A 55,931-nucleotide genomic window follows, 5' to 3' on the forward strand; every position below is an offset into this window, starting at 1 on the left:
CACAGAAAACGCGATATTCGCTTCATTCTGGCTGTTGCCAATTGCAATCATTGCTCGGTTGAATGTCATCATATCAACAAATTGGAAAAGCGGATTAGCAATGCCCACAAAGACGAACGGCGCTGCATAAACAAGTATTTCCTTATAGATTTTCTTTAAAGGTACATCCAATGTTTTTTTGTCTTCTGCCAGTAATTGATCCAAATGCGGTTTCCTTTTGACCCAATACCAGCCTAGCACTCCTAGACTGCCAAGTGCACCAATGAACGCTGCAAACGTAGCTACACTGACAGCGGTCACCATATCCCCATCCATTACGTTCAGCACAAAAAAAGCACCTGCAAGCATGAAGGCAATCCTGACAATTTGCTCCGCCACTTGAGAGACAGCTGAAGGACCCATCGATTGATGACCCTGAAAGAATCCGCGGATCAAACTCATAAATGGAACAACGATCAGCGCAAAACTGACTGCCCGGATAACGGTTGTCACATCCTCAGCCGTTATTTTCGCCTGATCTTCCCCACTCGTGTTCATGACAATCTCCGCCAGACCCGGGGCCGTTACATACATGAGCAAGAACGAGAAAACACCTGTCGCCAGCATGACAGCGACTCCTGATTTAAACAACTTCCTGCCGACAGCATACTCTTCAAGTGCATTATATTTTGCTATGAACTTTGAAACAGCCAACGGCACACCAGCCGTTGCAATACTTATAAAAATGGTATACGGAATATAAGAGAAAGAATATAAGGCGGTCCCATAATCTCCGACGATGGCAAAAAAGGGAATAACATAAAACAACCCAATCACCTTGGATAAAATGGTGCCAACCGTCAGTATGAACGTCCCACGCAATAGCTTAGATGACATATAATCCCTACTTTTCAATCTATAAAATAAAATCGGTTTACAAACTTTTATATTACCATAAACATGAGCCGATACAGTGATAATTATCAATTTCTTGCCTTCCTAGTTTACTCTTTCTTCAGCCTGACTGCCAGTTTTCAGGGTGAAGAACAGAAAGGGAAATGTTTTTAAAGAAGATGTATTATAATAAGAAAAGCGCAAACAGAAATTTTATAAGTTGGTGAAGCGATGAAATACGATGTAATTGTCCTAGGCGGAGGTCCGTCTGGGTTGATGGCTGCAATTGCTGCTGGCGAGCAGAATGCAAAAGTGATGCTCATCGATAAAGGGGACAAGCTCGGCCGCAAGCTGGCGATTTCCGGGGGCGGACGCTGCAATGTGACCAACCGCCTTCCAGTCGACGAAATCATTAAACATATACCCGGAAATGGGCGGTTCTTATACAGTGCGTTCTCCATTTTCAGCAATGAAGACATCATTTCCTTTTTCGAAGGCCTAGGAATTAAGCTTAAGGAAGAAGATCATGGCAGGATGTTCCCTGTCTCCAATAAAGCTCAATCCGTTGTTGATGCGCTTTTATCTAAGCTTAAAGATTTAAAAGTGGAAATTAAGACGAACACCCCCGTGGCAGACGTACATTACAGAGAAGGAAGCGTACAATCAGTTGAACTAAAAAATGGAGAAAGGATTTTTGCAGACAGCATCATTATTGCCGTCGGCGGAAAATCTGTCCCCCATACCGGTTCGACTGGCGATGGATATGCATGGGCCGAGAAAGCCGGTCATACCATTACTACCCTATTCCCAACAGAAGTCCCTATAACGTCTTCTGAACCTTTTATAAAGGAGAAAGTTTTGCAAGGACTTTCGCTAAGGGGAATCGCACTTAGCGTCCTTAATCCAAAAGGGAAACCACTGATTACTCACAAAATGGATATGATTTTCACCCACTTCGGCGTCAGCGGTCCAGCGGTCCTCCGCTGCAGCCAGTTTGTCGTCAAAGCGATGCAAAAATGGAATCTAAAAGAGGTTGTCCTGTCTCTGGATGCCCTGCCCGAGATGAAAGAAGAAGAAGTTTTCCAAGAAATTACTAAATTGATACAAGCCGAGCCAAAAAAAGCGATGAAAAATTTACTTAAAGGACTATTGCCTGAACGTTATCTATTGTTCCTGCTGGAGCGCAATGTAATCGATCCTGCAGTCCAGGGCGGTCAACTTGGCCATGAAAAAATCAGGAGTTTTGCGAAAACAATCAAGCAATTCGAATTCAAAGTCAACGGTACCTTGCCGCTTGATAAAGCCTTCGTCACCGGAGGCGGCGTCTCCATCAAAGAAATCGAACCGCAAACCATGGCATCTAAGAAAGCAGCTGGTCTGTACTTCTGCGGTGAAATCCTCGATATCCACGGATATACGGGCGGTTACAATATTACCTCAGCACTGGTCACCGGAAGACTTGCCGGGACAAATGCAGTCCAGTTCGCACTGCAAAAATAGAGTTGGAAAACTTAGTGTCCGTCATGGCCTTACTTTTTCACATAAAAAACAGAGCCTGAGTAATTTTCAGGCTCTGTACACAACCATGGCGGAAAAGCAGTAGATCTGCTCTTCTTCCTCTTCTTCCGGGATGACGGCGACATTGTATTTAATGTCCACTAGTTTTTTTTCATCTAGCTTTTCAAGAAATACGTTCATGTCCTGTTCTAAATCTTTTTCATGCTCATGATCAAACACTCTGACCTGGATCAAGGGAATCTTCCTTCCTTTTTACCATCATCTTTGCCAGAATGTCAGAATTTTATAATTAAGGACGTTTTGTTTCTCCGCTCCAGCTCATCATGCCGCCAATCATATTGCGGACTTTGAAACCTTGCTGGTTCATGAAGTGGCAGACATTGCCGCTGCGTGCGCTTGATCGGCAAATGAAAATGTATTCTTTGTCCTTATCGAATTCGTTCAATCTTTCTGGTATTTCGCCCATCGGGATATGCTTTGCTCCCGGTATCATACCGAATGCTACCTCGTCATGTTCCCGTACGTCTACCATTTCAAGCTTTTCGCCTGTTTCCAATTTCTTTTGAAGTTCTTGAGGTGAAATTGTTTCGATTTTATTCATAAATTCTTTCCTCCATTTTTTAAAAAATTGATGTTAAAGTATTTTCCCCTATTTATTATATAAAAACTCTTTTTATATTACAAAGGAAAAAACCTCATGGGGTATTTATTTTTCTGTAACAAAGGATCGCGCAATGCGATCCTTTGTAAACGAATTAGTTAGCAACAATGTTGACAAGCTTCCCTGGGACTGCAATTACCTTGCGGACTGTCTTGCCATCGATTTGTTCTTTAACGGTATTATCGCCCATCGCGATTTGCTCAAGCGTTTCTCTGTTGGCATCGGCGGGTACCATCATTTTTGCTTTGATCTTGCCGTTCACCTGGACTACGATTTCGACTTCGTCTTCGACTAGCTTGGCTTCATCATATGCAGGCCATGCTGCATAAGTGATTGACTCGCTATGTCCTAGCTTTTCCCAAAGTTCTTCCGTGATATGCGGTGCGATTGGCGCAAGCATTTTCACGAATCCTTCGACATAATGCTTAGGAAGCTCCTCAGCCTTATACGCTTCGTTTATAAAAATCATCATTTGGGAGATTGCAGTATTGAACCGAAGTCCTTCATAAGCTTCCGTTACCTTTTTAACCGTCTGGTGGTAGACTCTTTCAAGATTCGGGTTTTCCGCGTCCTTGATTTTCAAGCTCAGGTTGCCATTGTCTTCAACGAATAGGCGCCAGATGCGGTCAAGGAACCGACGCGAACCGTCAAGCCCATTGGCTGACCATGCAATTGAAGCATCAAGCGGTCCCATGAACATTTCATAAAGGCGTAGTGTATCGGCACCATGGCTTCCGACGATTTCATCCGGGTTGACTACATTGCCTTTTGATTTGCTCATTTTTTCATTGTTTTCGCCAAGGATCATCCCTTGGTTGAAAAGCTTCTGAAATGGCTCTTTTGTATGAACAACGCCTAAATCGTACAGGACCTTGTGCCAGAAACGAGCGTAAAGCAAGTGCAGAACTGCATGTTCTGCTCCTCCAATATAAATATCAACAGGCAGCCATTGCTTTAATTTTTCTTCATCTGCAAGTGCCTGATCATTTTTCGGATCAATGTAGCGCAGGTAGTACCAACAGCTGCCAGCCCATTGCGGCATCGTATTCGTTTCCCTGCGGCCTTTTTTGCCCGTTTTAGAATCGATGACATTCACCCAGCCATCAATATTGGCAAGCGGGGACTCACCTGTACCGGATGGCTTTATTTCCGTTGTTTTTGGAAGGACAAGCGGCAGCTGATCTTCTGGAACAGCTGTCATGGTGCCATCTTCCCAGTGGATGATTGGAATCGGCTCGCCCCAATAACGCTGGCGGCTGAACAACCAGTCGCGAAGGCGGTAAGTAACCTTCTTGTTGCCAATGCCTTTTTCTTCAAGCCAGGCAATCATCTTGCTGATGGTATCTTCCTTGTTCATGCCGTTAAGGAATTCAGAGTTTACGTGATCACCGTCGCCAGTATACGCTTCTTCCTGGACGTTTCCGCCGGCCACGACTTCCTTGATTTCTAAATTGAATTTTTTAGCAAACTCGTAGTCACGCTCATCATGCGCAGGAACTGCCATGATCGCGCCTGTTCCGTATGATACAAGAACATAGTCTGCGATCCAGACTGGCATTTTTTCGCCATTGGCTGGATTGATCGCGAACGCACCGGTGAACACACCAGTTTTGTCTTTGGCTAGATCGGTGCGCTCTAAGTCACTCTTGCTCTTGATTTCATCGATATATTTTTCGACAGCAGCCTTTTGCTCAGCTGTTGTAATTTTATCCACCAGCTGGTGTTCGGGTGCAAGCACTGCATAAGTTGCACCGAATAGTGTATCCGGACGAGTTGTGAACACCGTAAATGTATCCTGATTGCCTTCGATATGGAAGGTGATTTCTGCCCCTTCTGAACGGCCAATCCAGTTGCGTTGCATATCCTTTAGGCTTTCCGGCCAATCAAGTAAATCTAGATCCTCCAGCAGCCGATCTGCGTAGGCAGTGATTTTAAGCATCCACTGTCTCATCGGACGGCGCTCGACCGGATGTCCGCCGCGCTCACTTTTTCCGTCGATTACTTCTTCGTTCGCTAAAACGGTTCCAAGTGCTGGACACCAGTTAACAGCGACTTCGTCAATATAAGCAAGCCCCTTTTCATAAAGCTTCAGGAAAATCCACTGAGTCCACTTATAGTATTCAGGGTCCGTTGTGTTGACTTCGCGGTCCCAGTCGTATGAAAAACCTAATGCCTTGATTTGGCGGCGAAAAGTGTTGATGTTTTTCTCTGTGAACTCGGCCGGGTCATTCCCAGTGTCCAGTGCATATTGCTCTGCCGGCAGTCCAAACGCATCCCAGCCCATTGGATGGAGAACGTTGAATCCTTGCATCCTTTTCATCCGGGAAAGGATATCCGTCGCTGTGTACCCTTCCGGATGGCCTACGTGCAGGCCGGCTCCAGATGGATACGGGAACATATCCAGCGCATAGAACTTCTCTTTGCCTTTATCTTCCGTTGTTTTAAACGTTTTGTTCTGTTCCCAATGCGATTGCCATTTTTTTTCGATTTCCTGGTGGTTAAAACTCATCGTAACTGTCCTCCTGTTTGGTTTCGATTTATTTTAGCGAATGAATTTTCTTCAAAAAAAATAAAAAACTCCCGCCCCTGTAAAGGGACGAGAGATAATGTATGATCTCCCGCGGTACCACCCAAATTAGTGTGCAACACTCGCTTCATTCACCCTTAACGCGGAAAAACGGCAAACGCTACTTGTTGGTTCACGTCTGCAACTCAAAGGCGAGTTCATGATGGATCCTGTCTGGCTTGCACCGACCGCCAGCTCTCTACATCAGGCTTTGCACCATTACTACTCCTTGTCGAAGTCTTTCATTATGAATATAGAGTTATTGTAATAAAATTTCCCTGCGGATGCAAGCAGGGGTGGAAATAAATGATTACGAAAGATAGTTTATGAATGGTGGATAGGATTTGTGTAGGAATGGTATCTTGTTTTGGAAAAAATCGCACGGAATTTCCAGTTCGCGGAATCATGGGGGATTTTCGCGGAATCCACTGACACTTTCGCGGAATTATGAGTAGTTTTCGCGGAAGAAAAACTAACTAAGAAGTATGTAAAAAAAGTCACCAGGTTGCTGTTAAAACATCATGAACCATTCATCCCAGACCCCCCATCATTCCATATCCCCCTGGATCTTATCACTGGTGTCCAGTGCCCTCATTGCCAAACTTTCAGAATGGAGCGCATCCACGGGACCTGGTTATGCCAAAAATGTGGGAAGACAGCACGGGAAGCACATAAGACTGCTGTGAAAGATTATTTTCTTTTATATAGTCCTATTTTATCCAATATCCACTTGAGGAAATTCCTCCATATTAATTCAGAGGATACTGCCACACGAATCCTCCATTCAATGAATCTTCTTATAAATGGCAACACCAAAAACAGAACCTATTCTCCTCCAAAAGATTTTTTTAGCTGATCATCGCCCATCTGCTCGGAGATTTGCGCCATTTTTACCGAATTAATAGAATCATATAACAAGCAGCCGCTTAATGGGCTGCTCGTTATAAAGGCGATATGGAAATTCCATTTCGGTTACTGATGGATTTTTCTATGACGCGCTCTTCCTACTGGATTTTTTCATTGAATCGTATATCCGCCATCAATGACCGCAGCCTGGCCGGTGATTCCTTTCGCAGAATCACTAGCAAGGAACAGCACATAATTGGCGATTTCTTCTACAGCCAGCAGGCGTTTCTGCGGAACTAGCGGGAAAATTACTTCTTCAAGAACTTTTTCCAGTGGGACGTTCCTTGTTTCCGCAAGACTGGATAGCTGATTGCGGACTAACGGAGTATCGACATACCCCGGGCAGACTGCGTTTACTGTTATCCCGTGCTGTGCTGTTTCAAGTGCGGCCACCTTTGTCAGCCCGATTACCCCATGCTTTGCACTGTTGTAAGCTGCTTTACCTGCAAAACCGACAAGCCCATTAATGGATGCGATGTTGATCACCCGGCCAAAACCTTGCTTTTTCATGACTGGCAGGACATGCTTTAATGTCACAAAAGGTGCGGTCAGCATGACCTTGATCAACAGCTCGAATTTTTCGGTCGGAAAGTCTTCAATCATCGATACATATTGCAGGCCTGCGTTATTAATGAGAACATCGACACTTCCAAAGTGCTCAACACATTTCACCACTGCGATTTCGATGTCTTTTTCATTGGTAACATCACATTTTAGACCATAAGCTTCGTACCCTGATTCCCGCAGGCTCTTTGCTGCTTTTTTTACAGCGTCTGCTTGTAAATCTGTCAAAAAAACTTTCCCGCCATGTTCAGCAAAACTCTTTCCAATCTCAAACCCAATCCCCTGGGCGGCCCCGGTGATCAGAACTACTTTGTTTTTTACCATTGAGGAACCCCTTTCTTATATGCCTAACCCAAGTGAGAAAAGAACGATCGCAATTGCCACACCAATTACCGGCACAATGACGGTTACTGCAGCCACCGGATTATACGCGTCCTGATGGGACTCGCCACAGATGGCCCGGACAGTTGTAACAACATAGCCATTATGCGGGAGTGAATCGAGTGCCCCGGAGGATATTGCAGCTACCCGATGCAACGCTTCCGGGTTGACTCCCATATCCAAATAATGCGGAGCAAGCAGAGGCAGGGCAATTGCCTGGCCGCCTGACGCAGATCCTGTCATCCCGGCAATGGCGCTGACTGCAATCGCCGCACCAATCAGCGGGCTTCCAGGAATATTGGTCATCGTATCAACAGCTACCTGGAAGGCAGGAACGGCTTTCGCGACACCGCCGAACCCTACAACAGCAGCCGTGTTGCCAATTGCGATCAAAGCACCCATTGTTCCTTCCGATAGGGCCTCCCAAAAGTTCTTGAAATACTTGCGGTTTAGCAAATAGGCTGATACCACTCCTCCAAGCAGAGCAATAATAAGCGCAGATTGCTTCAATGAATCATGGAACACGAATGAGATGACTAATACCACAACTAAAGGAATAAGCCCCATAAGAGGATGTGGCAGCTCCCGTTTTTCCATTGTGGGATCTGTCTTCCTTGCTTCAAACTTTTCTCCTCTTGCGATAGCTTTTGTGATCATTCGTTTTAGCCACCAGTAACCAAAAATCATCATAAAGACGGCAACAATCGCACTGACCTCCCAGCCTGCAAACGGAGAAGTATGGAGGAACTCAATTGGAATCCAGTTTTGAATTTCCGGAGAACCAGCGGAAGTCATCGTAAAGGTCACCGAACCGAAGGCAAGTGCTGCCGGAATGAATCGTCTTGGCAAATTCGCCTGTCTGAACAAGCTCAAGGCCATAGGATAAACAGAAAATGCTACAACGAACAAGCTGACACCGCCATAAGTCAACACTGCACAGGCAATGACGATCGCAAGCACTGCATACTTCATCCCCAGCTTTTCGACGATGTATTCAGAGACGCTGTCAGCGGCACCGCTATCCTCCATCACCTTGCCAAAAATTGCTCCAAGCAAAAACATCATGTACCAGGCAGTAACAAATCCCGAAAACCCAGCCATATAATTGCCGACAAAGTTGGCCGCCCCCTCCTCGACCAGCTGCGGAAACAATGGCATTCCGCTAAACACAGCTACAAATAACGCAGAAATTGGTCCGACAATTAGCAGATTCATTCCCCTCATCGTCAAATAAATCAATAAAGCCAGACCGCCAATTAATCCAATCATGCTCAGCATACTTTTTCCCCCTTGTTTTTTAAAATGAAAATCACCTGCACTGCACTGCCCTCCTTTTTGATAACGCTTACATATATGGTGAATAAAATTGCTGTCTATCTATAATGCAACTTTTGCGCCAATTTTTTACGGCATATTTATTCTGAATTTTCAGTCGTTATAGTCCGGATTTCTGGACTCCCGTTTATTTTTGCATTTTATATTAATAGATTCGAAATGTCCTTCCCTATCCATAACTTGTTTGTTTTTTACCTTTTACACAGTAAATAACTTCTCTTTATATACTAGAAAAAAAGAAAGTCCGGAAATTCGGACGGAATTCCGAATTTCCGGACTACAGGAGTCCATATTTATGAAGCTTTTCATAGAGTGTTGATCTGCTGATCCCCAGTTCCCTGCAAACTTGGACTTTATCGTCATTATTTTTCTCTAGACTTTGCCTCAGTACCCATTTTTCTGTTTCTTCCATAATGTCCTTGAGCTTCTTATTATTGAATCGATACATGGCAGTCTGTGTTTGCAGGTAATCCGGCAAAGAGTCCAGCGTAATCTGCTCCCCTTTTGTCAAATGGACCGCAGCTTCAATGACGTTTTCCAATTCGCGGATATTTCCTGGCCAACTATAAGACATCAAAATTCCCATGACCGTTTTTTCTATTCCGGCAATCCGCTTGCCTAACCGGTTGGTAACTTTATCAATAAAATAGGCAATCAGCAACTTTAAGTCCTCCGCTCGTTCTCTTAAAGGAGGAATATTGAATGGAACGACATTGATCCGGTAAAAAAGATCCTCTCTGAATCGCTTCTCTTCAATCATGTTTTCAAGTGGCCTGTTCGTCGCAGCGATAATTCGGACATCGACAGAAATTGATTTGGTCGACCCGATCGGTTCTATTTCCCCATCCTGCAAGGCACGCAAAAGCTTCACCTGCATACTTAGTGGCATGTCCCCAATCTCATCCAGGAAGAGGGTGCCGCCATTTGCCAGCTGGAATTTCCCCTTCTTTCCCCCTTTTTTCGCTCCTGTAAAAGCACCTTCTTCATAGCTGAACAATTCGGATTCAAGCAGGTTTTCTGGTATTGCTCCACAGTTCACCTTGATGAAAGGCTTCTGACTTCGATTGCTTAGCTGGTGGATGCTATGAGCAAATAATTCCTTTCCTGTTCCGCTCTCTCCTCTGATCAAAATCGAAACATCACTGTTGGAAACCATTTTCACTTTTTCTTTTAAACTGACCACCAGCTGCGACTCGCCAAGGATGTCATCCAGCGTATATTTCACCCCAGAATCAATTTTTTGGATATATGGCTGCATTCTTGTAAGCAGGCTTTTTACATGACTATCCATTTTCATCCATTCCTGTGTGTCCCTGAAAAAGACCGTACCGAAAGCTGCAACTACCTCGCCATTTTTCATGATGGGTACGCGATTGGCAATCATGTAACTACCTTTGATATATTGCAAATCTGCCAGTTCTTCCTTGCCTGTCTTTGCAACAATGTGCATCCTAGTATTCTCGATCACTTGTGTCACATGCCGGCCAATCGTTTCTTCCCGATTGACCTCAAGGAATTCACAATAATTATGGTTGATGTAGATGATCCTTCCTTCCTGATCCACCACTACAAGCCACTCAAATGCATTCTCGACAATGATTTCCATAATATCAGCCGGGATAAGAAATTGCTTTGTTTTCATCATCCGTCCCCTAGTTTTTCTTTTGATTTTATCACATTTTTCTGAAAATATAAAAAAGCACCTTGAAATTAGGTGCCTTCGTCTACATTAATTGCATGTTCGTGATGCAGGTCGGATCATTTTCAAAAGTGGATATTTCCGATTCAACACTTTTCCTGTCGGATTCTATCTTTATTTTGTACTTGTGATCACGCGGAAGCCATAAATCGATGAACCCATTTTGCTGGGTCATTCTCTTTTCGTCTACGACTACGTTCCCGGCTTCATCCTCGATGTACACATCAAACTCTTTTTCAACCAATTCTCCTTGACAACCTGTCAAGCTGTGGTTGCTTCAAGGATGGGTTTGATTTTCATAAGGTGCGATGGAGACGAAGAAGTCTCCTGCGGAAATATCATAAACTTGCTTGTTTCCTGCCTTGTCGGCAATCACCAGCTCCTTAGCAGTAATGGAAGCAGTATTGCCCTCTATTTTGCCCGTGCTGTAGTCACTTACCAATTCCTTGATGTTTTGCATTTGTTTTTCAGGTTCGGCAGTATTATCGCCACTATTGCACCCAGCCAGAAAACCGGCAGCCAAAAAAACCATTCCGAGGATTTTAAATTTCAACCCATTCACCTCCTCATTCTTATTTTAAATGGAAAATATGCATTTTTCATCGAGAAAAAAGCGGAACATTGTAGCCAGCATTTACGCGCTTGCAGTGATCTTATGTGCTTCTTTCAATTTCCGATCGTATATTACGGTTGTAAAAATACCGATAAACATAATTGCGATCAGTACCGAAAATAACATGGACATTCCGTACAAATCGACTAGAATTCCGCCCATGAGCGGGCCGATCATCTTGCCGCCAGTCGCGGTACTGTTGACAATTCCTTGATAAAAGCCTTCCCTGCCTTTGGGCGCCAGGTCATTTGCGATCGTCGGTACAGCTGGCCAAATCAGCATTTCTCCAATTGTCAGGATCATCATGCCTGCAATGAAACCCAAAAACACATGGGCGCCAGCAGCTACCGCATAAGAAACCATGAAAATGACCATCCCGATGATGATCTGCAGCTTTAGCTTATTCTGGAACGGCTTGATCAGCCTGTTGACAATCGGCTGGCCTAGAACAATCAATGCCCCATTGATGCTCCAGAGAATACTATATTGATTCAGCGAAATGTTCATTTCCCGTGTATAAGCAGCAATTGTTGTTTGCCATTGAACGTATCCAACCCAGGCAAGCAAATAACCAATAGCCAGTATCAAAAGAGCATAAAGCTTGGTATGATTTTTGACAGCGCCGTTTTCCTGAAGGACATTCGTTTGCTTCGCTGCCTTGCTGTCGATCGAGCGATAGCCAAAAAGAGCGATCATCATAAAAAGTAAATACATGGCTCCGTTTGCGATGAAAATCAGCTGAAAGGAATAAGATGCGACAACCCCACCAAGCGCAGCTCCAATTGCGACTCCAAGGTTCTGGGCGACATAGATCGCGTTGAATGCTCTGCGGCCGCCTTCCTTCCAGACCGAACCCGCCATTGCATACATTGCCGGAAAGACGATTCCGGAACCAAACCCAACCAATGTCATAAAGAAGATATACTGCGGCCAGCCAGGCCAGAATGTCAAGCCAAGCAGGGCTATAATGGTAATGCTGATTCCAAGAATGATAGACTTATAACCGCCAATTTTATCAAAAAGACTGCCACCAAAAAGATTGCCAATGACGCTGGCAGCAGCATTCAACATTAATACGATTCCGGCAACAGATAATGATTTGCCGAGGTGCTCATGTATATAGATGGTATTCAAAGGCCACAAAAAAGAGGAACCAGTCACATTGACTGTCATCCCGATAATCAACAGCCACAAGGCTCTAGGCATTATAAAACGCCTTCTTTCACTAAATTAATTTGAAAAACGGGAACAATACCAATGTAATTGTAGTGGTTTTAACAGAGGGATGCAATAAGAATAAATCGAGTCATGTAAAGTTGAAATTTTCTATTTTTATTTACATAGGCTGTTGTTCCTCGCTTCCACTATGGAAGCGAGGGTGTAACCACTTTATGAAGATTGCTCTTGTTCGGGATGGAATTTTGATTTTACAGGTTGCCCGCCGCTTTGTTCATACTTCTTCTTTGATTCTTTGATTGGATCATATTCCATTCCAGCTTCAAGATCTTGGTTGTTTATTCCATTTCGGGTCTTTTGTTCCGGGTTATTTTGCTTTGAGCGTTTTTTCAAAGTTTCTCCCTCCTCGTTTTTAATGATCAAGCAATATCATATTGTTCTGAACCTGCTGTAATTGCAACCTCATCCGATGAAGCTGGTCACGCTGCTGTGCGTTTGCACTGTAGGCAAGCTTGACAAGGTCATTATAGGCAGCTTCTATCGCTTGAAGAGCTTGTGTGAAATCACTGTCCTGATCATGCTGTTGAGACGCCGCACTCTTGTATTGCTCCTGGGCAAGATTGATTGCATCCTCGCATTCCTGAAGTAGCTGGTCAACTGAGTTTCGTGTTGCCAATTTTAGCCCTCCTTTTTCTAGTGCTGAAGCAAGTCTGCTTCTTCTTTATTTTGTTCACAATCGTTTTTCCTATCACGTTTTCCTATTGTATAATATTGGGAATCACTAAGTGAAACTTTTTGTGAAGCGGTCCGTTCATTTTCTTTTGTAATCTTTTTGCAATTGGATTCACCTATTCTAAGTGGTACAATGCTTATTATTACTGACAGTTTATAAGGAGGTTGCTGGCATGAAACAAGCCAACCCTTTTCCATACGCAACTGATGATAAACGATACCATACATGGAATTACCATTTGCGGAACCAATTTGGTCATAAGGTTTTCAAGGTCGCGCTTGATGGCGGCTTTGACTGCCCGAACCGTGACGGTACGGTAGCTTACGGCGGATGCAGCTTTTGCAGCGCTGCTGGCTCAGGCGATTTTGCCGGGGACCGTGTGGAAGATCTCGGCACACAATTCAAGAAGATAAAAGAAAAAATGCATACAAAATGGAAAGATGGCAAGTATATGGCTTATTTTCAAGCTTTCACCAATACCCACGCACCTGTTGAGATTTTGCGTGAAAAATACGAAACCATTTTGAAGGAGGAAGGGGTCGTTGGCCTTTCGATTGCGACCAGGCCTGATTGCCTGCCAGACGATGTGGTGGAATACCTTGCTGAACTGAATGAACGTACATATTTATGGGTGGAGCTTGGTCTTCAGACTGTTCATGAAAAAACAGCCAATTTAATCAACCGGGCTCATGATTATCAGACATACAAAGAAGGAGTGGCCAAGCTCCGCAAGCACGATATCAACGTCTGTTCTCATATCATTAACGGATTGCCTCTGGAAACACCGGAAATGATGATGGAAACTGCCCAAGAAGTCGCCAAGCTTGATGTCCAAGGCATCAAAATCCATCTTCTCCATTTGCTGAAGGGTACCCCAATGGTCAAGCAGTATGAAAAAGGGATGCTTGAATTCCTTAGCTTTGAGAATTATGTAAAATTAGTCTGTGACCAGCTAGAAATCCTCCCTCCGGAAATGATCATCCACAGAATCACAGGAGACGGCCCAATTGAATTGATGGTCGGCCCAATGTGGAGCGTCAACAAATGGGAAGTGCTAAATGCGATAGACAAGGAAATGAAACGCCGCAACAGTTGGCAAGGAAAATTCTATACTGGAAACAAAGTGGTGGTCGAAAAATGAAGCTTGAGAAGGTTCTTCCTTTTGCACGAAAGCTCCTTGAACTTGCGGTTAAACCAGGGGATATCGCTGTGGATGCAACTGTCGGAAATGGAAATGATACAATATTTTTAGCAAATCTCGCAGGTCCTTCCGGTCGTATTTACGGCTTTGACATTCAGGACCAAGCACTTATGACCAGCAAAACAAAGCTCCGGGAGCACAAACTGCAGGATCAGGTTACCCTGTTCCACACTGGACATGAGAATATCTCAGAATACATTCCTCCCCTTCATTTTGGCAAAATAACCGCTGCAGTTTTCAATCTTGGTTATTTGCCAGGAGGAGACAAAAACATTGTCACCGTACACGAAAAAACCATAATGGCCATTGATCAGCTGCTTGAAATCATGGCACCAGAGGGCATCATCGTGATCGTGGTTTACCATGGACACCCGGAAGGCAAAGTAGAACGGGAATATTTATTGCGTTATGTAAAATCACTGGATCAAAACACCGCCCACGTTTTAGAGTATAAATTCCTGAACCAAAAGAACAATCCGCCATTTATTATTGCGATAGAGAAGATATAAGCGAAGTTCCCTGAAATGGGAGCTTTTTTTATTCGGTTGACAGTGCACGGGCACATAATTGCCTTTTATGTGACCATGAATTGGGCTTTCTCCTGTTCACGGGCACATGATTGCCTTTTATGTGACCATTAATTAGACTTTCTCTAGTTCACGGGCACATGATTGCCTTTTATGTGACCATTAATCGAGCATTCTCTAGTTCACGGGCACATAATTGCCTTTTATGTGACCGTTAATCGGGCTTTCTCCTGTTCACGGGCACATCCTTTTATGTGACCGTTAATCGGGCTTTCTCTAGTTCACGGGCACATGATTGCCTCTTATGTGACCATTAATTGGGCTTTCTCCTGTTCACGGGCACATGATTGCTTTTTATGTGACCATGAATTGGGCTTTCTCTTGTTCACGGGCATATGATTGCCTTTTATGTGACCGTTAATCGGGCTTTCTCTAGTTCACGGGCACATGATTGCCTTTTATGTGACCATTAATTGGGCTTTCTCTTGTTCACGGGCACATAATTGCCTTTTATGTGACCGTTAATCGGGCTTTCTCTTGTTCACGGGCACATAATTGCCTTTTATGTGACCATGAATTGGGCTTTCTCCTGTTCACGGGCACATAATTGCCTCTTATGTGACCATGAATTGGGCATTCTCTTGTTCACGGGCACATAATTGCCTTTTATGTGACCATGAATTGGGCTTTCTCCTGTTCACGGGCACATAATTGCCTTTTATGTGACCATGAATTGGGCTTTCTCCTGTTCACGGGCACATAATTGCCTTTTATGTGACCGTTAATCGGGCTTTCTCCTGTTCACGGGCACATGATTGCCTTTTATGTGACCGTTAATCGGGCTTTCTCCTGTTCAGTGGCACATGATTGCCTTTTATGTGACCGTAAATTAGACTTTCTCCTGTTCACGGGCACATGCATGATTCAGCTCTCCCTATTTTGAGTACAAACATTATAAAAGCCAGGTTTCCCCTGGCTTCCTAACTATTTTATAAACGCCTTTACGACTCCTGCAGGCACCCATTTCTGCAATGACCGATAAGCTCGTCCATTGATATAAAAGAAGTAGCTGACAGGTCCGGCCGACTTGATCATTTCCCAGGCAAGCTTTCTAATTTTTTCCTGCCTTCTTACTTTTTCGTCGGACAAGTAAACGCCGAGCAGCCCACGGTTAATCAGTTTGTGAAATTTACGGTGTGGCAATCGAGCTGTGTGCCGATCGGCATTTTTCACAAAATGCCGCAACCTATCAAACAATGCTTCTTCATTTTCATAATAAAAACAGAAGTTCAAGTCGCCGCCTTCGCGGTCTTCCTCCTGGTCGATGAAATAATCCAGGAGGATGTGCAGCCCTTGTATGTATGGAAAATAACCGTTGCGGATACTATCCGCATATTCCGGTTTGAAATCATCGCGAAGGGCGTAGGATACGAGACAAAAGATGCCGAGCGTCGATCCAGTACAGGCTGAGAATTCGTACCATTCCATGTCGGGATTTTTTTCACGATGGCCATCGAACCATGTTTGCAGCCTGGGTACACGATCCTTTACCTCCACATGCTTATGAACCTGCAAATCACAATAATATTCGCATAGTTCACCCATATGCTTTTTTACATCCTGATAATGTTCAACCCTAGCAAGGACTTCTCGGCAAGCGGTCACAAGTTCCCTCAAATACCCGCCATCATTCTGGTCTTCTCGTTCGCGGTAATAGTCTTTCAATTGGTGGTCCAGGCTGACAGCATCCGCCATTGACTCATGCAGCGCCGCAAAATCCACCGGATCAAGCGAGGTGCTGCGATCACAAAGATTATCGAGATAATCACTAATTGTCTGGTATGCCACAATGAACCGGATGGCCTCTTTATGATTCTTTTTCGCGGCCAGACTTAAAATCGAACCGCCTTCACAATGGAAAGTCTTGTTTTCAATGCTGGCAAGCGCCTGTTTCCTTAGTTCTGGATTCGGAATTTCCTCCGCCTTGCTTTTCCAATAGGCCAGCTCCCGGTGAACTTGTGGCAGGACTTTTCTGTACACACGATACATCAAACTGATGGGCCTTGATGGAATCATCTCGCTGCTCTCCTCCTCCGCTTACTAATAAACATATCCAATCGCCTTAAGCTGGCTGATGACAAAATCATGCGCATACTCAAAAACCTCTTCGCGTTCTGGTTCATTGAAAACTTCATGGTAGCATTTCGGCCATTCTTTATATCTTTTTTCGGAGAGCGGTGCATTATTGAACCATTCTTTAACAGCACGCTTATCGACAATCTTGTCGTCTCCAGCCTGCAAAAGCAGCGTCGGTACGTCGTGGACTTTATTCATATGCTCAAACGCGAGTTCCATTGCTGCTGCCAGCTCACGGTACCAGCGCACCGATACTTTGGTAATGTATAAGGAATCATTTGCATCAACTGCCCTGACGTCTTCGTTTCTAGTTGCCAGCTCAACAGACAAACCAGAAGAAATTCGAAATGTTGGAACGATTACATTCAAGCCATGCGAGAGCATATCCAGCATTCGTGATGGATATTTCACTAAACCAAGGCATGGGGAGGACAAGATCAATCCGGCAATTTCGATATGTTCTTCTTGGAGCAAGCGGATGGCAATGAGTCCGCCCATGCTATGGCCAAACAGAAACACTGGGAGGTCAAAGTCATATGCTGCATTTATCCACTCTTTCACTTCTAAAATATATTCATCAAAGGAATCAATATGGCCACGGTTCGCTCTTGTCGTCATCCCATGTCCAGGCAAATCCCCCATTATGACATGAAATCCCGCTGAGCGCCACGCTTCAATCAGCCATCCATAACGGCGATGATGCTCCATCGCACCATGTATCATGACTATTACAGCCTTAGCATTCCCATCAGCTTCCCATTTCCACATGACCATTCCCCCTTAAATCCTTTTTCTTTCTTTAAAAGAACTATAATATATAATTAATGAATAAGAAAAGCGCAAACGCCTGGGTCAGCCCAGATACCAAATGAAAGCGAAAGCATGTTAAAGTATAGGAGTGTGCATAATGATTTATTCTTACAAAGGCAAAACACCGAAAATAGCAGATTCTGCTTTTATCGCGGATTATGTAACCATCTCCGGAGATGTTGAAATCGGAGAGCAGTCGAGTGTCTGGTTCAATACCTCGATACGTGGCGATGTTGCCCCAACGATTATTGGCAATAAAGTGAACATTCAAGATAACTCGGTGCTGCATCAAAGTCCAAATAATCCTTTGATCCTCGAAGACGAGGTGACGGTCGGACATCAAGTCGTCCTACACAGCTGCATTGTTAGGAAAAAGGCTTTGATTGGGATGGGGTCGATCGTCCTTGATAAAGCTGAAATCGGCGAAGGAGCGTTCATCGGTGCCGGAAGCCTTGTTCCTCAAGGAAAAAAGATTCCGCCCAATACACTTGCTTTTGGACGCCCCGCAAAAGTAATTCGAGAATTGAATGAATCTGACATTCGAGATATGGAACGTATTTCCAGAGAATACGCTGAAAAAGGACAATATTATAAAGATTTACAGAACGATACGTAAACTTCATCTAGAGCCATGACCTTCTCTCAAAAAAGAAAAGCACCCTAAAAGCCTGGGTGCAAATGGGAGGATACGCTGGTCGCCAACCTCCCTAATTTTTAAGACTGGAAAACTTTTTGTGCCATATACTCCTTCTCAAAGGAGTATTTTTTTTCAATATACACATCATGCCACATCATAAACATCAATACAGTCCAGATTTTACGGCTGTAATCCGCTTTGTTCTGACAGTGCTCATCCAGTAGCCTCAACACGTAAGCCTTATTAATCAGATGTTCTGTGTTGCTTTCCATAATGATTTTCTTGGCCCATTCGTTCATTTCATTCCTAAGCCAATGTCTAATTGGCACCGGGAAACCAAGTTTCTTGCGGGTAAGCACATGGTCAGGGACCACCCCTTCCGCCGCTTTTCGCAAAATATACTTCGTTGTATGGTTAGCAGTCTTCAGGCTTGTCGGAATTTTAGAAGCTGTTTCAAAAACAACCTTATCAAGGAATGGTACGCGAAGCTCCAAAGAATGTGCCATTGTCATTCTATCAGCTTTTAATAAAATATCGCCGCGCATCCATGTGTGGATATCAATGTACTGCATAGTATCAACCGGATCGTATCCTCGGCTTTCGCGGTATAGAGGCTTCGTTATATCCCTAAAATCGTACTTGCCGTTATATACGCGGAGCAGTTCGCTCTTTTCTTTTTCAGTGAACATTTTTGCATTTCCGATATAGCGCTCTTCCATTGGAGTGACGCCGCGCTCGATGAAACTTTTCCCTTTCAAGCCTTCAGGCATCATTTTGGAGATGCCTTTTAGCAACGCCTTCCCCACTCCAGGAATCTTATTAAAAACCTCAAGGTCTTGCGGTTCGCGGTAAATATTATATCCGCCGAATAATTCATCGGCACCTTCACCGGAAAGGACAACCGTTACATGCTTCCTAGCTTCACGCGCTACGAAATACAATGGGATAGCGGCCGGGTCAGCAAGCGGATCATCCATATGCCACATAATTTTAGGGAGTTCATCCATGTATTCCTGTGGACTGATTACATAGCTGATATTTTCCACACCGAGTCGATCAGCCGTTTCTTTGGCGACATCAATCTCGCTGAAGCCATCCTGTTCAAATCCGACCGAGAATGTCTTGATTCCAGGATGGTATTGCTTTGCGATCGACGCGATGATCGACGAATCAATCCCGCCAGAAAGGAATGAACCAACTGGCACATCACTGCGCATATGAATTTTCACCGATTCGAACAGGACATCCCTGATCTCCTTCGTAAATTCATCCTCTGATTTATGGATAGGCGAGAAGCTCGCTTTCCAGTAACGCTTTATTTCCATCGGCGAACCAATTTTTTTTGTAAAATAATGCCCTGGTTCCAGCTTGTAAATGCCCTCAGACATGGTGTCCGGTTCGGGAACAAACTGGTATGTTAAAAAATGCTGCAGAGCCTTATAATCAATTACATCATTCTGCAAGCCAAGCAAAATGCTCTTCTTTTCAGAACCGAAGAATGTACGATTTTCATCTTCAAAATAAAAGAATGGTTTAATGCCGAAATGGTCCCGTGCCCCGTAAAGAACCATTTCTTGCTTATCCCAAATGACAAATGCGAACATTCCGCGCAGCTTGTCGACAGCCTGCTCCTTGACCTGGCTGTATAGAGCAATGATCACTTCTGTATCAGAGTGGGTTTCGAACGTCAGTCCTTCTTCGATCAACTCTTCACGAAGCTCTAGGTAGTTGTATATTTCTCCGTTGAAAATGATCCAATAACGTTCATTTTCATACGTCAATGGCTGATGGCCAGCCTCCAGGTCGATGATGCTCAAACGACGGAAGCCGAGCTGGATATGCTCATCGTAGAAATATCCATCATCATCTGGACCACGGTGGGTGATGATGTCATTCATATTCTTGAACAGCTGCTTATCTTCGCTGCTGTATTCCTGCGCTTTCTCATGTACACATCCGATAAAGCCACACATTATGTACTTCACCTTCTCCATTTCAGTAAAAAAATTTATTAATGTTTTTTGCTTTCAATCCAAACATACCATCTTATCCTATCATTAAACACAAAATTTTTGCAGTAAAATCCATGGGGAATTTAAGGGAATACTTTATTTTTCACCTTTTGCTCCATTCGCAAACCATCTAATCACTGATTTGACGTTTGATATGAAAAAGGAGTTACATAATTTCTATGTAACTCCTTTTTCTTATTTGCCGAGAGCTTGAGTACGGAGCGTTTCAGCTTTGTCTGTACGCTCCCATGGAAGGTCAACGTCCGAACGGCCAAAGTGTCCGTAAGCAGCTGTCTGTTTGTAAATTGGCTTGCGCAAGTCCAGCATTTTGATAATACCAGCAGGTCGAAGGTCGAAGTTGCTTTCCACAACGTCGATCAGTACGTCCTCACTCACTTTTCCTGTTCCAAACGTATCAATGGAGATGGATACCGGACGGGCAACGCCGATTGCGTATGCAAGCTGAACTTCGACTTTTTCGGCAAGACCAGCAGCAACGAGGTTCTTGGCAACATAACGCGCCGCGTATGCAGCTGAACGGTCCACTTTTGTAGGATCCTTCCCAGAGAATGCGCCTCCTCCGTGACGCGCATATCCACCGTAAGTATCTACGATGATCTTGCGGCCAGTAAGACCTGCATCACCTTGTGGTCCGCCGATTACGAAACGGCCAGTTGGGTTGATGAAGTATTTTGTGTTTTCATCAATCAATTCTGCCGGTACGACAGGCTTGATGACATGTTCCTTAAGGTTGCGCTGGATTTGCTCAAGCGAAACTTCAGGATGGTGCTGTGTTGAGATAACGATTGTATCGATACGGACTGGCTTGTCATTCTCGTCGTATTCAACTGTTACCTGAGTTTTTCCGTCTGGACGCAGGTAAGGAAGGATTTCTTCCTTGCGAACTTCCGTCAGACGTCGGGAAATTTTATGTGCCAAGGAAATTGGAAGTGGCATAAGCTCTTTCGTTTCGTTGCACGCAAAACCGAACATTAAACCTTGGTCTCCAGCACCAATTGCTTCGATTTCTGCGTCTGACATCTGACCTTCACGTGCTTCAAGCGCCTGGTCAACTCCCATCGCTATATCAGCTGACTGCTCGTCGATGGCAGTTAACACTGCGCAAGTTTCCGCGTCGAATCCGTACTTTGCGCGAGTATAGCCGATTTCCTTGATGGTTTCACGGACGATTTTTGGAATATCTACGTATGTAGAAGTGGTGATTTCGCCTGCAACTAGGACCAAGCCTGTCGTAACGGATGTTTCGGCTGCAACACGTGCGTTCGCATCTTTAGCCAGGATCGCATCCAAAATCGCATCAGAAATCTGGTCGCAAATTTTATCCGGATGGCCCTCTGTTACTGATTCAGAAGTAAACAAACGGCGTTTGTGTGACATCTGAGTTCCTCCCTCATGTATAAAAATAGACCCGAGGCTGTCCCAATACAAACCTCGTTTGATACGGTACTCATTCCCTACGTAGTATGAAATAAACGCTGAGTTTTTATTAGGAAAATTCATGGTGAACTTCTTTTTTAAAATTTAACCCAGCAGTAGTCCCATGCATTGGCCAGGAAAAAACAATATAAAAAACCTCTCCAAATATGAGGAAAGGTTTTTGCTAAATTCCGCGCCTTTCGCTCTTATCGTTCAAGGGCAAATCCCTTGCATCAGGTTAGCACCTTTGCCCGAAAAAGGGACAGCAAATTCAAAAGCTGTCATTCTCGTTTGCAGGTTGCTGGGTTTCATTGGGCCTGTCCCTCCACCAGCTCGGGATAAGAGAGTATCCGTTCAAGTCCAAATCATAACGAAGATATAATGGCCTGTCAATGGTTTTTTTTCAAAATACATTCTCAATTTCCTAACGTATGGACAAATGGAATTTTTCCGTATATTAGTATAGATTAATTCGTTAAATGTGCTATACTAATATCAAGAAATTACATAATCTGAATCTTTTAAAAAGGAAGGTATTCTCCGATGAACGTTGTAGGGATATCAAATGAACTTTCAGGATTAATTAATGGAAGCAATATACGGGTACAGCTTTCTGTCCCCCAGCTAGTTGAAAAGGTGCTAAACCGAAAAGAAGGAATCTTGACGTCAACAGGTGCGATAAGAGCGACGACTGGTAAATATACTGGCCGTTCCCCTAAAGATAAATTTATTGTCGAAGAAGAATCCGTAAAAGATAAAATCGACTGGGGGCCAGTCAACCAGCCGATCTCCAAGGAATCTTTTACGAAGCTATATAATAAGGTATTGAAGTACCTCCAAGATAAAGACGAAGTTTTCGTTTTCAACGGATTTGCTGGGGCAGATAAGAAGTACCGCCTACCCATTCAAGTCATCAATGAATATGCATGGCATAATCTTTTTGCCCATCAATTATTCATTCGGCCAACAGAAGCAGATCTTGCTGAGCATGAATCCGAGTTTACAATCCTTTCAGCCCCTACCTTCAAAGCCGACCCTGAAATAGATGGGACAAACTCTGAAACCTTCATCATCATTTCCTTCGAGCAGCGCGTCGTCTTGATCGGCGGGACTGAGTACGCCGGTGAAATGAAGAAATCGATCTTCTCGATAATGAATTATTTGCTTCCGGAAAACGGGATTTTGTCGATGCACTGCTCGGCGAATGTTGGACGCGAAGGCGATGTCGCCTTGTTCTTTGGACTATCCGGTACAGGCAAAACAACTTTATCTGCTGACAATAACCGCCGGTTGATTGGGGATGATGAACACGGCTGGTCTGCTAATGGTGTGTTCAACATCGAAGGCGGCTGCTATGCCAAATGCATCAATTTGTCCAAGGAAAGAGAACCGCAAATCTTTGAGGCAATCCGATTTGGCTCGGTTCTCGAGAACGTCGTAGTCGATGATGATACACGTGTGGCCAATTATGATGACGGCAGCCTGACCGAAAACACTCGGGCAGCCTATCCAATTCAAGCGATTGAAAATATCGTGGATCCAAGCATCGCTGGCCATCCAAACGCCATTGTATTCCTGACAGCCGACGCTTTCGGGGTACTGCCTCCAATTGCCAGGTTAACAAAGGAACAAGCAATGTATCACTTCCTGAGCGGATACACGTCCAAGCTCGCTGGTACAGAACGCGGCATTACATCACCGCAGGCAACATTCTCCACATGCTTTGGTTCTCCCTTCCTGCCGCTTGCAGCAACAAAGTACGCCGAAATGCTTGGTGAAAAAATTGCCGAGCACAACGCAAAGGTATTCCTCGTGAATACGGGATGGACTGGCGGAGAATATGGCATCGGAAGCCGCATGAAGTTGGCGTACACTAGAGCGATGGTCCAGGCTGCACTAGAAGGCGAACTGACGAACGTCGAAACCGCAAAAGACGAAATCTTTGGCCTTGAGATCCCACTGCATGTACCAGGTGTACCTGACGATGTCCTCCAGCCAGTTAAAGCGTGGACTGACAAGGAAGCCTACTATACAAAAGCAAACGAGCTCGCAGCCCAGTTCCGCGACAACTTTAAAAAGTTCACAAACATACCATCTGAAATCGAAGAAAAAGGCGGACCAACCGTTAAATAAGAATTTAAGTGAGGCCATCTCTGGTGAAGAGATGGCCTTTAGTTTTGATGGCTCGTTATTCATCAATGTTTGGTGACCTGAATTCCCGGTTTCTCTGGAAAAAAAGGGCACCAATCAGGCCCATCGGTGACCTGAATGCCCGATTTCTCTGAAAACAGGGCACCAATCTAGCCTATTGGTGACCAAAAATCCGGTTTCCTCGCAAAAAAAATAAAAACAGGGCACAAAATGTGCCCTGTTCAGTTCGTTGACTTCAAAGAAACTAATTGATACGTTAAGATTGTTTCATTTTCTGTCCACTCGAGTTTTGAGATGACGCCTGTTCCGGCCAGATCCCCTTCAATCGTCTTTCTTACTTCCAGTGGAATGTCGATTGGATAAAGCCTATAACCTTTCTTTTTCAAAGAGAAGAAATTGTCTTTGAGCCTTTTTTCGCGGCCTTTTGTTACGATCATTGTATTTAATTCTAATGGCATTCCCATTATTTTTCCGCTCCTCTTCACAAATAGCTTCCCCTATATTTTATCATTATTGAGGCTGTGATTTCATCCAATTCATTAAATCACTGACGACTTTCCGATTCACTACTGGAGGAAAATAGTGTGTATATTCATCAAAATACCAGCTTTCTACAGGTTTCTTTAAGTCTTTTAACCGTTTCTCGATCCGATAAGAATGTTCTACTGACACATTTCGGTCATTGCGACCATGGATCAGCAGCACGGGTGCTTTTAGGTTCTCGAGTTCATATAATGGCGTTCTGAATTTATAGCGGTTCGGTACTTTTTTCGGTGATCCGCCGATTACTCTTTTCATCATTCTGCGCAGATCTTTTCTTTCTACATAGGTTAAAAATAAATCGGTCACGCCTCCCCATGTAACAACGGAAGCTGTCTCCGGAAATTGAATGCCGGTCAGCAAGGCCATCAATCCGCCTCTAGAAAATCCAAAAACGTGAACTCTTTCCACTCCTGGAAGAGACTGGAGCAGCCTAAAGCCGGCAAACGCATCGTCACGGTCCTTCCCGCCAAAGTCTTCATTCCCTTCCCCACCTTGGTTTCCTCGATAAAAAGGAGCAAAAACCGTAAAGCCTTCGGAAGCAAATTGGGCGATACGAGCTGGCCTCACCTTTCCCACATTTTTGATGCCGCCACGAAGATAAAGAAAGCCTTCTGTCCCGCTTCCGTCAGTTGGTCTTGCCAACAGCCCCTTAACGCGCAACCCGCCTGCAAAATATCTCACCATGTCAAGTTTGACTTTTGGATTTGGAGAAGGATAGGGATCTGCTGAAATGATTAGACCGTCATTGGCCACCGTTATCACTCCTCTAATAGGAATTTTTTCTATTTTGCTACTAGGCATTCACACATTTTTTTCTCGCCTCATACATTATCGTAAGCCCAATTTAAGACAGATTTTTTAGGAGGCATCAATATGAAAAAATGGTTCAAAGCCGGTCTTGCTATTATTTTGGTTGCTTTTCTCATTATTCCTCTTTCAGCCTGCAGCCAAAACAATAAAGTACAGACCGTGAAAGTAGCAGAGGTAACCCGTTCGATCTTCTATGCCCCTCAATATGTTGCCCTTGCCAAAGGATTTTTTGAGGAAGAAGGGCTAAATATCGAACTCACTACAGCCTGGGGCGGCGACAAGACAATGACAGCCGTGCTGTCGAATGCGGCGGATATCGCCCTCGTTGGCTCGGAAACTTCTATTTACGTGTATGCCCAAGATTCCAACGACCCAGTCATCAATTTCGCCCAGCTGACCCAGACGGATGGCACCTTCCTTGTTTCCAGACAGAAAATCGACCATTTTTCATGGGACCAGTTGAAAGGGTCTACCTACCTCGGACAGCGTACAGGCGGAATGCCACAAATGGTCGGTGAATTCGTGCTCAAGAAACACAATATTGATCCAAAGCAAGATTTAAAGATGATCCAAAATATTGATTACGCCAATATTCCAAATGCCTTTGCTTCTGGAACAGGTGACTTTGTACAGCTATTCGAGCCTCAGGCAAGCTTGTTTGAAAAAGAAGGAAAGGGCCATATCGTCGCTTCATTTGGAACGGAATCCGGTCATGTACCTTATACCACATTCATGGCAAAACAAAGCTTCATGAAGGAGAATGCGGAGACGATAGAAAAGTTTACCCGTGCCGTTTACAAAGCACAACAATGGGTCGATTCTCACAGTGCGAAAGAGACAGCTGAAGCCATCCAGGAATATTTTAAAGATACAGATTTATCACTGATCGAGACCGTAGTGGACCGTTATAAAAGCCAGGGCACGTACGCAACAGACCCAATTCTCGATGAAGAGGAGTGGAACAATCTCCAGGCCATCATGGAGGAAGCCGGGGAGCTTCCTAAGCAAATCAGCCATGACACTTTGGTCGATACAGACGTGGCTGGAAAAGTCATGAAATAACAGGAGGTTGCCGCATAATGGACTTTTTGACGTTAACAGGAATCCATCACACTTATTTTACGAAAACATCTGCCGTCACTGCGCTAAATGATATTTCACTCGATGTCCGGGAAGGGGAATTCGTTTCCTTCCTGGGACCGAGCGGCTGCGGCAAAACAACATTGCTTTCCATTATCGCTGGGCTGATCGATCCTTCAGACGGCCAGGTAAAACTTGAAGGAAAAACAGTCAAACAGGCTTCGAATCAGACTGGATATATGCTACAGCAGGATTATCTATTCCCATGGAAAACGATTGAGGAAAATATTTTACTAGGACTGAAGATCAGTGGAACTTTAAATGCGCAAAAAAAAGAAGAAGTTTTGGCACTCCTCGAGCAGATGGGACTGGAGAATGTAGGAAAACTTTATCCTAAACAGCTATCTGGAGGAATGCGCCAGCGGGTGGCACTGGTGCGGACACTGGCAACAGAACCTAAACTGCTCATGCTCGATGAGCCATTTTCCGCCCTCGATTATCTCACAAAATTGAAGCTCGAGAATCTCGTTTCCAACACACTCAAGACATTTGAAAAAACAGCAATTTTGGTTACACACGATATCGGAGAAGCTATCGCGATGAGCGATCGCATCTTTCTGCTCTCACCAAGGCCAGGACGATTGCACCAAGTCTTCTTGATCCCGGAAGAACTTAGAAACATCAGTCCTTTTGAGGTGAGGAACCATCCCTTATATAATGAGCTGTTCCAATCAATATGGAAGGAGTTGGAATATCTTGAACCAGAAGAATACTGAACTCCTTCACCAGCAGTACCTGAAAAGGCTAAGGAGCGAGCGAAAAAAAGTCCGCGTCTATCAATTGTTGATTTTCTTCACCTTTTTCGCAGGCTGGGAACTATCAAGCCGACAAAGATGGATTGATCCTCTTCTCTTCAGTTCCCCCTCCAAAGTTTGGAACCTGCTGATAGAGAAGACGCTCGACGGTTCGCTTGCAGTCAACCTCGGGGTCACACTGGTAGAAACCGTACTTGGATTCATCCTAGGAACTCTAGCCGGAACCATGCTAGCCGCTGTTCTTTGGTGGTCACCGCTACTTTCCCGAATATTAGACCCGTACCTAGTCATTTTAAATTCTATGCCAAAGGTCGCGCTCGGCCCGATACTGATTGTAGCCCTTGGTACGAATATGACCTCGATCATTGCAATGGGAGCGATCATCTCTGTGATCATCACGACCATCGTGGTCTACACTTCTTTTAAAGAAGTCGACCAAAACTATTTAAAAGTGCTGCAGACATTCGGTGCGACAAGGACGCAATGTTTTAAGGAAGCCATCCTGCCCGCCTCATTCCCGACCATTATTTCAAGTTTGAAAGTCAATGTCGGCCTGAGCTGGGTAGGTGTCATCGTCGGAGAATTCCTCGTTTCGTCACGAGGTCTCGGCTATATGATCATCTATGGATTCCAGGTATTCAACTTTACGCTCGTGTTCCTGTCGCTCTTTGTGATTGCTGTTTTTGCCACCATGATGTACCAGCTGGTAGAGCTACTTGAAAAGAAGCTAATCAAAAGTAACCAGTAAAGAAGCCGGAATAAGAGTCGGCTTCTTCAGTTTTTTTTGATAAATGAATTAGAACAGTAACTTCTCCGTTAAAAATTCAAGGGAATATCTTATCACGTCATCCTTCATGATAAAACTGTATTCAGCCTTCCTTCTATCTTCCAGCAAATCCCCTTTTTTGAAAACCGGTCCCTTAGTTTCGAAGTAATGATCCTGCGGGATGATTTTCTCTGCTTCACCGTAAAAGATTCTTTTTACAAATATACCTTCTCCACTGCTGACCCGGTACTCTCCAATGCTTTTGATTCGTTTCAATAACGCACCGGTTTCCTCCATGACTTCTCGACGTGCTGCCTGTTCAAGTGTCTCCCCTATTTCTGCTTTGCCTCCGGGAAATTCCAGGCCCCTTTTCTTATGATCAGTGAGTAGCCACTCCCCGTTATAGGTACAAATGATCAGCACATGGCTTGCCTCCTGTTCAAAGGCATTTTCTTTAAATGCTAAAACAACCTCTCCCCCATTTTCAGCACTGAATGTATGCATAACCCTCTCTCCTTTCCCTCATTATAACGAAAGCGGAATAAGGAAGAAACTGCAGTTCATTGAATTATTTTTCGGGGAGGATTCCCATGCTCTCAATATGGTGCCGCGCTTCTTCATCGCCTAGTTTATAGATTATTTCATACGTCTTTAGCAGTTGGCTGTCAAGGGCATCGTTTTCCCGATCATAATGATACTGGACATATGGTACATGCGCCCTCATAAAGTTTTGCCAGCCCGTTGAATGACCCTGATCGAAAATTTCCCTTAATCCACTGATTTCCTCATCAGATGCTTCAATTTTAAAATTCCATGGAGATGCTGTTGATACACTTTGAATTTCGCCATCACTAATGTTGATATAGTATGTTTTTTTGCTTACTGTCATATGTCTCACCTCATAAATATCGTTCCCTGCGTCTATATTCCTTTATGCTGAATATCATTAAAATAAATAATTTTAGGCACTGTAAAAGGAAGGATTATGTTAAAATTAGACACAAATAAACAGCTGGTGCATGAAAAACCGAAAGCATATTTTTTCTTGTTAAGGGTATTAAATAAGTATAGGATTGAGAATAGAGTATCGGCAGAAGGAGAGGTGAAATGTCTTGAAACTAATTGATGAGTTATATGAATTATATCGCAATAAATTGACCGGCGACGAAGAGGATATCGATATGCTCGCTTTTGCCTTCCTTGAAGAAATGAGCCGCGAGGACTTGCTGAAGATCATCCATGACCTTGATAAGCAGGAACTATTTGATTTGATGGGTCTTTATTTGATTGAAAGTCTGAAGGGGAAATTTGCCCAGGATGACTTTGGTGCTCGCACTGTCACATATCCTTCTCGTAACATCCATTAACAAAATAGTCCATACATATGAACCGGCTGATGACGCCGGTTTTTTTACTTAACAAAAAAACCGGCCGCTTCAGCCAGTTTTTTCGTAACATGTATTCCAGTTTGCTTATCCGAGGTAAGCCTTAAACATCCACATATGTTTACGAAGGCTCATTTTTAATGTGGTCATCATATCTGCAGTAGCGGTATCTTCTGCTTTCTCTGCGAGTTCGATCGCTTCCTGGAGCTCTTCGACGACCATTGCAAAGTCATCATACAATTGTTTCACCATTTCTTCCTCTTTTTCAGAACCTGTCGCTTCCTTAACGGAAGACAGCTCTAAATACTCTTTAAGTGTAGCAACTGGCTTTCCGTCTAACGCCAGAATTCTTTCTGCAAATTCATCGATGATTGTCGCTGCCTCATTGTAAAGTTCTTCAAATTTGACATGAAGCGTGAAGAAGTGCCGGCCTTTTACATACCAGTGATAGTTGTGAATCTTAGTATAAAGGACCGTCCAGTTTGCCACTTGTTTGTTTACTGCTTGAATTAATTCAGATTGAGCCATGTTCATTTCATCCTCCTCTTAATCACTAGTACTATTCCCTTCTCTTGGTGGGAAAAAACATGCTTTCGCAACTTTTTTACATGCTGAGTGAAAACATGCTACAATAATTTTAACGAAGGAGGATGTATTATGTATACTATTTTGATTATCTCCGTCTTGATCGTTATCCTTGTCCTTGTTTTAAGCGTGTTCTCGACCTCCAAAGCCTATCAGTTCAAACACACCGTCGACCCGATTGAAAGCAACAGCGAAGAAGGGAAGCCGGAAAACGAAACGAAGAACCTGGAGACAAATAAAAAGGAGCTGTAAATCAGCCTCCTTTTTGTGATTCTGTGTACAAGAAGGGATTCTTATGTTAAAAAATATATTTATTGGCATCATTCGATTTTATCAAAAGGTCATTTCGCCATTAAAACCGCCAACCTGCCGTTTTTATCCAACATGCTCCCATTACGGTCTTGAGGCGATCCAAAAATTTGGACCTTTTAAAGGCGGATGGCTGACCGTTGTTCGAATCCTAAAATGCCAGCCATTCCATCCCGGAGGCTTTGACCCTGTACCGGAAGAGTGGCCACCTAAGAAAAAAACAAAAGCTCATGATCACTGAGTTGGGTACACGTATATCATGCTAGCTAATTTCATATCCATCGACTATACGATCCAGCCTGCCCGTTGCCGGATCAATTACGAGACCATGTACAGGAACATCCTTTGGCATCAAAGGATGGTTTTTTACGATTTCAACACTGTGGGCGACACTCTCCTTGACATCTTCAAAACCGTGAAGCCACTCTTTCACATCGATTCCGGAGTAATTCAAAGTGTTTAGCATATCATCGCTTACACCGCGCCGTTTCATTTCTTCTAACATCCCATCAGGCTTCATCCCGCTCATGCCGCAGTCATAATGCCCAATGATGGCCACTTCCTCGGCCTGCAGCTGATAAACCGCTACCAGAATGCTCCTCATGATACTTCCAAACGGATGCATAATGAGCGCACCGGCATTTTTGACAATCTTCACATCACCGTTGCGAAAATTCAATGCTCTTGGCAAAAGTTCAACAAGCCTAGTATCCATACATGTTAAAATCACCATTTTTTTGTTAGGAAATTTGGTCGTCGTGTATTCTTCATACTTTTTATCAGCGACAAATTGTTTATTATACTGAAGAATTTCCTCAAGTATTCTCACATGCTCCACTCCTTTTGCTTGTTCTCATAATAGAATACCGCAAATCTTAACCAAACCAAAATGTTTTACTTGCATTTGTGCCGATCCTTTTGTATGATACAAGAAGTAAATCGTAATCATTACGAATTAATATTTTTTTACTCTGATTAGAAAACTATAACAAAAGGGAAGAACATCTCTTGTAAATCGTAATGACTACGCTTTGAAACCAAGGAGGTCTTTAGTTTGAAAAAATTATCTTTCATCCTAGTATTATTTATTATTGTTTCTAGCTTCCTTAGCGGCTGCGGGCAAAAAGAAGCATCTAATGCAAAAAAGGATGACAACCAATTAAAAGTATATACCACTGTCTACCCGCTTCAGTATTTCACTCAGCAAATTGGCGCCGAGTTTGTTGATGTAAAAACTATCTATCCGCCTGGAGCAGATGAACATACTTTTGAACCATCTCAAAAGGATATGATATCGCTTGCCGATGCAGACTTATTTTTCTATATTGGTCTCGGGCTAGAGGGATTTGTCGATAAAGCCGAACAAACCTTGAAAAATGAGGGTGTAAAAATGCTCCCAGTCGGAGATTCGCTCCATCTGGACGGGGGAAACAATGATCAGGCCGAAGAAACACATTCAAGTGACGACGGCCACGGACACGGGGATATTAACCCACACGTCTGGCTAGATCCCATCTATGCAAACGAAATTGCTCTGACAATCAAAAACCAATTAGTGGAACAAATGCCTGAGCATAAAGATGTATTGGAAAAAAATTATGCCGAGCTTTCTGCCCAATTAACGGATCTGGACAAGGAGTTTACAGAGGTGATTCGTTCTGCTGACCGCAAGGAAATCATCGTTTCTCATGCCGCTTACAGCTATTGGGAAACACGATATGGCCTGAAACAAATCAACATTTCCGGCCTGTCAACTACAAATGAGCCGACGCAACAAGAACTTCAAAACCTCATTTCGCATGCTAAGGACGCAAAAATAAAGTATGTTCTGACCGAACAAAATTTTAACTCAAAGCTAGCAAAAATGGTTCAGGATGAAATTGGCGGTAAAACACTTACCCTCCACAATCTTTCCGTTTTGACAGATGAAGACATCAAAAACAACGAAACATATTTCACGTTGATGAAAAAAAATATTTCCACTCTGGAAAAAGCACTCAATGAATAAATGTGTATTAACACACTCTTTTTCCTAAAATTAGCGGGAATGAGTTACCGGGTTTCACAGCATGCTAATGATGTATCAATCACAAAGGAGTGGTACACCAATGGCAAAAGACGTCTTATGCGAAGTTAACAACTGTCAGTATTGGGAACATGGAAATCTGTGCAATGCAGATAAAATTTATGTAGTCAGCCATTCAGGCGAGACAGCCGACAACAGCCGGGAAACTGACTGTAAAACTTTTGAAGCATTAAGTTAATCACCAGGACCGGAACAAACCCGGTCCTGCTAATTTAGCTAATACTGGCGGTATAACGGATCGGAATTAAGAAAAACCGGGCAAACTGCGCCCGGTCCTTTTTTGGTTTTGCTGATTATCAGGCTGTTGATTGGAACGGATGACACTATTCTTTAAACAAAAGAAAAAAACTGCAACTAGAGTATCTAAACTGCATCCAAATGCCGAAAGATACCCTTGGAAGCAATTTCACAGTTACTTCTCTTATTAATATAATTTTTGTCATTTGGATCATCGAAATAAGTAAATCTGTTTCCATTTTTTTATCCTAATACATCTTTGACTTCATCGGGCGGTCCAAAACGTCTCAAGGGGCTAGACGCTGGAGCTGGACAATTCTCGAGGTAAATTCCAAAAAAAGAGGCGGACTCAAATGGCCGCCTCTCTTCTTGTTTTATGCTTCTAGGCTTGCCATTGGTCCAAAAAATTCAAAGTGAATTCGGTCTTCTGTTACACCTAATGCTTTTAAGGAAGAATTGACTGCTTTCATAAATGGTACCGGGCCGCAAAAATAGAAGTCTGCTTGGTCAAGATCAATATTTTCCTTGAGCCATTTTTTGGTAATATATCCTTCCACATCAAAGCTGTTACTCTGGCGGTCTTCTTCGGTTGGCTGGTCGTAGAATACGACAGAATTCACCTTTGCTTTTGCTGCTGTTGCTGCTACTTCTTCCTTCAGGGCATGCACTTTTCCGTTCAGGGCTGCATGAATAAAGGTAACTTCTTTTTCTGGATTCAACTCCGCTACGGTGTTCAGCATGCTGACCATTGGAGTCAGGCCAACACCGCCGCTTAGCAAGACAACGGGTGTATCCCTTTCTGTATCAAGGAAAAAGTCGCCTGCTGGTGCACTAATTTGCAAAACTTCGCCTTCCTCTACACTGTTGTGCAAGTAATTCGAGACTTTGCCATCCGGAGTTTCGATGCCAGCTTCTTTTTTTACGCTGATACGATAATAGTCTTTTCCCGGTGCATCAGACAAACTGTACTGGCGAATATGGGTAAACTCTTCGCCTTCGATCTCTAACTTGATGCTAATATACTGTCCTGGCTTGAATGAAGCAAGTGCCTTACCGTCAACCGGCTTCAAATAGAAAGAAGTGATGACTTCACTTTCCTCAACCCTGTTCGCAACAATAAATGGACGGAATCCCTTCCAGCCGCCGTTTTGACTTGCAGCTTCATCGTACATTTCCGCCTCGACAGAGATGAATGCGTCTGCGATCACGCCATATGCTTCGGTCCATGCATGGATAATTTCATCTGTAGCCGCATCTCCAAGAACTTCCTTTATTCCTAGCAGCAAATACTTTCCAACGATTGGGTAATGCTCTGGCAGGATGCCTAGACTGCGATGCTTATGAGCGATCTGGTTCACAACCGGCAGAATCATTTCAAGGTTATCGATGTATTTTGCAGCAGCATAGACAGTACCTGCAAGTGCTCTTTGCTGTCTGCCCTGCTTTTGGTTTGCATGGTTAAAAATGTTCAGTAACTCTGGATGGTTTTCAAACATTCTTTTATAAAAAACGGTCGTAATTTGTTCTCCGTGCTCTTCAAGGACTGGTACTGTCGATTTAATGATGTCAATTGTTTTTTGATCTAGCATGTCAAACACTCCCTTATGATGTATGTCCATATTTTGTAGTTTACCTTATTCCCATAGTGATTATAATAAATTATTTCCGCAAACTAAGTGATGCAAATCACACTATAGTAAAATAGTTCTTTAGAACGATAACACAGGAATTAACCTAAATTGTTGACGAGTAGATAAGAAAAACCGGGCAAAAATCGCATGGTTCTTTTTTGGGTTTGGCTGATAACCGATTTTCACCCCAAATACTCACAGGATCGGTTTTTTTGGTAAGAACTTAGAACCTGTCAAAATAACGGGGCTTTCTTGACAACTTCCCGCTCTACACCTCCAAACCTGTCAAAATAACAGGGCTTTCTTGACAACTTTTTGCTCTACATCCTCAAACCTGTCAAAATAAATTTGTCCAGCACCAGCACTTAGCCCAATGCTTAGGCAAGCCGTTTGCCGCTAACTCCTTGAGACGTTTTTCGCCTTCGTGTCTATCAACAAAAAAGATTCGTTTAAGATTATTTGGCTCCATGCCTCGATTTTCCTGCAATTGCAAAAAAAGGGTAAACATATAATCTCTGATATTAAAAAAATAAAAGCACTGCCTAAGCAGTGCTCTCTCCACCATTTCTAAAGCTGAAACCGTTCTTCAAGAACAGTAACTTCCTTGATTCGTTGTCTATTCAATTCAAAGCAGATGCCAGGCCTGTCTGGCACTTGGATCATTCCGTTTTCCACCTCAATCTCAGGCTGAATGATATCTGTTCTCAATAGCGGTCTGATCCAGAGATATCGCCTGGGATTGTAAATCCAGGAAGTGAAGCAAGCGCAATATTATGTGCTCTTGAAATGCCGAATTCCATCATGCCCCCCGCCCAGACAGGAATGCCTTTTGAGTGGCAGTAATCATGGATTTTTTTTGCTTCGCCAATCCCACCGACCCGGCCAACTTTTATATTGATGACGCCGCAGCTGGCAAGTTCGATTGCATTCTTGGCGTCTTCAAAAGTAACGATACTTTCATCCAGGCAAATGTGGGTTTTGAGTTGGTACTGAAGCTTGGCATGATCAAGAATATCATCATCAAAAAGTCTTTCAGCATATGGTAAGCGGTTTGCACCGTTTCCTCCGTATACCATGGAGATGAAAATGCTACCCCTTCCCCATATCCAATAATGCCATTACGATCCCACTTCTATAATGATCGCTTCCCTGTCGGTCACCGACTCTAAATGAGTCATGAAGGGCTGCTTCAATTGCATGTTAATCACCTTTAAATGGACGGATTTAATGTTCACTTTCGTCACGCTCCGCTTCCAGCCATTCACGCAGAGTGCGTCTTAGTAATTTCTTTGCAGCATTGCGCGGCAGGCGGTCAACAAAGTAAACCTTTTTCGGAACCTTATATTTGGCTAATTTCCGTTCACAAAACGCAAACAAATCTTCCCCTCGTAGTCCCGATTCTTTTTTCACAATAAAAGCGACAGGCATCTGTCCCCATTGCTCATCAGACATTCCAATCACGCCGGCATCAGCAACCCCGGGATGGGACTGCAGGACGCCTTCAATCTCAGCGGGATAAACATTTTCTCCGCCAGAAATAATCAAATCGGAACGGCGGTCCAGAACATATAGGAATCCTTGATCATCTATATAGCCTATATCGCCTGTATAGAGCCAGCTATCACGGATTTTATCAGCTGTTTCTTCAGGGCGATTCAAGTACCCGGCCGTCACGTTTGGACCTTTTACAATAATTTCCCCCTCTGCACCAGGCGGGACTATTTCGCCAGCATCGTTGACGATTTGAATTTGATTAGGGAACAATGCCTTCCCAGCAGATCCCAGCCGTTCCATGTTGTATTCAGGTGACAATGTTACCACTTGTGACGAGGTTTCTGTCATCCCATACGTTTGAAATACAGGGATCTCTTTTTCCAAACAGGCTTGAAGTAACGGCAATGTAGCTGGCCCTCCACCCAACAGCATGCAGCGGAAGGAATCCGGCAATTTGTTTTCGCCCATTCGGTCGATGATCCGCCTTAACATCGTACTGACAACCGACAGAATCGTTATGTCGTATCGCCCAATGTCTTCGAGTACCTTTTTCTCATCAAAGGAAGAATGTAAGACAATCGGCATTCCATATATTTGTCCTCTCATTAAAATCGAATAACCGCTGATATGGAAAATCGGCACAGTACAAAGCCATTTATCATGAACATGTAATCCTAGGTTAAGCGCAGAAGCATTCGTGCTCCACCAATGATTTCCATAAGTTTGCATGACGCCTTTCGGATTGCCGGTCGTGCCCGATGTATACATGATAGAAGTAACTTCATTCAGCTCGTACTCGTCAAGAATGAAGGGAGTTATTCCGTTTGTTTCTAACAAGTCTTTGGTGCTAATCTTTCTTGCATTTGCAGGAACTTCTGACACCTTCCCATTGAACCGTGTTTCGTACACAAGTACCGTCGCTTGGCTATCATCCAGCTGCCAAACCAGCTCTTCTGCTGTTAGGCGATGGTTCAAAATAACCACCCTGATTCCTGCCATTTGTAAAGCGTATAAAATAAAGACAGCTTCCGCTTGATTGGAAAACAGCACAGCAGCTGTTCCACCCTTTTTCAGACCCAACGCTTCCAGTTTTCCCGCGTACCATTTTGCCTTTTCAAACACTTGTTGATAGGTATAGGCATGTTCTTCAAAGATTAGCGCTACCCGGTCCGGAGATAGCTCAGCCCGCTTTTTCAGCCAATTCGGCATCGTTTCAGCCATGGTTGTCATCCTTTCTCTCTATACTAAAACAGCTTGATGGAAGGCCATCAAGCTGTGTCAAACTTCATAATCAAGGGAACCTAGGAAACTGGCCAAAGTTTGGCTTGCGTTTTTCCTTGAACGCATCGCGGCCTTCCTTCGCTTCATCTGTTGTGTAGTAAAGCAAGGTTGCATCTCCTGCCATTTGCTGAAGTCCGGCAAGCCCATCCGTATCAGCGTTCATTGCAGCCTTCAGGAAACGAAGTGCAGTTGGGCTCTTTTCGAGCATTTCTTCACACCATTTGATCGTTTCCTCTTCAATTTGAGCAAGAGGCACAACTGTGTTAACTAGGCCCATCTCCAAAGCTTCCTGTGCATTGTACTGACGGCAAAGGTACCAGATTTCACGAGCCTTTTTATGACCTACAATTCTTGCGAGGTAGCCTGAACCATACCCTGCATCAAAGCTTCCTACTTTAGGACCTGTCTGGCCGAAAATAGCATTATCCGCCGCAATAGTCAGGTCACATACGACATGGAGCACATGGCCGCCGCCGATTGCATAGCCTTTTACCTGTGCGATGACTGGTTTAGGGATAACCCGAATCAGGCGCTGCAGGTCCAGGACATTCAAGCGGGGAATTTCGTCTTCGCCAACGTACCCACCATGTCCGCGCACCTTCTGGTCTCCGCCAGAGCAGAATGCATCGTCTCCAGCCCCAGTAAGGACAATTACGCCAACACTCGAATCATCACGAGCAAAAGAAAATGCATCGATCATTTCCATAACTGTTTTAGGACGGAAAGCATTGCGCACTTCTGGACGGTTAATAGTGATTCTTGCAATGCCATTATATGTTTCATACAGAATATCTTCGTAATTGCGTTCTGACACCCACTCAACTGTCATTTTGATACCCCCTATTATGTATTCAACAAAAACTCACTTACTATTGTACCAAATTTTTGTTGCTCTTCCACATGAATTGCATGTCCACATCCATTTATCGTCAAATTTGTCGATTTCGGCAGTTTTGCCGCCATGTCGGCGGCTATTTCGCAAAATTTATCATCAAGCTCTCCTGTAATCAGCAGGGTGTCAAAATCAAAGTTCACGAGCGCATCCCACCAGGACGGCTGTTTACCAGTTCCCATACCCCGCAGGCTGTTTGCCAGCCCGACTGGATCATTCTTCAGCCTTTGACTTCTTATTTGTTCCCTTACTTTTTCCGGCAGATTCTGTTGTGATTGAAAAAGCGGGATCGATTGCCAAAAATCGATGAATTTTTCTATGCCTTCCTCTTCCATTTTGACTGCCAATTTTTCGTCCTGTATGATTCGTGCTTGACGCTCTTCAGGCGTTTTCAGTCCAGGTGTCGTGCTCTCAAGAACGAGTTTCCTTACTCTTCCAGGATACAGACTAGCAAAAGCAATCGCTATCCGACCGCCCATTGAGTAGCCAAGCAAGTCTACTTTTTCAATACCGAACTGATCTAAAAGAACCTTAAGGTCATTTGTTGCCTGCTTGATATCATATCGCTTCATATCGCCTGGCGATTCAGTCTCTCCATGCCCAATGAGATCCAACAACACCAATTCTGAATGCTGTCCCCATACCGGACAAAACGGCTTCCATGTAGAAGCCGCTCCGGTAAAACCATGAAGCAATACGAGCGGAAATCCGCTGCCGTATCGCTCGACATGATACTGGATTCCATTAATCATCGTTTTCAAGTTTCATCACCTTTTACCATTGCGCTTATTTCCCGGGAAACAGATTTCCACAAATTTCGATGTTCGGTCATGTTCGACTCCCTTGTTGTGCGAATTTCCATTACCTTCAAGCCTTCAACGTGCTGGTTTTCGGTAAATGTCTTGGAAAAATGCGTCCAGTCTTTTATCAGGTCGTATTTTCCTTTGTACATTGCAACTACATGACGGAAATCAAGATCGAGCGGAGTGCCAAAAAGCATCTCGAAATGCTTTGGTTCATTTGCCTGGGGCAGGAAGGAGAAGATTCCTCCGCCATTATTATTAATTAGTAAAATGTTAATATTGATAGCATATAATTTTGACGCCAATAGCCCATTCAAGTCATGATAGAAAGTTAAATCCCCGAGCACGAGGTAACATGGCTGCGATACACTCGCTACCCCAATGGCAGTAGACACAATTCCGTCGATGCCATTGGCTCCTCTGTTGGCCATGACTCTAATTTTCTTTTTATTGAACAGAAAAAAGGAATCGAGGTCGCGGATCGGCATGCTGTTGCCGACGAATAGAGTCGCACCTTCAGGAAGCATTTCATTTAGCAGATGGAACAGCTTGCCTTCACTCAATTCCTCCGTATCGGCAATTCCGATTAGCTGGTGCCTTGCCGTATCGTTTAACGCAAGCCACTTATCCAAGTAAGCAGTTTCAGGAACATAGTCGACCAAACTGCTGATCTTCTCACAAAAAAGTGCTTCATCACAATAATACATATCGTTAGCTGACATAGTAGGTTCACGCCAGCCGGCACCACTATCAATCACAATCTGCCGGGCATGGCGGTTCTCTTTGATAAAGATGGTCAGCGCCTTTGACACAGGCATCGCACCAAAGCGGATGATCACATCGGGTTTTAATGCTTCCTTTGCGTCTTCGTTACGCAAAAACGCATCATATGTATCGACAATATGCCTTCCGTCATGTTCACCGCTGCGCAGCTGTGATAGCGGGTCGGCGATTATTGGGAATTTCAGGATGTCTGCAAGTGCCAATACGCGTTCAGTAAAATCATCGCTGTCAATTTGCCCGCAGACGATCATCCCGTTTTTATAGACTGCAAGCTCTTCCGCAATCCTTGCAAACATGGCATCTGATAAACTGATACGTCCGGTTTGGATTTCGACATATCTGCCAGTACGATCAGTCAGTTCGAACAATTTTTCATCCAACTTCGGAATCAATGGTTCCCTGAACGGAAAGTTCAAATGGACTGGTCCCTGCGGATAACTAGATGCTGTTGCAACTGCTCTGCTACAAACAGTACGAGCATAGCGAATCATTTCCTCTGTTTTGTCAGGCAGCGACATCTCTACAAACCATTTAACATTCTTACCATACAAATGGATTTGGTCGATTGCCTGCGGCGCTCCGACATCGCGCAGTTCATGCGGCCGATCAGCTGTCAGAACGATCAGCGGAACCCTTGAAATACGTGCTTCTATGACTGCAGGGTAATAATTGGCCGCGGCCGTTCCAGATGTACAAAGGAGTGCGACGGGTTTTCGGGTTGCCTTGGCAATTCCGAGGGCGAAAAAGGACGCAGAACGCTCATCAACGAGAATATGGGTTCTCAGCTCAGGATGCTCTGCGATCACCAGTGCCATTGGCGTTGATCTCGAACCAGGACTGATAACAACATCCTTCACTCCAGTTATGGATAATTCTGCAACAAATGCAGCAATATACGCTGTTAAATCTTGCTGGTCACTCATGTTATCTTTCCTCCAAGCGCTGTAAGCATCGGCCGGAACTTGATGCTAGTTTCTTTGTATTCACTTTCGGCATTTGAATCTGCCACGACTCCACATCCGGCAAATAAGGAAGCCTCTTTCCCCTGAATCAGTCCAGACCTAATCGCTACCGCAAATTCGCCGTTTCCCTGATAGTCCATCCAGCCAACCGGTGCCGCGTACAGTCCTCTGTCCAACTGCTCCATTTCCCTAATTTTCTCGATAGCTGCCTGTTTTGGCAAACCTCCAAGAGCTGGAGTCGGATGGAGCCTGTTTACAAGGTGAAGAATCGATGTGCCTGCCCGATTTTTACCGATGACTGGGGTATACAGATGCTGGATGTATTTCATCTTCATTAACACAGGCTGTTCTGGAAGAAGGACCTCATTACAGGTTTCCTCCATCGCCTCTTTGATCATTTCCACAACATATTGGTGTTCCATCAAATTTTTCTGATCAGATAAAAGTTCACTGCCAAGCCTGTCATCTTCTTCAGGCGTATTCCCCCTTGCAATTGAACCTGCAAGGCATGCTGAATACAGGCTGTGCCCTTCTTTTTTGACCAGCCTTTCGGGTGAGGCACCGATAAAACAATCGTTATTGGATTCTAAAACAAATGTAAAGCTGTCGTTCTGATGATCTAAAAGATTCACCAGAACCCTTTCTGCCTGAACTTCTTCATCGAAATGCAGTCGTAGTTCCCTGGCGAGGACAACCTTTTTCAGTTCGCTTTGTTTCAAATCTTTCACGACATGTGTGATCGCCTGCTTCCATGCTTCCGGCTCGATTTCCACCATTTTCTTGAGTTTTGGCTGAGCGAATGACTGTTTCATGGCTGCCTTCGAGAGTACTTCTTGGCGTTCCCTAGACACCTTCTCAAATAAAGTAAGATCATCATGATGGGTACAAATGACGTTTGTCGTTAGAAACATCTCACCATTGCTCAAAGTCAGCATATATTTTGGAATTTGAAACAATGCTTCAGGAAACTTCGACCATAAAGCAGTTCCCTGTTTCTGCGGGTCAAAGGAGAAGCCTCCGAACAAAGTCGGGCCCATTCCATTGCGCTGGTATTTATTAATGATTAGTGCGGAATCCATGAAGCGCTTCCACTCTTTTTCAACATGAAAAAAGCGGTCAGCTGCCTGATCCGACTGAATTTGACCGCAAATCCCCAATCCCGCAAGGACTAGTTTTCCCTCAGGATCCTTCCAGAAAAAACGTTCTCCTAAGTACTTTTCCCGTCCTGCAGCAAAAAAATCAACTGGATCGAGATGCTCTATTTTATGAACCTCGCTCACCAAAATCGACTGTGATCGTCCCTTGGCACGCGCTATTCCATTAAAAATTCCCTGTTTTAGTTCCGTTTCCTGAATGGCAACCAAAAAAATCCCCCCAATAACAGCCTCTCCACTGTTATCAAACGTTTAAAAGCTTATTTTAAGATACACCTCATACCTCATGATGTCAATTATAGCAGGCTTTTTAGCGGAAAAGCTTTGCATAAAACTGGGGAAATCCCCTGCTTATACGTGAAAATACTAATTGACAGTGGATATGTGAATATCTACACTTATAATTGTAAGGGAATTTAGCTGATATGGGCATGGTGTTTTTGACAATTTTCGTTCTTTTAGATAAAATAGTAAGGTTTGATAGATTGATACTAAGGGAGAGAATTAGATATGCAATCACAGCTACAGCATAATTCTTCGCCAACAGTGGAGAAAGCAAGCTGGAAAGTCTGGTGGCAATTAACCCGTCCTCATACTTTGACTGCCGCATTTGCTCCTGTGCTTCTCGGCACTGCTTTAGCGATAGAAAACAGCGGCCGCATCCATTGGGGTATGTTTCTGTCCATGCTCGTCGCTAGCCTGTTTATCCAAGCAGCAACAAATATGTTCAATGAATATTATGATTTTAAACGCGGACTAGATAACGAGAATTCTGTTGGAATTGGCGGTGCAATTGTCCGCCATGGGATTCAGCCCAAAACAGTCTTGAATCTAGCGTTCAGCCTTTATGGAATTTCCGTATTACTCGGTGCCTATATCTCCATTAGCACAAGCTGGTGGGTCGCAGCTGTCGGAGTTGTCTCCCTGGCTGCCGGTTATCTATACACAGGCGGTCCGCTGCCAATTGCTTATACTCCATTTGGCGAGCTTGTGTCTGGATTTTTTATGGGTATTTTAATCATATTGATCTCGTTCTATATTCAGACTGGAACCGTTACGTCGACCAGTGTACTCGTATCGTTCCCGAGCTTTTTGCTAGTTGGGGCAATCCTGCTTGCCAATAATATTCGCGACCTTGACGGCGACAAAGAGTTTGGCCGAAAAACGCTCGCCATCCTGCTTGGAAGGACTGGCGCCATCCGCTTGCTTGCGGGCATGTTCGCTTTATCTTATATATGGGTAATTGGCCTAATCTTTGCGGGTGCCGTATCACCATGGCTGGCGATTGTCGCACTTAGCATTCCGTCAGCAATCAAAGCAACTAAAGGGTTTATTGGAAATTCCAATCCTTTGCAAATGATGCCAGCAATGGCTGCAACGGCAAAGACCAACACGATCTTTGGTCTGCTTTTATCCGTCGGCATTTTCCTCAGCTTGTTGTAAATTATTCGAAAAGCTTCTGTCCTTGGACCGAAGCTTTTTCTATGTTTCCCTTAATGATGAGTGGGTATTAAATACATACAACTCGAATGAAGAAGGATGTGTAATCGTGCTAATAAAGGACCAGCTCCATAACTTGAAGCAAGCACTTCTATCTGAAAAAGAAACACTTCAATCTCAAATAAATCAGAATGAAGAGGAAGGATATCTTAATGACAGCCAACAAGAACTTTCTTCCTATGATAACCATCCTGCCGACAGCGGCACAGAGCTGTTTGAGCGCAGCAAAAGCTTGGCGATCGATGAACACCATGGTGACCAGATATCCAAAGTGGAGAACGCCCTGCAGGCGATTGAGGATGGAACATACGGAAAATGTGCCGAATGCGGGAAAGATATTCCATACGAACGACTCGAAGCAATTCCCTACACGTTATATTGCGTCGAACACTCACCGGAACAGAAAATATCAAATGAACGTCCAGCCGAAGAAGACGTATTGGAATACAGCCACGAAGCGGATTTTGACAGAAGGCAGAATGAGGAGACGACAGATAATAGGAATAGCTTCCATGATGTAGCTGAATTTGGAACCTCGGAAACACCTTCCGACTTTACAGGAGACCACGGAGACTACAGCAAGCTTTACATTGATAATGAATCTGAGCGTGGATTCACTGAAGACTATGAAACCTTCAGCGCCACAGATATCGAAGGCGAGGACCGGAAAGTATTCGAAAGCGACAGCGAAAAGGATTATGAAGAAAAGCTCGACGAAACGGGAATGGAGTCCGAACTAGGCGACATCCCTTACAAACAAGAAGATAGTTATGTAGAGGAACGAAAAAAGAATAAGAAATAAGACAAATCAGGCCAAACCGTCTCCGGTTGGCCTGATTTCTATACTTTCAAAGCAGAGTGAACTTTCCAGATGTCATCTGCATATTCTCTGACCGTTCTGTCGCTAGAGAAATATCCGGATTGAGCAATATTAACTAAACTCATCCGCAGCCATTTGCCCCGGTCTAAATACTTTCGGCTGACTTCCAAATGTGCCTCTGCATAGGAAGCAAAGTCCTTCAGCACAAAATATTGATCATTATGCCCGAGCAATGTGTCATATACTTCATTGAAGTGATTGTCCGTATCAGGGAAAAATCCATTCACTAGCTGATCAACGATTTCCCGGATCCTTGCGTCGTGGTGATAGTACTCAAGTGAATGATAGCCGCCGTTATTTTGGTAATCGAGCACTTCCTCTGCACTCAATCCGAACAGGAAGATGTTCTCCCTGCCAACCCTCTCCGTAATCTCTACATTGGCCCCATCCAGCGTTCCCAATGTTAAAGCTCCGTTCATCATGAATTTCATATTACCTGTTCCGGAAGCTTCCTTGCTCGCCGTTGAAATCTGCTCACTGATATCCGCAGCCGGAAAAATTTCTTCGGCCAGGGAGACACGATAATTTTCAAGAAAAACGACCTTCAGCTTATCTTTCGTCGCCGGGTCCTTGTTCACCTTATCCGCAACACTGTTTATGAGTTTTATTACTTTTTTAGCAAAATAATACCCAGGGGAAGCCTTAGCGCCAAAAATGAATGTCCGCGGAGATAACAGAGCATCCGGGTCTTTTTTCAATTCATTATACAAATGCATGATGTGCAGCACATTCAACAGCTGCCGCTTATAAGCATGAAGCCTTTTTACCTGTACATCAAAAATCGACTCTGTATCAATCTCTATCCCTGTTTTGTCCAAAATCGTCTTTGCTAGCCGTTCCTTATTCCTCTGCTTTATTTCATGCAATTTACCCAAAAAGACTGAATCAGTGTTGTAGCGCATCAACTCCGCCAGCTTATGCGGTTCCCCAATCCAATCTGGTCCAATTGCATCGGTAATCAATCCTGACAACCCTGGGTTTGCCTTCAGCAGCCAGCGGCGATGAGTAATGCCGTTCGTCTTGTTATTGAATCGCTCAGGATAAAATTGATAAAACAAGTTCATTTCCCGATTTTTCAAGATTTCCGTATGCAGTTTTGCCACTCCATTAATGCTGTGACTGCCGACAATTGCAAGCGGAGCCATTCTGACCTCGCCATGAGCGATGACTGCCATCCTTTCCACCCTGTCCCAATCTCCCGGATATTGCTTCCATACCTCCTTACAGAAACGCTCGTTGATCTCCTCAATAATCATGAAGATTCGCGGGAGCAATGGCTGAAAAATCCGCAATGGCCACCTTTCCAATGCCTCAGCAAGCGTTGTATGGTTCGTATAAGAAAGCGTTTGTACAGTAATACGCCACGCTTCATCCCAGCCAAGCCCCTCATCATCCATGAGAATCCTCATTAACTCAGGGACTGCAATCGCGGGGTGAGTATCATTAATGTGGATGCTCACATAATCTTGGAACGCTAGCAAGCTCTTATTCTTCTTTTTAAACGATTTAACAATCGCCTTCAGGCTAGCGGCAACAAGGAAATATTGCTGCTTCAGCCGAAGGATTTTTCCTTCATCATGAGTATCATCCGGATATAAAAACTCCGAGACCGATTCCGTCTCTTTCTTATATTTAAAAATATCTGCATGAGCCGGAAATCTCGCCGGCTCGGCATTCCAGAGGCGAAGGGTGTTTACCGTCTGAGTATGATAGCCGATGACCGGGAGATCGTATGGAATCGCCATTATCGGCTCGGCATTCAGGTGTCTGAAAACGAGTCGGCCATTTTCCATTCTCGTCTCAATTTCTCCCCAAAAAGGAATCTCCACTGCATCATCCGTCTTGCGCACCTCCCAAACATGGCCGTGTCTGAGCCATTGTTCCGGAAGTTCCACCTGATAGCCATCAACGATTTTTTGCTCAAACAAGCCATGCTTGTACCGAATTCCCAAGCCATGTCCAGGCAAATCAAGCGATGCAAGCGAATCAAGGAAACAGGCGGCAAGACGGCCAAGACCGCCATTGCCAAGACCAGCGTCTGCCTCGATTTCCTCCAATTGATCGAGTTCAATCCCAAGTTCCCTTAGCCCCTTGCACACGACCTCTTCCACACCTAAATTAAGCAGATTATGTCTTAACAGCCGTCCAAGCAGAAATTCGATCGACAAGTAATACACCTGTTTTTTCGCTCCAGCACGATATAGTTCATTTGTTTGAATCCAATCAGCACTCACATATTCCCTGATCATATGCCCAAGAGTTTGAAATTGCTCCTGGCTCGTACTTTCTTCAAAGCTTGTTCCAAACATCATCTCGAGTTTTTTCAAGAATGCGGTTTTGAATTTGGGAACACTAGAAAACATGCGTTTCACTCCTTGAGATGAGATCAGAATACAAGTCATTGTATTGTCTTGCTGACTGAGCCCAGCTATAGTCTGTTTCCATCGCTTTAGCCATCAGCTGTTGCCATTTTTCACGCTGCTGGTAAATCGACAAGGCTCTTTCAATCGTAAAAAGCATATCATGGGCATTAAAGTTTGCAAAAGGAAAACCATTGCCCTGTCCGTTCTCCTCATTATACGGCTGGACCGTATCGTTCAGCCCGCCCGTCTCTCTGACAATTGGAATCGATCCATAGCGCATCGCAATCATCTGACTCAAACCGCAAGGCTCGAACTTTGATGGCATCAAAAATAAATCCGATCCTGCGTACACCTGATGCGCTAAATTTTCATCAAAACCAATATAGATCCCACACTGGTCTGGATACTGTGCAGCCATGTCCCTGAAGAACTGCTCAAACTCATGGTCACCGGTGCCAAGAACAACTAACTGCAAACCCGTTGTCATGATTTCATGGAAAACTTCCTTGACCAATTCAAGGCCCTTTTGCTTCGTAAGCCTTGTGATCATCGCCATGACCGGTGTATCCTCCTTTAACGGCAAGCCAAAACTGGTCTGTACCTGAAGCTTGTTGATCACTCTCCGTTCAAGCACCCCTGCTCCAAAATTGGCGGCCAGACCTGGATCACTTTCGGGGTCATAAGCATCATGATCAATCCCATTCAAAATCCCCGTTAGATTCTCCTGTCTTTTTCTCAACAGTCCATCCAATTTTTCACCAAAGTACTCGGTCTGAATTTCCTCCTTGTAAGTAGGGCTGACAGTCGTAATACGATCCGCTGCGATCAATGCAGCTTTCATGTAGTTAGCCATCCCGTAAAACTCCAGCTGTTCCTTATTGAAATAGGAGCTGTCAATTTGTAGCAAGTCGTCAAGCACTTCCCGCGGGAAGATCCCTTGAAATTGAAGATTATGAATCGTGAACACCGAGCGGATCGATCCATACCCGGAACGCTTATGGTACTCTGTCCGTAGCAAGAAAGGGATCATACCGGTATGCCAGTCATGGCAATGGATCACATCTGGATAAAATTCACTTTCGCCGATGAACTCAAGAACAGCTTTGCTGAAAAAAGAAAATCGCTCCCCATCATCATAATGGCCATAAAGACTATCCCGATTAAAGTAATATTCATTGTCCACAAAGTAAAATGTGACGCCATCCTGTTCAAGCGTTTCAATGCCGCAATATTGCGCGCGCCAGCCTAACTGCACAGTAAACTCTTTCCCTTTTTTCATCTCAGTCCGGAACTTTTCAGGGATCAATCCATATTTCGGTAATATTACCCTCACATCTATTCCTAATTTTTTCAGTTCTTTTGGAAGAGATCCCGCCACATCTGCCAGACCTCCTGACTTGATGAAAGGAACACATTCTGAAACTGCAAATAACACCTTCACGACTTGCTTCCCACTCCCTGGACCGTCCCTTTTCGGATGACGGCTGGTGCATCGGCTGGCGCTGTGATAACCGTTCCTGCCTCGATTCTAGCATCTTTATCCACGATGACTGATTCCAATAGACAATTCTCCTTTATTTGCGTTTTTTGCATGATAATACAATTTCGAACCACTGTACCCTTCCCGATTTTCACTCCTCTTCCAATGATGCTATTTTCAACGGTCCCCTCAATTACCCCCCCATTGGCGACCATTGAATTTTTTACCGATGCATCGACCTCATACCGGGTTGGAGGCTCATCCTTCACCTTTGTCAAAATTGGGCGTTCTTTCGGGAATAACTCCTTCCAAACTTCAGGTTTAAGCAAATCCATGCTTACATTGAAATAATTTACGATTGAATCGACCATCACTGCGTAGCCTTGATAGTCGTAATAACAAAGCTGGAACTGACTGCTCGTATCCCTGGCAGCATCTCTCATATTGAAATAGCCGGTTTCATTCCTTGTCTTAATCAAATCCATTAGCAAAGCTTTTTCTACAAGATAAATGCCGAGTGATTTTCCGTTTTTCTGAACCTCAGTAATATCGCATCCCGACTGGATATGCCAGTCAAGCAGCGGCTGGAAATCCATATTAAAAACCGTATAGGAATTCGCAATAATCGCATAGTCCTGTGTACTCCGTTCAAAATAGTCAATGTTATCGGCAAAGTGATCCAATGTTCCAATTCCTGTATAATGATTTCCTGTATTTGACGCAGGAAAAAAAAACAAGCCATCCCTTTTTCGGTTTAAATCCCAATTCCTTCCTGAACCTAAATGATCCATCAGCGACCGGTACTGGTATTTTGGAAAAATTGCCACGCTCTCGATTCCTGAATTCACCAAATTGGAAAGAATAAAATCAATCAGCCTGTAACGTCCGCCAAAGGGAATTGCTGCTACCGATCGATGCAGAGACAAATCCTCAAGATCTTCGTGAACGGTTGTCGCATCTATTACTCCCAATAATCGTTTGTTCATTTCTATATCCTCCCGAAGTCATCTCAATTGGATTGCAATTCACCAATTGTTTCTTCCGATACTAATGTAATTTCATTGCTATCCGCATCCGGCCTAATGATTGTTCCATCCGGGACATACACGCCTGGCGACACAATTGCCTTCTCAATCACACAATTAAGGCCAATGACAGCTTCAGGCATAATAACTGTTTCCTTGACAACAGCCCCTTTTTTCACCGTCACGCCTTGGAACACAACTGTCCTAGAAACTGCCCCCTCTATTTTGCAGCCTTCATTGACCAGCGATTCTGAAACAGTTCCTTCTGGGCAAATATATTGGGGTGGCTGATTCGGGTTCACGGAATAGATTCGCCATGACTGATCAAACAAGTTTAAATCACAATCCTTATCCAATAAATCCATGTTCGCTTCCCACAAGCTCTGAATCGTACCAACATCTTTCCAATATCCTTTGAATGGATAGGCAAATAATTTCATTTTCTTTTCTAGTAAAAGTGGAATAATATCTTTGCCAAAATCATGGCTTGATTCTGGATTCAGGTCATCTCTTATCAGATATTCCCTTAAAACACTCCAGTTAAATATATAAATCCCCATCGAAGCAAGATTATTTTTCGCGTTGTCAGGTTTTTCTTCAAATTCCGTTATTCTAAGCTCGGAATCTGTATTCATGATTCCAAACCGATTGGTCTCATCCCAAGGTACTTCGATAACAGAAATCGTCACATCCGCGCCTTTTTCCTCATGATGTTGGAGCATTAATTCATAGTTCATTTTATAAATATGGTCACCTGAAAGAATCAAAACGTATTCAGGATTATATTGATCGAGATAATTCAAATTCTGAAAAATAGCGCTTGCCGTGCCAGAGTACCATTTAACTTCGGAACTTTCCGCATAAGGCGGTAGCACAGTCACTCCGCCATCCTTCCTGTCAAGGTCCCATGCACTACCAATCCCAATATAGGAGTTGAGCAGAAGCGGCTGGTATTGTGTCAACACACCCACTGTATGGATTCCTGAGTTCGTGCAATTGCTTAACGGGAAATCGATAATCCGGTACTTGCCGCCAAAAGGGACGGCGGGTTTAGCTAGGCTCTTCGTCAGTGAATGAAGACGGCTTCCTCTTCCTCCTGCCAACAGCATTGCCACGCACTTCTTCTTTTGCATGAATAGTTCTCCCCTTTCTTTTGATAACAGGGCGTAACACGGAGACACCGAATGGAGAAATACTCATCTCTATAGAAAACGGCCTTCCATGGAAAGCTATTTCTTTAGCTTTGAGAACCTTTTTATTGATCACACCCGAACCTCCAAATGCTGCCGCATCACTGTTCAAAATTTCTCGATATTCACCGGACTTTGGCACTCCAATTCTGTAATCGCTGTAAACTCTCTCTGTAAAATTACATACGACAAGCAGAACCTCATCTGGATTCTGCCCTTTCCTTATAAAAGAAAAAACAGATTGGTCGCGGTTATCCGCATCAATCCATTCAAAGCCATCATGGCTCTGGTCGATTTCATAAAATGGTTTCGAACGCTTATACAATTTGATCAATTCTTTTGTATACACGTTCACTTTTTCATGCAGGTCATACTCAAACAGATTCCAATCAAGTTGCTCCTTGTCCTTCCATTCCGCGAACTGGCCAAATTCCGTTCCCATAAAAGTCAGCTTCTTGCCGGGATGGGCAACCATGAACCCAAGCAACAGCCGGAGCTGCGCAAACTTTTGCCAGTAATCACCCGGCATTTTATCCAGCAAGGATCTCTTTCCATGGACGACTTCATCATGGGAGAAGGGAAGAATAAAGTTCTCCGAAAAAGCATAATGCAGGGAGAAGGTAATCCTATCATGGATATACTTCCTATTATGGCTTTCCTCCTCCATATACTTTAATGTGTCGTTCATCCACCCCATATTCCACTTGTATGTAAATCCAAGACCGCCATATTCCACTGGGGCTGTCACCTGCGGCCAGTCGGTCGAATCCTCTGCAATCATCAACGCTCCTGGCTCAAAGTCCCTTACCGCTTTATTCAGCTTCTTTAAAAATTCCACTCCAAATTGGTTTGCTGTCTGATGGGAATTTGGCCAATAAATGATATTTGCCACTGCATCCACTCTGAAGCCGTCAATATGGTATTTCTCCAACCAGAAAAGTGCGCTTGAGATTAGGAAGCTTTGTACCTCCGTTTTTCCGAGGTCGAAATTAGCTGTTCCCCAAACCATATTCTCTCGGTCATTTTCACGCTCGTACTCAAAAGCATAACCACCATCAAATTTGTACAGCCCATGTGCATCCTTGCAAAAATGGCCGGGAATCCAATCAAGAATTACACCAATGCCATTTTGATGGCATAAATCCACGAAATACATAAAATCATGCGGAGTACCATAACGGCTGGTAACAGAAAAATAACCGGTAGATTGATAGCCCCACGACATATCGAGCGGATGCTCAGTTAAAGGCAATAGCTCAATATGTGTATATCCATGTGAAAGAATATAAGGAATCAGCTCATCTGCAAGCTCACGATAGGTAAGATACGATCCATCAGTCTGTTTTTTCCAGGAACCTGCGTGAAGCTCATAAATGAACATAGGCATTTCAAGCGTGCTCTGCCGCTCCCGCTTTTGCAGCCATTTCTGGTCCCCCCATTGGTATCCATCAAGGGAATAAACGACTGAAGCGGTATTTGGCCTCACTTCTGAAAAGAAAGCAAACGGATCAGCCTTCAGCTTCTTCTCCCCGTCCGCAGTCAAAATCTCATATTTATATATAGCCCCAGTCAGATCACCCTCAACGGCAAGTTGCCAGACACCTTCCAGATTCACCTTGTTTAATTGATCGTTCTCCCCATTCCAATGGTTAAAATCACCCACAAGCCTCACTTCAGACGCATTCGGAGCCCACACACAAAATCGAGTATATGTTTCCGTCCCTCTTTTCATGACATGCGCACCAAACAATTTATAACTTTGATACAGGTTGCCTTCATGAAACAGATGCAATTCAAACTCTGTAGGATAAATCACCATTGCTATCGCCTGCCTTTTTTAAAACGATTAAAATTCCTTATTTCAGTACTATTCTAGTTACAAGAAAAAAACCCTTGTAAATTTTTTCAAAATTTTTCGACAATAATACTTATTATATCAGAAAATTCGACAAAATACACCGGCATAGCAACAATTAACGTACTAATTCTTCCAATTTCGCCGAAATATGTGGAACGAAAGTTAGCTATATACCCGGATAAAAACAGTTCGCAAAAAAAATTGTGTGAGATGTCATAAATTGTACCTGTAGGACCAGATTTGCAGGGATAGACGGAAAGTTGTCCGAACTTGGGGCTACTTCGGACTGCTTTCGTGGAAAAAGGCGGAAAGTAGTCCGAACTTGGGACTACTTCGGACTGCTTTTGCTGGAAAAGACGGAAAGTAGTCCGAACTTAAGCCTTCTTCGGACTGCTTTTGCTGAAAAAGCCGGAAAGTAGTCCGAACTTGGGCCTACTTCGGACTGCTTTTGCGTAAAAAGGCGGAAAGTAGTCTGAACTTGGGGCTACTTCGGACTGCTTTTGCAGGAAAAGACGAAAAGTAGTCCGAACTTGGAGCTACTTCGGACCGCTTTTGCTGAAAAAGACGGAAAGTGGTCCGAACTTGGGGCTACTTCGGACTGCTTTTGCTGAAAAAGACGGAAAGTAGTCCGAACTTGGGACTACTTCGGACTGCTTTTGCAGGAAAAAAAGAAAAGTAGTCCGAACTTAGGGCTACTTCGGACTGCTTTTGCTGAAAAAGACGGAAAGTAGTCCGAACTTGGGGCTACTTCGGACTGCTTTTGCTGAAAATGCCGGAAAGTAGTCCGAACTTAGGGCTACTTCGGATTGCTTTTGCGGAAAAAGACAAAAAGTTGTCCGAACTTGGGGCTACTTCAGACTGCTTTTGCGAGAAAAAAAGAAAAGTTGTCCGAACTTGAGCCTTCTTCGGACTGCTTTCGTCTATTTTTATTTTATCCTCTTATAGGTATACTAATTCCTTCTGTTTCTTCAAAATTAATCTAACAGAGGAAAATTAAACACTACATCACAATTTTTTGAGAATAATTTTTAACTTAGGATATAGTAAGATTCCAAAAAATATGCATAAAAAAAAACCGTTAGCATAATTGCTAACAGCTTTTCTTATGACCCCTACGGGATTCGAACCCGTGTTACCGCCGTGAAAGGGCGGTGTCTTAACCGCTTGACCAAGGGGCCTTGTGGCGGAGAAGGAGGGATTTGAACCCTCGCGCCGGTTACCCGACCTACACCCTTAGCAGGGGCGCCTCTTCAGCCTCTTGAGTACTTCCCCATAAAAATGGCTCCGCAGGTAGGATTCGAACCTACGACCGCTCGGTTAACAGCCGAGTGCTCTACCACTGAGCTACTGCGGAATAATATAAAAAATGGGCCTAAGTGGACTCGAACCACCGACCTCACGCTTATCAGGCGTGCGCTCTAACCAGCTGAGCTATAGGCCCTTATGGAGCGGGTGAAGAGAATCGAACTCTCATCATCAGCTTGGAAGGCTGAGGTTTTACCACTAAACTACACCCGCAAAAAATGGGGCGACTGATGGGAATCGAACCCACGAATGCCTGAACCACAATCAGGTGCGTTAACCACTTCGCCACAACCGCCATATTATTATTAAATATTCATTTAAATAAGGTGGCTCAGGACGGAATCGAACCGCCGACACAAGGATTTTCAGTCCTTTGCTCTACCGACTGAGCTACTGAGCCGCTATCATTTTTCCTAAACATGGTTAGCAATAAGTCCTATACTCAAAAGTTCTTATACTTTTTCGCAAGTTGCAGCAGAAGCACAATTTCCTCTACCGACTTAACTAAACCAAATTAAAATGGCGGTCCCGACCGGGATCGAACCGGCGATCTCCTGCGTGACAGGCAGGCATGTTAACCGCTACACCACGGGACCAAAGTTACTTCAAGTACAAGACTTGAAATAACTTTCATGATTGCGGGGGCAGGATTTGAACCTGCGACCTTCGGGTTATGAGCCCGACGAGCTACCGGACTGCTCCACCCCGCGATAATATTAATCAGATAATTTACACTTAGAGAAACAACTCAACTGGTATAACTTGAGCGTATTCCGATAAAGAAAACTCCTTGCTACACGCTAGACAATACCAATTATGGAGGAGGTAGAGGGATTCGAACCCCCGCGCGGTGTTACCCGCCTGTCGGTTTTCAAGACCGATCCCTTCAGCCAGACTTGGGTATACCTCCATTATTTCATTCAGATAAAATGGTGGACCTTGTAGGACTCGAACCTACGACCGGACGGTTATGAGCCGTCTGCTCTAACCAGCTGAGCTAAAGGTCCAGGATATCCTAGATTGAATAGGTTCAACCAGATTAAATTTGGTAGCGGCGGAGGGGATCGAACCCCCGACCTTACGGGTATGAACCGTACGCTCTAGCCAGCTGAGCTACACCGCCAAATATTTTTATAAGAATTTTATGGTGGAGCCTAGCGGGATCGAACCGCTGACCTCCTGCGTGCAAGGCAGGCGCTCTCCCAGCTGAGCTAAGGCCCCTAAAATATAAGACTGATCGGGAAGACAGGATTCGAACCTGCGACCCCTTGGTCCCAAACCAAGTGCTCTACCAAGCTGAGCTACTCCCCGATTAAGAGAAAATATCATGGCGCGCCCGAAAGGAGTCGAACCCATAACCTTCTGATCCGAAGTCAGACGCTCTATCCAATTGAGCTACGGGCGCATAAATAGCACATTCGCTTACTTGGTAGTGCCGAGGACCGGAATCGAACCGGTACGGTAGTCACCTACCGCAGGATTTTAAGTCCTGTGCGTCTGCCAGTTCCGCCACCCCGGCTTAAGAAATATGGAGCGGAAGACGGGATTCGAACCCGCGACCCCAACCTTGGCAAGGTTGTATTCTACCACTGAACTACTTCCGCATTATATAAAGTTACTTTGACGTAAAAAACTTTGGTGCGGGTGAAGGGAGTCGAACCCCCACGCCTTGCGGCGCCAGATCCTAAGTCTGGTGCGTCTGCCAATTCCGCCACACCCGCATATTAAAATTGTTCCGATAAAGCAAAATATTAGAAAGTTATTTTCGCTATCACGAATTAAGGAAGTTTATTTTCGCTGTCGCGAATTAAGGAAGTTTATTTTCGCTGTCGCGAATTAAGGAAGTTTATTTTCGCTGTCGCGAAAAAAACTTAGTGAGCCATGAAGGACTTGAACCTTCGACCCTCTGATTAAAAGTCAGATGCTCTACCGACTGAGCTAATGGCTCGTACAAATGGTGCCGGCAAGAGGACTTGAACCCCCAACCTACTGATTACAAGTCAGTTGCTCTACCAATTGAGCTACACCGGCGTAATAAAGGAAGTTTTTTCGCTAGCGCTAAAACGCTAAGGAATTTTTTTCGGTGACGCGAAAAACGTTAAGAAAATTATTTTCGCTATCGCGAAAAATTAAGGAAGATTATTTTCGCTTACGCGAAAAATTAAGGAAGATTATTTTCGCTTACGCGAAAAAATCTTGGTGGAGGATGACGGGATCGAACCGCCGACCCTCTGCTTGTAAGGCAGATGCTCTCCCAGCTGAGCTAATCCTCCATATGTATGCCCGGCGGCGTCCTACTCTCACAGGGGGAGACCCCCAACTACCATCGGCGCTGAGAAGCTTAACTTCCGTGTTCGGTATGGGAACGGGTGTGACCTTCTCGCCATCGCCACCAGACAATTTTCAAAGACAATAATTATTATACTGTCTTTCCTTCATTTTGCAAGAGAATTTTAAAGATAATTTACTTTGTAAACATCTTTATTCCCTCAAAACTAGATAATGTGTAAGAAGAATTCAAGAAGAACGAGTGATTGTTGTCTAGCTCCGGTTCTTAGCCTTCGCTTTTCTTTTTGGTTAAGTCCTCGAACGATTAGTATCAGTCAGCTCCACACGTCACCGTGCTTCCACCTCTGACCTATCAACCTGATCATCTTTCAGGGTTCTTACTAGCTTGCGCTAAGGGAAATCTCATCTTGAGGGGGGCTTCATGCTTAGATGCTTTCAGCACTTATCCCGTCCGCACATAGCTACCCAGCGATGCCTTTGGCAAGACAA

Annotated in this window: 47 protein-coding genes, 21 tRNA genes, 2 rRNA genes, 1 pseudogene, 1 riboswitch and 1 other annotated feature (1 of these 73 only partly in view); of the genes and pseudogenes, 15 read left to right on the forward strand and 56 right to left on the reverse strand. The window is 44.1% G+C overall.

Features of this window, described 5'->3' with window-relative positions; all coding sequences use genetic code 11:
* On the reverse strand, positions 1–876 hold the 5' portion of the coding sequence (locus J2S25_RS06105) for a putative polysaccharide biosynthesis protein (protein ID WP_307191521.1). It extends 753 nt beyond the left edge of the window; only the first 876 of its 1,629 coding nucleotides appear in the window; the start codon lies at positions 874–876; its stop codon lies off the left edge, out of view.
* A gap of 228 nt (positions 877–1,104) precedes the next feature.
* Between J2S25_RS06105 and J2S25_RS06110 the strand changes: the two genes are divergently transcribed.
* On the forward strand, positions 1,105–2,373 hold the full coding sequence (locus J2S25_RS06110; RefSeq protein ID WP_307191522.1) for a BaiN/RdsA family NAD(P)/FAD-dependent oxidoreductase: 1,269 nt from the start codon (positions 1,105–1,107) through the stop codon (positions 2,371–2,373).
* A gap of 66 nt (positions 2,374–2,439) precedes the next feature.
* On the opposite strand, the gene J2S25_RS06115 is transcribed toward J2S25_RS06110, so the two are convergent.
* From J2S25_RS06115 to J2S25_RS06160, 10 genes are all read right to left on the reverse strand, one after another.
* Complete coding sequence (locus J2S25_RS06115; RefSeq protein WP_044392589.1) at positions 2,440–2,625, reverse strand: sporulation protein Cse60; 186 nt, start codon at positions 2,623–2,625, stop codon at positions 2,440–2,442.
* A gap of 55 nt (positions 2,626–2,680) precedes the next feature.
* Positions 2,681–2,992: a rhodanese-like domain-containing protein gene (locus tag J2S25_RS06120; protein ID WP_307191523.1), complete on the reverse strand. Its 312-nt coding sequence runs from the start codon at positions 2,990–2,992 to the stop codon at positions 2,681–2,683.
* A gap of 154 nt (positions 2,993–3,146) precedes the next feature.
* Positions 3,147–5,561 carry a leucine--tRNA ligase gene (gene leuS / locus J2S25_RS06125; RefSeq protein WP_307191524.1) on the reverse strand — a complete coding sequence of 805 codons (2,415 nt, stop codon included), beginning with the start codon at positions 5,559–5,561 and terminating at the stop codon, positions 3,147–3,149.
* Positions 5,562–5,641: 80 nt separating this feature from the next.
* Positions 5,642–5,863, reverse strand: a binding site (T-box leader).
* 772 nt (positions 5,864–6,635) lie between these two features.
* Positions 6,636–7,412 carry a 3-hydroxybutyrate dehydrogenase gene (locus tag J2S25_RS06130; RefSeq protein ID WP_307191525.1) on the reverse strand — a complete coding sequence of 259 codons (777 nt, stop codon included), beginning with the start codon at positions 7,410–7,412 and terminating at the stop codon, positions 6,636–6,638.
* 15 nt (positions 7,413–7,427) lie between these two features.
* Entirely contained in the window at positions 7,428–8,747 is a 1,320-nt protein-coding gene (locus J2S25_RS06135) for a GntP family permease (RefSeq protein WP_307191526.1), read from the reverse strand.
* Positions 8,748–9,081: 334 nt separating this feature from the next.
* Positions 9,082–10,446, reverse strand: a complete 1,365-nt coding sequence (locus tag J2S25_RS06140; RefSeq protein WP_307191548.1) for a sigma-54 interaction domain-containing protein — start codon at positions 10,444–10,446, stop codon at positions 9,082–9,084.
* An 82-nt stretch (positions 10,447–10,528) separates the two neighbouring features.
* Positions 10,529–11,056, reverse strand: coding sequence for a CueP family metal-binding protein (locus tag J2S25_RS06145; RefSeq protein ID WP_307191527.1), 528 nt, complete (start codon positions 11,054–11,056; stop codon positions 10,529–10,531).
* Between the two features lie 81 nt (positions 11,057–11,137).
* A complete protein-coding gene (locus tag J2S25_RS06150; protein WP_044392600.1) occupies positions 11,138–12,322 on the reverse strand; it encodes an MDR family MFS transporter in 1,185 nt (394 codons plus the stop codon).
* 183 nt (positions 12,323–12,505) lie between these two features.
* Complete coding sequence (locus J2S25_RS06155) at positions 12,506–12,685, reverse strand: hypothetical protein (RefSeq protein ID WP_044392601.1); 180 nt, start codon at positions 12,683–12,685, stop codon at positions 12,506–12,508.
* 19 nt (positions 12,686–12,704) lie between these two features.
* Positions 12,705–12,968 carry a YtzC family protein gene (locus J2S25_RS06160; RefSeq protein ID WP_044392602.1) on the reverse strand — a complete coding sequence of 88 codons (264 nt, stop codon included), beginning with the start codon at positions 12,966–12,968 and terminating at the stop codon, positions 12,705–12,707.
* Between the two features lie 229 nt (positions 12,969–13,197).
* Here J2S25_RS06160 and mnmL point away from each other — a divergent pair, with 229 nt between their 5' ends.
* Both mnmL and mnmM read left to right on the forward strand, forming a co-directional pair.
* Positions 13,198–14,166 (forward strand): tRNA modification radical SAM protein MnmL/YtqA, encoded by a 969-nt coding sequence (gene mnmL, locus J2S25_RS06165; RefSeq protein WP_044392603.1) that lies wholly within the window; start codon positions 13,198–13,200, stop codon positions 14,164–14,166.
* Positions 14,163–14,735 (forward strand): tRNA 5-(aminomethyl)-2-thiouridylate-methyltransferase MnmM, encoded by a 573-nt coding sequence (gene mnmM, locus J2S25_RS06170; protein WP_307191528.1) that lies wholly within the window; start codon positions 14,163–14,165, stop codon positions 14,733–14,735. Before mnmL ends, mnmM begins: the two co-directional genes overlap by 4 nt.
* 1,002 nt (positions 14,736–15,737) lie before the next feature.
* Here mnmM and tbcS read toward each other — a convergent pair.
* Positions 15,738–16,829 (reverse strand): tetraprenyl-beta-curcumene synthase, encoded by a 1,092-nt coding sequence (gene tbcS, locus J2S25_RS06175; protein WP_044395371.1) that lies wholly within the window; start codon positions 16,827–16,829, stop codon positions 15,738–15,740.
* Between the two features lie 24 nt (positions 16,830–16,853).
* Positions 16,854–17,657: an alpha/beta hydrolase gene (locus J2S25_RS06180; protein WP_044395369.1), complete on the reverse strand. Its 804-nt coding sequence runs from the start codon at positions 17,655–17,657 to the stop codon at positions 16,854–16,856.
* 139 nt (positions 17,658–17,796) lie between these two features.
* Between J2S25_RS06180 and J2S25_RS06185 the strand changes: the two genes are divergently transcribed.
* Positions 17,797–18,315 (forward strand): gamma carbonic anhydrase, encoded by a 519-nt coding sequence (locus J2S25_RS06185; RefSeq protein WP_044395367.1) that lies wholly within the window; start codon positions 17,797–17,799, stop codon positions 18,313–18,315.
* Positions 18,316–18,413: 98 nt separating this feature from the next.
* Here J2S25_RS06185 and asnB read toward each other — a convergent pair whose 3' ends face one another.
* Entirely contained in the window at positions 18,414–20,309 is a 1,896-nt protein-coding gene (asnB, locus tag J2S25_RS06190) for an asparagine synthase (glutamine-hydrolyzing) (RefSeq protein ID WP_307191529.1), read from the reverse strand.
* Between the two features lie 234 nt (positions 20,310–20,543).
* The gene (gene metK, locus J2S25_RS06195; RefSeq protein WP_044395363.1) at positions 20,544–21,746 is read right to left on the reverse strand and encodes a methionine adenosyltransferase; all 1,203 of its coding nucleotides are present in this window, start codon (positions 21,744–21,746) and stop codon (positions 20,544–20,546) included.
* A 242-nt stretch (positions 21,747–21,988) separates the two neighbouring features.
* A riboswitch (SAM riboswitch) is annotated at positions 21,989–22,130 on the reverse strand.
* 198 nt (positions 22,131–22,328) lie between these two features.
* Between metK and pckA the strand changes: the two genes are divergently transcribed.
* Positions 22,329–23,918: a phosphoenolpyruvate carboxykinase (ATP) gene (pckA, locus tag J2S25_RS06200; RefSeq protein WP_307191530.1), complete on the forward strand. Its 1,590-nt coding sequence runs from the start codon at positions 22,329–22,331 to the stop codon at positions 23,916–23,918.
* Positions 23,919–24,157: 239 nt separating this feature from the next.
* On the opposite strand, the gene J2S25_RS06205 is transcribed toward pckA, so the two are convergent.
* Complete coding sequence (locus J2S25_RS06205; RefSeq protein ID WP_044395359.1) at positions 24,158–24,400, reverse strand: DUF2584 domain-containing protein; 243 nt, start codon at positions 24,398–24,400, stop codon at positions 24,158–24,160.
* Between the two features lie 46 nt (positions 24,401–24,446).
* Entirely contained in the window at positions 24,447–25,232 is a 786-nt protein-coding gene (locus J2S25_RS06210; RefSeq protein ID WP_307191531.1) for an alpha/beta hydrolase family protein, read from the reverse strand.
* A gap of 120 nt (positions 25,233–25,352) precedes the next feature.
* Here J2S25_RS06210 and J2S25_RS06215 point away from each other — a divergent pair, with 120 nt between their 5' ends.
* The 3 genes from J2S25_RS06215 to J2S25_RS06225 are packed head-to-tail and all read left to right on the forward strand — an operon-like array spanning position 25,353 to position 27,932.
* On the forward strand, positions 25,353–26,351 hold the full coding sequence (locus tag J2S25_RS06215) for an ABC transporter substrate-binding protein (RefSeq protein WP_044395354.1): 999 nt from the start codon (positions 25,353–25,355) through the stop codon (positions 26,349–26,351).
* 17 nt (positions 26,352–26,368) lie between these two features.
* Positions 26,369–27,145, forward strand: coding sequence for an ABC transporter ATP-binding protein (locus tag J2S25_RS06220; protein ID WP_044395352.1), 777 nt, complete (start codon positions 26,369–26,371; stop codon positions 27,143–27,145).
* Positions 27,087–27,932: an ABC transporter permease gene (locus J2S25_RS06225; protein WP_439117488.1), complete on the forward strand. Its 846-nt coding sequence runs from the start codon at positions 27,087–27,089 to the stop codon at positions 27,930–27,932. The genes J2S25_RS06220 and J2S25_RS06225 overlap by 59 nt, the downstream gene beginning before the upstream one ends.
* A gap of 48 nt (positions 27,933–27,980) precedes the next feature.
* Here the strand turns inward: J2S25_RS06225 and ytkD are convergent, their stop codons facing one another.
* On the reverse strand, positions 27,981–28,454 hold the full coding sequence (ytkD, locus tag J2S25_RS06230; protein ID WP_044395347.1) for an RNA deprotection pyrophosphohydrolase: 474 nt from the start codon (positions 28,452–28,454) through the stop codon (positions 27,981–27,983).
* A 64-nt stretch (positions 28,455–28,518) separates the two neighbouring features.
* Positions 28,519–28,839, reverse strand: coding sequence for a hypothetical protein (locus J2S25_RS06235; RefSeq protein WP_044395344.1), 321 nt, complete (start codon positions 28,837–28,839; stop codon positions 28,519–28,521).
* A 223-nt stretch (positions 28,840–29,062) separates the two neighbouring features.
* On the opposite strand from J2S25_RS06235, the gene J2S25_RS06240 reads away from it, so the two are divergent.
* A complete protein-coding gene (locus J2S25_RS06240; protein WP_044395342.1) occupies positions 29,063–29,317 on the forward strand; it encodes a DUF6154 family protein in 255 nt (84 codons plus the stop codon).
* 105 nt (positions 29,318–29,422) lie between these two features.
* On the opposite strand, the gene J2S25_RS06245 is transcribed toward J2S25_RS06240, so the two are convergent.
* Complete coding sequence (locus J2S25_RS06245) at positions 29,423–29,869, reverse strand: Dps family protein (RefSeq protein WP_431305977.1); 447 nt, start codon at positions 29,867–29,869, stop codon at positions 29,423–29,425.
* 123 nt (positions 29,870–29,992) lie between these two features.
* Between J2S25_RS06245 and ytzI the strand changes: the two genes are divergently transcribed.
* Both ytzI and yidD read left to right on the forward strand, forming a co-directional pair.
* A complete protein-coding gene (gene ytzI, locus J2S25_RS06250) occupies positions 29,993–30,172 on the forward strand; it encodes a YtzI protein (protein ID WP_307191532.1) in 180 nt (59 codons plus the stop codon).
* Positions 30,173–30,215: 43 nt separating this feature from the next.
* Positions 30,216–30,470: a membrane protein insertion efficiency factor YidD gene (gene yidD / locus J2S25_RS06255; protein ID WP_044395338.1), complete on the forward strand. Its 255-nt coding sequence runs from the start codon at positions 30,216–30,218 to the stop codon at positions 30,468–30,470.
* A 21-nt stretch (positions 30,471–30,491) separates the two neighbouring features.
* On the opposite strand, the gene J2S25_RS06260 is transcribed toward yidD, so the two are convergent.
* Positions 30,492–31,058 (reverse strand): beta-class carbonic anhydrase, encoded by a 567-nt coding sequence (locus J2S25_RS06260; protein WP_307191533.1) that lies wholly within the window; start codon positions 31,056–31,058, stop codon positions 30,492–30,494.
* Positions 31,059–31,283: 225 nt separating this feature from the next.
* Between J2S25_RS06260 and J2S25_RS06265 the strand changes: the two genes are divergently transcribed.
* Both J2S25_RS06265 and J2S25_RS06270 read left to right on the forward strand, forming a co-directional pair.
* Positions 31,284–32,237 carry a metal ABC transporter solute-binding protein, Zn/Mn family gene (locus J2S25_RS06265; RefSeq protein WP_307191534.1) on the forward strand — a complete coding sequence of 318 codons (954 nt, stop codon included), beginning with the start codon at positions 31,284–31,286 and terminating at the stop codon, positions 32,235–32,237.
* Between the two features lie 100 nt (positions 32,238–32,337).
* Complete coding sequence (locus J2S25_RS06270) at positions 32,338–32,493, forward strand: DUF1540 domain-containing protein (protein WP_079510168.1); 156 nt, start codon at positions 32,338–32,340, stop codon at positions 32,491–32,493.
* Positions 32,494–32,926: 433 nt separating this feature from the next.
* Here the strand turns inward: J2S25_RS06270 and hmpA are convergent, their stop codons facing one another.
* The 7 genes and pseudogenes from hmpA to J2S25_RS06305 form a co-directional block, all read right to left on the reverse strand.
* On the reverse strand, positions 32,927–34,141 hold the full coding sequence (gene hmpA, locus J2S25_RS06275; protein WP_307191535.1) for an NO-inducible flavohemoprotein: 1,215 nt from the start codon (positions 34,139–34,141) through the stop codon (positions 32,927–32,929).
* 609 nt (positions 34,142–34,750) lie between these two features.
* Positions 34,751–35,382, reverse strand: a pseudogene (locus tag J2S25_RS06280) (enolase C-terminal domain-like protein).
* 25 nt (positions 35,383–35,407) lie between these two features.
* On the reverse strand, positions 35,408–36,898 hold the full coding sequence (locus tag J2S25_RS06285; RefSeq protein WP_307191536.1) for an o-succinylbenzoate--CoA ligase: 1,491 nt from the start codon (positions 36,896–36,898) through the stop codon (positions 35,408–35,410).
* A gap of 70 nt (positions 36,899–36,968) precedes the next feature.
* A complete protein-coding gene (menB, locus tag J2S25_RS06290; protein ID WP_044395770.1) occupies positions 36,969–37,787 on the reverse strand; it encodes a 1,4-dihydroxy-2-naphthoyl-CoA synthase in 819 nt (272 codons plus the stop codon).
* A 14-nt stretch (positions 37,788–37,801) separates the two neighbouring features.
* A complete protein-coding gene (gene menH, locus J2S25_RS06295) occupies positions 37,802–38,611 on the reverse strand; it encodes a 2-succinyl-6-hydroxy-2,4-cyclohexadiene-1-carboxylate synthase (RefSeq protein ID WP_128721576.1) in 810 nt (269 codons plus the stop codon).
* Positions 38,608–40,359, reverse strand: a complete 1,752-nt coding sequence (menD, locus tag J2S25_RS06300) for a 2-succinyl-5-enolpyruvyl-6-hydroxy-3-cyclohexene-1-carboxylic-acid synthase (RefSeq protein WP_307191537.1) — start codon at positions 40,357–40,359, stop codon at positions 38,608–38,610. The genes menH and menD overlap by 4 nt, the downstream gene beginning before the upstream one ends.
* On the reverse strand, positions 40,356–41,762 hold the full coding sequence (locus J2S25_RS06305; RefSeq protein ID WP_307191538.1) for an isochorismate synthase: 1,407 nt from the start codon (positions 41,760–41,762) through the stop codon (positions 40,356–40,358). The genes menD and J2S25_RS06305 overlap by 4 nt, the downstream gene beginning before the upstream one ends.
* 300 nt (positions 41,763–42,062) lie before the next feature.
* Between J2S25_RS06305 and J2S25_RS06310 the strand changes: the two genes are divergently transcribed.
* On the forward strand, positions 42,063–42,995 hold the full coding sequence (locus J2S25_RS06310; protein ID WP_307191539.1) for a 1,4-dihydroxy-2-naphthoate polyprenyltransferase: 933 nt from the start codon (positions 42,063–42,065) through the stop codon (positions 42,993–42,995).
* A 106-nt stretch (positions 42,996–43,101) separates the two neighbouring features.
* Complete coding sequence (locus J2S25_RS06315; RefSeq protein WP_307191540.1) at positions 43,102–43,854, forward strand: TraR/DksA C4-type zinc finger protein; 753 nt, start codon at positions 43,102–43,104, stop codon at positions 43,852–43,854.
* Positions 43,855–43,892: 38 nt separating this feature from the next.
* On the opposite strand, the gene J2S25_RS06320 is transcribed toward J2S25_RS06315, so the two are convergent.
* The 28 genes from J2S25_RS06320 to J2S25_RS06455 form a co-directional block, all read right to left on the reverse strand.
* Positions 43,893–46,295: a glycogen/starch/alpha-glucan phosphorylase gene (locus J2S25_RS06320; RefSeq protein ID WP_044395760.1), complete on the reverse strand. Its 2,403-nt coding sequence runs from the start codon at positions 46,293–46,295 to the stop codon at positions 43,893–43,895.
* Complete coding sequence (gene glgA / locus J2S25_RS06325; RefSeq protein ID WP_307191541.1) at positions 46,285–47,736, reverse strand: glycogen synthase GlgA; 1,452 nt, start codon at positions 47,734–47,736, stop codon at positions 46,285–46,287. Before glgA ends, J2S25_RS06320 begins: the two co-directional genes overlap by 11 nt.
* On the reverse strand, positions 47,733–48,761 hold the full coding sequence (locus J2S25_RS06330) for a GlgC family sugar phosphate nucleotidyltransferase (protein ID WP_307191542.1): 1,029 nt from the start codon (positions 48,759–48,761) through the stop codon (positions 47,733–47,735). The genes glgA and J2S25_RS06330 overlap by 4 nt, the downstream gene beginning before the upstream one ends.
* 23 nt (positions 48,762–48,784) lie before the next feature.
* Entirely contained in the window at positions 48,785–49,933 is a 1,149-nt protein-coding gene (locus J2S25_RS06335) for a glucose-1-phosphate adenylyltransferase (RefSeq protein WP_044395754.1), read from the reverse strand.
* Positions 49,851–51,809, reverse strand: a complete 1,959-nt coding sequence (gene glgB / locus J2S25_RS06340) for a 1,4-alpha-glucan branching protein GlgB (RefSeq protein ID WP_307191543.1) — start codon at positions 51,807–51,809, stop codon at positions 49,851–49,853. Before glgB ends, J2S25_RS06335 begins: the two co-directional genes overlap by 83 nt.
* A 1,145-nt stretch (positions 51,810–52,954) precedes the next feature.
* Positions 52,955–53,026 (reverse strand) — tRNA-Glu (locus tag J2S25_RS06345).
* Between the two features lie 3 nt (positions 53,027–53,029).
* Positions 53,030–53,120 (reverse strand) — tRNA-Ser (locus J2S25_RS06350).
* A gap of 7 nt (positions 53,121–53,127) precedes the next feature.
* Positions 53,128–53,202: transfer RNA gene (locus J2S25_RS06355), tRNA-Asn, on the reverse strand.
* Positions 53,203–53,215: 13 nt separating this feature from the next.
* A tRNA-Ile gene (locus tag J2S25_RS06360) sits at positions 53,216–53,289 on the reverse strand.
* Positions 53,290–53,292: 3 nt separating this feature from the next.
* Positions 53,293–53,366 (reverse strand) — tRNA-Gly (locus J2S25_RS06365).
* Positions 53,367–53,372: 6 nt separating this feature from the next.
* Positions 53,373–53,448: transfer RNA gene (locus J2S25_RS06370), tRNA-His, on the reverse strand.
* A gap of 32 nt (positions 53,449–53,480) precedes the next feature.
* A tRNA-Phe gene (locus J2S25_RS06375) sits at positions 53,481–53,553 on the reverse strand.
* A 120-nt stretch (positions 53,554–53,673) separates the two neighbouring features.
* A tRNA-Asp gene (locus J2S25_RS06380) sits at positions 53,674–53,749 on the reverse strand.
* A gap of 40 nt (positions 53,750–53,789) precedes the next feature.
* Positions 53,790–53,863: transfer RNA gene (locus tag J2S25_RS06385), tRNA-Met, on the reverse strand.
* Positions 53,864–53,970: 107 nt separating this feature from the next.
* Positions 53,971–54,063 (reverse strand) — tRNA-Ser (locus J2S25_RS06390).
* A 20-nt stretch (positions 54,064–54,083) separates the two neighbouring features.
* A tRNA-Ile gene (locus J2S25_RS06395) sits at positions 54,084–54,160 on the reverse strand.
* A gap of 39 nt (positions 54,161–54,199) precedes the next feature.
* Positions 54,200–54,276: transfer RNA gene (locus tag J2S25_RS06400), tRNA-Met, on the reverse strand.
* A gap of 22 nt (positions 54,277–54,298) precedes the next feature.
* A tRNA-Ala gene (locus J2S25_RS06405) sits at positions 54,299–54,374 on the reverse strand.
* A gap of 16 nt (positions 54,375–54,390) precedes the next feature.
* Positions 54,391–54,464: transfer RNA gene (locus tag J2S25_RS06410), tRNA-Pro, on the reverse strand.
* Between the two features lie 17 nt (positions 54,465–54,481).
* Positions 54,482–54,558: transfer RNA gene (locus tag J2S25_RS06415), tRNA-Arg, on the reverse strand.
* 28 nt (positions 54,559–54,586) lie between these two features.
* Positions 54,587–54,672, reverse strand: a tRNA-Leu gene (locus tag J2S25_RS06420).
* 10 nt (positions 54,673–54,682) lie between these two features.
* Positions 54,683–54,757 (reverse strand) — tRNA-Gly (locus tag J2S25_RS06425).
* A gap of 32 nt (positions 54,758–54,789) precedes the next feature.
* Positions 54,790–54,874 (reverse strand) — tRNA-Leu (locus J2S25_RS06430).
* 154 nt (positions 54,875–55,028) lie between these two features.
* A tRNA-Lys gene (locus tag J2S25_RS06435) sits at positions 55,029–55,101 on the reverse strand.
* 7 nt (positions 55,102–55,108) lie between these two features.
* A tRNA-Thr gene (locus J2S25_RS06440) sits at positions 55,109–55,184 on the reverse strand.
* Positions 55,185–55,350: 166 nt separating this feature from the next.
* Positions 55,351–55,426, reverse strand: a tRNA-Val gene (locus tag J2S25_RS06445).
* 8 nt (positions 55,427–55,434) lie between these two features.
* Positions 55,435–55,550: ribosomal RNA gene (gene rrf, locus J2S25_RS06450) — 5S ribosomal RNA — on the reverse strand.
* 176 nt (positions 55,551–55,726) lie between these two features.
* Positions 55,727–55,931 (reverse strand): 23S ribosomal RNA (locus tag J2S25_RS06455); the annotation flags it as partial.

Origin of the sequence: Mesobacillus stamsii (genome assembly GCF_030814065.1) — a bacterium.
Classification (GTDB): domain Bacteria; phylum Bacillota; class Bacilli; order Bacillales; family Cytobacillaceae; genus Mesobacillus; species Mesobacillus stamsii.

Excerpts from the sequence above, each read along its gene's own strand:
- J2S25_RS06110 (WP_307191522.1), top strand. The coding sequence starts at position 1,105 with ATGAAATACGATGTAATTGTCCTAGGCGGAGGTCCGTCTGGGTTGATG.
- J2S25_RS06120 (WP_307191523.1), bottom strand. The coding sequence starts at position 2,992 with ATGAATAAAATCGAAACAATTTCACCTCAAGAACTTCAAAAGAAATTG.
- leuS (WP_307191524.1), bottom strand. The coding sequence starts at position 5,561 with ATGAGTTTTAACCACCAGGAAATCGAAAAAAAATGGCAATCGCATTGG.
- J2S25_RS06130 (WP_307191525.1), bottom strand. The coding sequence starts at position 7,412 with ATGGTAAAAAACAAAGTAGTTCTGATCACCGGGGCCGCCCAGGGGATT.
- J2S25_RS06135 (WP_307191526.1), bottom strand. The coding sequence starts at position 8,747 with ATGCTGAGCATGATTGGATTAATTGGCGGTCTGGCTTTATTGATTTAT.
- J2S25_RS06140 (WP_307191548.1), bottom strand. The coding sequence starts at position 10,446 with ATGAAAACAAAGCAATTTCTTATCCCGGCTGATATTATGGAAATCATT.
- J2S25_RS06150 (WP_044392600.1), bottom strand. The coding sequence starts at position 12,322 with ATGCCTAGAGCCTTGTGGCTGTTGATTATCGGGATGACAGTCAATGTG.
- mnmL (WP_044392603.1), top strand. The coding sequence starts at position 13,198 with ATGAAACAAGCCAACCCTTTTCCATACGCAACTGATGATAAACGATAC.
- mnmM (WP_307191528.1), top strand. The coding sequence starts at position 14,163 with ATGAAGCTTGAGAAGGTTCTTCCTTTTGCACGAAAGCTCCTTGAACTT.
- tbcS (WP_044395371.1), bottom strand. The coding sequence starts at position 16,829 with ATGATTCCATCAAGGCCCATCAGTTTGATGTATCGTGTGTACAGAAAA.
- J2S25_RS06180 (WP_044395369.1), bottom strand. The coding sequence starts at position 17,657 with ATGTGGAAATGGGAAGCTGATGGGAATGCTAAGGCTGTAATAGTCATG.
- J2S25_RS06185 (WP_044395367.1), top strand. The coding sequence starts at position 17,797 with ATGATTTATTCTTACAAAGGCAAAACACCGAAAATAGCAGATTCTGCT.
- asnB (WP_307191529.1), bottom strand. The coding sequence starts at position 20,309 with ATGTGTGGCTTTATCGGATGTGTACATGAGAAAGCGCAGGAATACAGC.
- metK (WP_044395363.1), bottom strand. The coding sequence starts at position 21,746 with ATGTCACACAAACGCCGTTTGTTTACTTCTGAATCAGTAACAGAGGGC.
- pckA (WP_307191530.1), top strand. The coding sequence starts at position 22,329 with ATGAACGTTGTAGGGATATCAAATGAACTTTCAGGATTAATTAATGGA.
- J2S25_RS06205 (WP_044395359.1), bottom strand. The coding sequence starts at position 24,400 with ATGGGAATGCCATTAGAATTAAATACAATGATCGTAACAAAAGGCCGC.
- J2S25_RS06215 (WP_044395354.1), top strand. The coding sequence starts at position 25,353 with ATGAAAAAATGGTTCAAAGCCGGTCTTGCTATTATTTTGGTTGCTTTT.
- J2S25_RS06220 (WP_044395352.1), top strand. The coding sequence starts at position 26,369 with ATGGACTTTTTGACGTTAACAGGAATCCATCACACTTATTTTACGAAA.
- J2S25_RS06225 (WP_439117488.1), top strand. The coding sequence starts at position 27,087 with ATGAGCTGTTCCAATCAATATGGAAGGAGTTGGAATATCTTGAACCAG.
- ytkD (WP_044395347.1), bottom strand. The coding sequence starts at position 28,454 with ATGCATACATTCAGTGCTGAAAATGGGGGAGAGGTTGTTTTAGCATTT.
- J2S25_RS06235 (WP_044395344.1), bottom strand. The coding sequence starts at position 28,839 with ATGACAGTAAGCAAAAAAACATACTATATCAACATTAGTGATGGCGAA.
- J2S25_RS06245 (WP_431305977.1), bottom strand. The coding sequence starts at position 29,869 with ATGAACATGGCTCAATCTGAATTAATTCAAGCAGTAAACAAACAAGTG.
- ytzI (WP_307191532.1), top strand. The coding sequence starts at position 29,993 with ATGTATACTATTTTGATTATCTCCGTCTTGATCGTTATCCTTGTCCTT.
- yidD (WP_044395338.1), top strand. The coding sequence starts at position 30,216 with ATGTTAAAAAATATATTTATTGGCATCATTCGATTTTATCAAAAGGTC.
- J2S25_RS06270 (WP_079510168.1), top strand. The coding sequence starts at position 32,338 with ATGGCAAAAGACGTCTTATGCGAAGTTAACAACTGTCAGTATTGGGAA.
- hmpA (WP_307191535.1), bottom strand. The coding sequence starts at position 34,141 with ATGCTAGATCAAAAAACAATTGACATCATTAAATCGACAGTACCAGTC.
- J2S25_RS06285 (WP_307191536.1), bottom strand. The coding sequence starts at position 36,898 with ATGGCTGAAACGATGCCGAATTGGCTGAAAAAGCGGGCTGAGCTATCT.
- menB (WP_044395770.1), bottom strand. The coding sequence starts at position 37,787 with ATGACAGTTGAGTGGGTGTCAGAACGCAATTACGAAGATATTCTGTAT.
- menD (WP_307191537.1), bottom strand. The coding sequence starts at position 40,359 with ATGAGTGACCAGCAAGATTTAACAGCGTATATTGCTGCATTTGTTGCA.
- J2S25_RS06310 (WP_307191539.1), top strand. The coding sequence starts at position 42,063 with ATGCAATCACAGCTACAGCATAATTCTTCGCCAACAGTGGAGAAAGCA.
- J2S25_RS06320 (WP_044395760.1), bottom strand. The coding sequence starts at position 46,295 with ATGTTTTCTAGTGTTCCCAAATTCAAAACCGCATTCTTGAAAAAACTC.
- J2S25_RS06330 (WP_307191542.1), bottom strand. The coding sequence starts at position 48,761 with ATGAACAAACGATTATTGGGAGTAATAGATGCGACAACCGTTCACGAA.
- J2S25_RS06335 (WP_044395754.1), bottom strand. The coding sequence starts at position 49,933 with ATGCAAAAGAAGAAGTGCGTGGCAATGCTGTTGGCAGGAGGAAGAGGA.
- glgB (WP_307191543.1), bottom strand. The coding sequence starts at position 51,809 with ATGGTGATTTATCCTACAGAGTTTGAATTGCATCTGTTTCATGAAGGC.